The organism is Oceanicola sp. S124 (genome assembly GCF_000220565.1).
GTDB lineage: Bacteria > Pseudomonadota > Alphaproteobacteria > Rhodobacterales > Rhodobacteraceae > Pseudooceanicola.
Genome location: NZ_AFPM01000170.1, coordinates 1 through 54,346, shown reverse-complemented (window position 1 = coordinate 54,346; position 54,346 = coordinate 1). Strand labels below are relative to the sequence as shown.

Annotated in this window: 57 protein-coding genes and 2 pseudogenes (1 of these 59 cut by a window edge); 33 read left to right on the top strand and 26 right to left on the bottom strand. The window is 67.9% G+C overall.

Annotation, left to right across the window (positions count from 1 at the left end; all coding sequences use genetic code 11):
- On the top strand, positions 1-7 hold the final stretch of the coding sequence (locus OS124_RS0112195; RefSeq protein ID WP_010139934.1) for a helix-turn-helix domain-containing protein. Its footprint begins 389 nt before the window's first position; the window shows 7 of its 396 coding nt (coding positions 390-396); its start codon lies beyond the left edge, outside the window; it ends in the stop codon at positions 5-7.
- Positions 4-285 carry an FAD assembly factor SdhE gene (locus OS124_RS0112190; protein WP_010139933.1) on the top strand — a complete coding sequence of 94 codons (282 nt, stop codon included), beginning with the start codon at positions 4-6 and terminating at the stop codon, positions 283-285. The genes OS124_RS0112195 and OS124_RS0112190 overlap by 4 nt, the downstream gene beginning before the upstream one ends.
- Before the next feature lie 182 nt (positions 286-467).
- Here the strand turns inward: OS124_RS0112190 and OS124_RS0112185 are convergent, their stop codons facing one another.
- The 10 genes from OS124_RS0112185 to OS124_RS0112140 form a co-directional block, all read right to left on the bottom strand.
- Entirely contained in the window at positions 468-1,196 is a 729-nt protein-coding gene (locus OS124_RS0112185) for an SURF1 family protein (protein ID WP_029375388.1), read from the bottom strand.
- 81 nt (positions 1,197-1,277) lie between these two features.
- Entirely contained in the window at positions 1,278-1,655 is a 378-nt protein-coding gene (gene cyoD / locus OS124_RS0112180) for a cytochrome o ubiquinol oxidase subunit IV (protein ID WP_010139931.1), read from the bottom strand.
- The gene (gene cyoC / locus OS124_RS0112175) at positions 1,655-2,239 is read right to left on the bottom strand and encodes a cytochrome o ubiquinol oxidase subunit III (protein WP_010139930.1); all 585 of its coding nucleotides are present in this window, start codon (positions 2,237-2,239) and stop codon (positions 1,655-1,657) included. The genes cyoD and cyoC overlap by 1 nt, the downstream gene beginning before the upstream one ends.
- On the bottom strand, positions 2,236-4,230 hold the full coding sequence (cyoB, locus tag OS124_RS0112170) for a cytochrome o ubiquinol oxidase subunit I (protein ID WP_010139929.1): 1,995 nt from the start codon (positions 4,228-4,230) through the stop codon (positions 2,236-2,238). Before cyoB ends, cyoC begins: the two co-directional genes overlap by 4 nt.
- Complete coding sequence (gene cyoA / locus OS124_RS24515) at positions 4,230-5,297, bottom strand: ubiquinol oxidase subunit II (protein WP_237708109.1); 1,068 nt, start codon at positions 5,295-5,297, stop codon at positions 4,230-4,232. Before cyoA ends, cyoB begins: the two co-directional genes overlap by 1 nt.
- Before the next feature lie 644 nt (positions 5,298-5,941).
- Entirely contained in the window at positions 5,942-6,442 is a 501-nt protein-coding gene (locus tag OS124_RS0112160; RefSeq protein WP_010139927.1) for a MarR family winged helix-turn-helix transcriptional regulator, read from the bottom strand.
- 87 nt (positions 6,443-6,529) lie between these two features.
- The gene (locus OS124_RS0112155) at positions 6,530-7,297 is read right to left on the bottom strand and encodes a DUF1194 domain-containing protein (protein WP_010139926.1); all 768 of its coding nucleotides are present in this window, start codon (positions 7,295-7,297) and stop codon (positions 6,530-6,532) included.
- A gap of 1 nt (position 7,298) precedes the next feature.
- Positions 7,299-7,727 (bottom strand): VOC family protein, encoded by a 429-nt coding sequence (locus OS124_RS0112150; protein ID WP_010139925.1) that lies wholly within the window; start codon positions 7,725-7,727, stop codon positions 7,299-7,301.
- Between the two features lie 92 nt (positions 7,728-7,819).
- Entirely contained in the window at positions 7,820-9,232 is a 1,413-nt protein-coding gene (locus OS124_RS0112145) for a surface lipoprotein assembly modifier (RefSeq protein WP_010139924.1), read from the bottom strand.
- Positions 9,233-9,317: 85 nt separating this feature from the next.
- Complete coding sequence (locus OS124_RS0112140) at positions 9,318-10,334, bottom strand: hypothetical protein (protein ID WP_010139922.1); 1,017 nt, start codon at positions 10,332-10,334, stop codon at positions 9,318-9,320.
- 211 nt (positions 10,335-10,545) lie between these two features.
- On the opposite strand from OS124_RS0112140, the gene thyX reads away from it, so the two are divergent.
- The 5 genes from thyX (at position 10,546) to OS124_RS24505 (ending at position 14,477) form a co-directional block, all read left to right on the top strand.
- Positions 10,546-11,454, top strand: a complete 909-nt coding sequence (thyX, locus tag OS124_RS0112135; RefSeq protein ID WP_010139921.1) for an FAD-dependent thymidylate synthase — start codon at positions 10,546-10,548, stop codon at positions 11,452-11,454.
- Between the two features lie 593 nt (positions 11,455-12,047).
- On the top strand, positions 12,048-12,653 hold the full coding sequence (locus tag OS124_RS0112130; RefSeq protein ID WP_029375386.1) for a hypothetical protein: 606 nt from the start codon (positions 12,048-12,050) through the stop codon (positions 12,651-12,653).
- Positions 12,654-13,056: 403 nt separating this feature from the next.
- Complete coding sequence (locus OS124_RS0112125; protein WP_010139919.1) at positions 13,057-13,467, top strand: DUF2177 family protein; 411 nt, start codon at positions 13,057-13,059, stop codon at positions 13,465-13,467.
- A 189-nt stretch (positions 13,468-13,656) separates the two neighbouring features.
- Positions 13,657-13,983: a hypothetical protein gene (locus OS124_RS24510; protein ID WP_010139918.1), complete on the top strand. Its 327-nt coding sequence runs from the start codon at positions 13,657-13,659 to the stop codon at positions 13,981-13,983.
- 134 nt (positions 13,984-14,117) lie between these two features.
- Positions 14,118-14,477 carry a hypothetical protein gene (locus tag OS124_RS24505; RefSeq protein WP_010139917.1) on the top strand — a complete coding sequence of 120 codons (360 nt, stop codon included), beginning with the start codon at positions 14,118-14,120 and terminating at the stop codon, positions 14,475-14,477.
- A 64-nt stretch (positions 14,478-14,541) separates the two neighbouring features.
- Here the strand turns inward: OS124_RS24505 and OS124_RS0112110 are convergent, their stop codons facing one another.
- Complete coding sequence (locus tag OS124_RS0112110) at positions 14,542-14,748, bottom strand: cold-shock protein (protein WP_010139916.1); 207 nt, start codon at positions 14,746-14,748, stop codon at positions 14,542-14,544.
- A gap of 192 nt (positions 14,749-14,940) precedes the next feature.
- Here OS124_RS0112110 and OS124_RS0112105 point away from each other — a divergent pair, with 192 nt between their 5' ends.
- Both OS124_RS0112105 and OS124_RS0112100 read left to right on the top strand, forming a co-directional pair.
- Positions 14,941-15,255: an arsenate reductase family protein gene (locus OS124_RS0112105; RefSeq protein WP_010139915.1), complete on the top strand. Its 315-nt coding sequence runs from the start codon at positions 14,941-14,943 to the stop codon at positions 15,253-15,255.
- Between the two features lie 34 nt (positions 15,256-15,289).
- The gene (locus OS124_RS0112100; RefSeq protein ID WP_010139912.1) at positions 15,290-15,658 is read left to right on the top strand and encodes a hypothetical protein; all 369 of its coding nucleotides are present in this window, start codon (positions 15,290-15,292) and stop codon (positions 15,656-15,658) included.
- Here OS124_RS0112100 and OS124_RS0112095 read toward each other — a convergent pair.
- From OS124_RS0112095 to OS124_RS0112080, 4 genes are all read right to left on the bottom strand, one after another.
- Complete coding sequence (locus OS124_RS0112095; RefSeq protein ID WP_010139911.1) at positions 15,591-16,184, bottom strand: DoxX family membrane protein; 594 nt, start codon at positions 16,182-16,184, stop codon at positions 15,591-15,593. The two genes, OS124_RS0112100 and OS124_RS0112095, sit on opposite strands and share 68 nt — an antisense overlap.
- The gene (locus OS124_RS0112090) at positions 16,181-16,936 is read right to left on the bottom strand and encodes an HvfC/BufC N-terminal domain-containing protein (RefSeq protein ID WP_010139910.1); all 756 of its coding nucleotides are present in this window, start codon (positions 16,934-16,936) and stop codon (positions 16,181-16,183) included. The genes OS124_RS0112095 and OS124_RS0112090 overlap by 4 nt, the downstream gene beginning before the upstream one ends.
- Complete coding sequence (gene bufB, locus OS124_RS0112085; RefSeq protein ID WP_010139909.1) at positions 16,933-17,784, bottom strand: MNIO family bufferin maturase; 852 nt, start codon at positions 17,782-17,784, stop codon at positions 16,933-16,935. The genes OS124_RS0112090 and bufB overlap by 4 nt, the downstream gene beginning before the upstream one ends.
- A gap of 109 nt (positions 17,785-17,893) precedes the next feature.
- On the bottom strand, positions 17,894-18,208 hold the full coding sequence (locus tag OS124_RS0112080; RefSeq protein ID WP_010139908.1) for a BufA1 family periplasmic bufferin-type metallophore: 315 nt from the start codon (positions 18,206-18,208) through the stop codon (positions 17,894-17,896).
- A gap of 167 nt (positions 18,209-18,375) precedes the next feature.
- Between OS124_RS0112080 and OS124_RS0112075 the strand changes: the two genes are divergently transcribed.
- Genes OS124_RS0112075 through OS124_RS0112065 form a run of 3 tightly spaced genes read left to right on the top strand, consistent with a single transcriptional unit; the run spans position 18,376 to position 20,157 of the window.
- Entirely contained in the window at positions 18,376-19,029 is a 654-nt protein-coding gene (locus OS124_RS0112075; protein ID WP_010139907.1) for a sigma-70 family RNA polymerase sigma factor, read from the top strand.
- Positions 19,026-19,670 carry an NrsF family protein gene (locus tag OS124_RS0112070; protein ID WP_010139906.1) on the top strand — a complete coding sequence of 215 codons (645 nt, stop codon included), beginning with the start codon at positions 19,026-19,028 and terminating at the stop codon, positions 19,668-19,670. The genes OS124_RS0112075 and OS124_RS0112070 overlap by 4 nt, the downstream gene beginning before the upstream one ends.
- 58 nt (positions 19,671-19,728) lie before the next feature.
- Positions 19,729-20,157 carry a VOC family protein gene (locus tag OS124_RS0112065; protein WP_010139904.1) on the top strand — a complete coding sequence of 143 codons (429 nt, stop codon included), beginning with the start codon at positions 19,729-19,731 and terminating at the stop codon, positions 20,155-20,157.
- Positions 20,158-20,230: 73 nt separating this feature from the next.
- Here the strand turns inward: OS124_RS0112065 and OS124_RS26570 are convergent.
- Together OS124_RS26570 and thrS are read right to left on the bottom strand one after the other, a co-directional pair.
- Positions 20,231-20,461 (bottom strand): annotated as a pseudogene (locus OS124_RS26570) (DMT family transporter); the annotation flags it as partial.
- Between the two features lie 389 nt (positions 20,462-20,850).
- Positions 20,851-22,797, bottom strand: coding sequence for a threonine--tRNA ligase (gene thrS, locus OS124_RS0112055; RefSeq protein ID WP_010139901.1), 1,947 nt, complete (start codon positions 22,795-22,797; stop codon positions 20,851-20,853).
- A gap of 173 nt (positions 22,798-22,970) precedes the next feature.
- Here thrS and OS124_RS0112050 point away from each other — a divergent pair, with 173 nt between their 5' ends.
- Together OS124_RS0112050 and OS124_RS0112045 are read left to right on the top strand one after the other, a co-directional pair.
- Positions 22,971-24,227 (top strand): MFS transporter, encoded by a 1,257-nt coding sequence (locus tag OS124_RS0112050; RefSeq protein WP_010139900.1) that lies wholly within the window; start codon positions 22,971-22,973, stop codon positions 24,225-24,227.
- Positions 24,228-24,284: 57 nt separating this feature from the next.
- Complete coding sequence (locus OS124_RS0112045) at positions 24,285-25,046, top strand: alpha/beta fold hydrolase (protein ID WP_010139899.1); 762 nt, start codon at positions 24,285-24,287, stop codon at positions 25,044-25,046.
- Positions 25,047-25,061: 15 nt separating this feature from the next.
- Here the strand turns inward: OS124_RS0112045 and OS124_RS0112040 are convergent, their stop codons facing one another.
- From OS124_RS0112040 to fsa, 4 genes are all read right to left on the bottom strand, one after another.
- Positions 25,062-25,763: a CDP-alcohol phosphatidyltransferase family protein gene (locus OS124_RS0112040; RefSeq protein WP_010139898.1), complete on the bottom strand. Its 702-nt coding sequence runs from the start codon at positions 25,761-25,763 to the stop codon at positions 25,062-25,064.
- A 117-nt stretch (positions 25,764-25,880) separates the two neighbouring features.
- Positions 25,881-26,828, bottom strand: a complete 948-nt coding sequence (locus OS124_RS0112035) for a tyrosine recombinase XerC (protein ID WP_010139897.1) — start codon at positions 26,826-26,828, stop codon at positions 25,881-25,883.
- The gene (locus OS124_RS0112030) at positions 26,825-27,541 is read right to left on the bottom strand and encodes a DUF484 family protein (RefSeq protein ID WP_010139896.1); all 717 of its coding nucleotides are present in this window, start codon (positions 27,539-27,541) and stop codon (positions 26,825-26,827) included. Before OS124_RS0112030 ends, OS124_RS0112035 begins: the two co-directional genes overlap by 4 nt.
- Positions 27,542-27,728: 187 nt before the next feature.
- Complete coding sequence (fsa, locus tag OS124_RS0112025) at positions 27,729-28,382, bottom strand: fructose-6-phosphate aldolase (RefSeq protein WP_010139895.1); 654 nt, start codon at positions 28,380-28,382, stop codon at positions 27,729-27,731.
- Between the two features lie 185 nt (positions 28,383-28,567).
- Here fsa and OS124_RS0112020 point away from each other — a divergent pair, with 185 nt between their 5' ends.
- The 4 genes from OS124_RS0112020 to OS124_RS0112005 all read left to right on the top strand — a co-directional run bounded on the left by OS124_RS0112020 (position 28,568) and on the right by OS124_RS0112005 (position 33,706).
- Positions 28,568-30,721: a primosomal protein N' gene (locus tag OS124_RS0112020; protein ID WP_237708110.1), complete on the top strand. Its 2,154-nt coding sequence runs from the start codon at positions 28,568-28,570 to the stop codon at positions 30,719-30,721.
- Positions 30,722-30,932: 211 nt separating this feature from the next.
- Positions 30,933-32,168 (top strand): MFS transporter, encoded by a 1,236-nt coding sequence (locus tag OS124_RS0112015; RefSeq protein ID WP_010139893.1) that lies wholly within the window; start codon positions 30,933-30,935, stop codon positions 32,166-32,168.
- Between the two features lie 114 nt (positions 32,169-32,282).
- Complete coding sequence (locus tag OS124_RS0112010) at positions 32,283-33,158, top strand: 50S ribosomal protein L11 methyltransferase (protein ID WP_010139891.1); 876 nt, start codon at positions 32,283-32,285, stop codon at positions 33,156-33,158.
- A 152-nt stretch (positions 33,159-33,310) separates the two neighbouring features.
- Entirely contained in the window at positions 33,311-33,706 is a 396-nt protein-coding gene (locus tag OS124_RS0112005) for a hypothetical protein (RefSeq protein ID WP_138919515.1), read from the top strand.
- A gap of 110 nt (positions 33,707-33,816) precedes the next feature.
- On the opposite strand, the gene OS124_RS0112000 is transcribed toward OS124_RS0112005, so the two are convergent.
- Positions 33,817-34,014 (bottom strand): DUF1127 domain-containing protein, encoded by a 198-nt coding sequence (locus OS124_RS0112000; protein WP_010139889.1) that lies wholly within the window; start codon positions 34,012-34,014, stop codon positions 33,817-33,819.
- A 338-nt stretch (positions 34,015-34,352) separates the two neighbouring features.
- Here OS124_RS0112000 and ruvC point away from each other — a divergent pair, with 338 nt between their 5' ends.
- From ruvC to OS124_RS0111930, 14 genes are all read left to right on the top strand, one after another.
- Complete coding sequence (gene ruvC, locus OS124_RS0111995) at positions 34,353-34,880, top strand: crossover junction endodeoxyribonuclease RuvC (RefSeq protein WP_010139888.1); 528 nt, start codon at positions 34,353-34,355, stop codon at positions 34,878-34,880.
- The gene (ruvA, locus tag OS124_RS0111990) at positions 34,877-35,548 is read left to right on the top strand and encodes a Holliday junction branch migration protein RuvA (RefSeq protein ID WP_010139887.1); all 672 of its coding nucleotides are present in this window, start codon (positions 34,877-34,879) and stop codon (positions 35,546-35,548) included. The genes ruvC and ruvA overlap by 4 nt, the downstream gene beginning before the upstream one ends.
- Positions 35,549-35,590: 42 nt before the next feature.
- A complete protein-coding gene (gene ruvB / locus OS124_RS0111985) occupies positions 35,591-36,634 on the top strand; it encodes a Holliday junction branch migration DNA helicase RuvB (protein ID WP_010139886.1) in 1,044 nt (347 codons plus the stop codon).
- Between the two features lie 29 nt (positions 36,635-36,663).
- Entirely contained in the window at positions 36,664-37,311 is a 648-nt protein-coding gene (locus OS124_RS0111980; RefSeq protein WP_010139885.1) for a hypothetical protein, read from the top strand.
- Between the two features lie 31 nt (positions 37,312-37,342).
- The gene (gene ybgC, locus OS124_RS0111975; RefSeq protein ID WP_010139884.1) at positions 37,343-37,732 is read left to right on the top strand and encodes a tol-pal system-associated acyl-CoA thioesterase; all 390 of its coding nucleotides are present in this window, start codon (positions 37,343-37,345) and stop codon (positions 37,730-37,732) included.
- Positions 37,733-37,865: 133 nt separating this feature from the next.
- Positions 37,866-38,561: a protein TolQ gene (tolQ, locus tag OS124_RS0111970; RefSeq protein ID WP_010139883.1), complete on the top strand. Its 696-nt coding sequence runs from the start codon at positions 37,866-37,868 to the stop codon at positions 38,559-38,561.
- Between the two features lie 3 nt (positions 38,562-38,564).
- The gene (gene tolR / locus OS124_RS0111965; protein WP_010139882.1) at positions 38,565-39,035 is read left to right on the top strand and encodes a protein TolR; all 471 of its coding nucleotides are present in this window, start codon (positions 38,565-38,567) and stop codon (positions 39,033-39,035) included.
- Between the two features lie 9 nt (positions 39,036-39,044).
- Entirely contained in the window at positions 39,045-40,202 is a 1,158-nt protein-coding gene (locus OS124_RS27465; protein WP_010139880.1) for a hypothetical protein, read from the top strand.
- Between the two features lie 56 nt (positions 40,203-40,258).
- Positions 40,259-41,539, top strand: coding sequence for a Tol-Pal system beta propeller repeat protein TolB (gene tolB, locus OS124_RS0111955; RefSeq protein ID WP_050900866.1), 1,281 nt, complete (start codon positions 40,259-40,261; stop codon positions 41,537-41,539).
- 111 nt (positions 41,540-41,650) lie between these two features.
- The gene (pal, locus tag OS124_RS0111950; RefSeq protein ID WP_010139878.1) at positions 41,651-42,172 is read left to right on the top strand and encodes a peptidoglycan-associated lipoprotein Pal; all 522 of its coding nucleotides are present in this window, start codon (positions 41,651-41,653) and stop codon (positions 42,170-42,172) included.
- A gap of 132 nt (positions 42,173-42,304) precedes the next feature.
- Positions 42,305-43,207, top strand: a complete 903-nt coding sequence (locus OS124_RS0111945; protein ID WP_010139877.1) for a tetratricopeptide repeat protein — start codon at positions 42,305-42,307, stop codon at positions 43,205-43,207.
- Between the two features lie 14 nt (positions 43,208-43,221).
- Complete coding sequence (gene tilS / locus OS124_RS0111940; RefSeq protein ID WP_010139876.1) at positions 43,222-44,490, top strand: tRNA lysidine(34) synthetase TilS; 1,269 nt, start codon at positions 43,222-43,224, stop codon at positions 44,488-44,490.
- Between the two features lie 114 nt (positions 44,491-44,604).
- A complete protein-coding gene (gene ftsH / locus OS124_RS0111935; protein ID WP_010139875.1) occupies positions 44,605-46,485 on the top strand; it encodes an ATP-dependent zinc metalloprotease FtsH in 1,881 nt (626 codons plus the stop codon).
- A gap of 197 nt (positions 46,486-46,682) precedes the next feature.
- On the top strand, positions 46,683-47,291 hold the full coding sequence (locus OS124_RS0111930; protein WP_010139874.1) for an MOSC domain-containing protein: 609 nt from the start codon (positions 46,683-46,685) through the stop codon (positions 47,289-47,291).
- Positions 47,292-48,401: 1,110 nt separating this feature from the next.
- Here OS124_RS0111930 and pdeM read toward each other — a convergent pair.
- The 4 genes and pseudogenes from pdeM to OS124_RS24495 all read right to left on the bottom strand — a co-directional run bounded on the left by pdeM (position 48,402) and on the right by OS124_RS24495 (position 53,103).
- Positions 48,402-49,052, bottom strand: a complete 651-nt coding sequence (pdeM, locus tag OS124_RS0111925) for a ligase-associated DNA damage response endonuclease PdeM (RefSeq protein ID WP_010139873.1) — start codon at positions 49,050-49,052, stop codon at positions 48,402-48,404.
- A 270-nt stretch (positions 49,053-49,322) separates the two neighbouring features.
- Positions 49,323-51,720 (bottom strand): annotated as a pseudogene (locus OS124_RS24500) (ligase-associated DNA damage response DEXH box helicase).
- Positions 51,721-51,771: 51 nt separating this feature from the next.
- The gene (locus tag OS124_RS0111915; RefSeq protein ID WP_010139872.1) at positions 51,772-52,395 is read right to left on the bottom strand and encodes a GNAT family N-acetyltransferase; all 624 of its coding nucleotides are present in this window, start codon (positions 52,393-52,395) and stop codon (positions 51,772-51,774) included.
- A 63-nt stretch (positions 52,396-52,458) separates the two neighbouring features.
- Positions 52,459-53,103 carry a MarR family winged helix-turn-helix transcriptional regulator gene (locus OS124_RS24495; protein ID WP_138919514.1) on the bottom strand — a complete coding sequence of 215 codons (645 nt, stop codon included), beginning with the start codon at positions 53,101-53,103 and terminating at the stop codon, positions 52,459-52,461.
- A 114-nt stretch (positions 53,104-53,217) separates the two neighbouring features.
- On the opposite strand from OS124_RS24495, the gene OS124_RS0111905 reads away from it, so the two are divergent.
- On the top strand, positions 53,218-54,346 hold a 1,129-nt coding region (locus OS124_RS0111905; RefSeq protein WP_237708108.1), incomplete at its 3' end, for an MFS transporter.

Here is a 54,346-nt window from a genome sequence, read left to right as displayed (position 1 = left end):
CACATGAGCGACGCCCGCCTCTCTGAATCCTATCCGCAAGGAGAACCGCGCGAGGTCCGGCTGAAGCGGATGAAGATGCGCTCGATGCGACGCGGGATCAAGGAGATGGACATCATCCTGATGCGCTTCGTCGAGAGCGATCTTGACCGGCTGAGCGATGCCGAGCTGGATCTCTACGATGCGGTGCTGGGGCAGAACGACCAGGATCTCTACCAGTGGGTCTCGGGGCAGGCGACGCCGCCCGCCGCGCTGGCGTCGATGATCGATCGTATCGCAGGACGCTGAGCCGGCCCTGCGCTGCCGGGGCTGGGCCCGACTTTACCACTGCCCTCGGCCCGTGACGGGCGAGGGGGCAGGCCAGAAGGTGGGATATCTCCCACCCTACGCGGCCTGACACGCCGGTGCCGCCGGGCGGGGGCCCTCGCTTGGCGTAGGGTGGGTGCAACCCACCGTGGCCCGACTGGCCCTCAGCGCCGCCGCAGTTCCATCCGCAGCACCAGCCCGTAGCCCACGGCCACCACCGCCGCGAGGGCGAACCAGGTCAGCGCGTAGCTGAGGTGGGCATTGCGGAAGCTGACCACCGTTCGCCCGCCGCGCGGCCAGTCGTCGCCCTGCCGCTCGGCATCGACGAAATAGGGCGCCGCCCGGTCGAAGCCCTTCGCCGTGGTGATCGAGCCCACGTCGCGGCGATACCATGTACCGGCCTCGGGATCGTTCTTGCGGGCAAAGAGCCAGCGGTGATCCTCGGAGAGGCGCAGCAGCCCGGTGACCGTGACCTCGCCCTCGGGGCGCAGCAGGTCGCCGGCGCGGCCCTCGGCCTCGGGCACCACGCCACGATTGACCAGCACCACCGTACCGTCATCGCGCCGCAGCGGGGTCAGGACCCAGAAGGCGGGGCCGTAGTCCGAGGGGGTGTAGATCAGCGCCTCTTCCCGGTGCAGGTACTCGCCGCGCAGGGTGACGCGGGTGTACTCGGCCCCGGCCCCATCGGCCGAGGCGATGGCCTGCCAGTCCTCAGGGCCGGGGGCGGGCAGGGGCGCGGCGTGGATGCGGGCATCGACCCGCTCGATCAGGTCCAGCTTCCAGTGCAGGCGCTGCACCTGCCAGACCCCGAGCGAGGTGAAGCCGGCGATGCCGATCACGGCGATCAGCGTGGCGATCATCAGGCTGGGCCAGCGTATCCTTGCTTGGCTCATGGGGGCACCTTTCGTCCCGTGTGAAACGCGAAGGGGCCGGCGCTTGCGCCCGGCCCCTCCCTTGCTGCGGCGCGGGGCCTCTCAGCCCTGCTGGCTCTGCAGGTTCATCATCTGCTCCATGTCGGGCATCGGCATCATGTTCTCGTTCATGTTGTGCATGACCCAGAGAGAGCCGGCCAGCACGATCACCAGGATGATCACCGAGAAGATCGTCGCCACGAGGGTCCAACCCTGCTCGGAGGATTTGCCGACATGCAGGAAGTAGACCAAGTGGACGATGATCTGCACCGCGCCCATGCCCATGATCAGGCCGATGGCCAGGTTGCGGGGCAGGTCGACCTCTCCCATCACCAGCCCGAAGGGCAGGATGGTCAGGATCGCGGCCATGGCGAAGCCGATCATCAGGCTGCCGAGCGTGCCGTGGCTGCCGCCGGAATGTGCGTGCGAATGGTCGCTCATCAGATCAACCTCACGAGATAGACGAAGGAGAAGACCCCGATCCAGATCAGGTCGAGGAAGTGCCAGAACATCGACAGCGTGCCGAGGCGGCGCATGTTGGCCCCGTTCAGGCCATGCAAGCGCAGCTGCAGGATCAGCGTGACCAGCCAGATCAGGCCGCCGGTGACGTGCAGCCCGTGGGTGCCGACCAGCGCGAAGAAGGCCGACAGGAAGGCCGAGCGGTCCGGACCCGCGCCGATGTGGATCAGGTGCGCGAACTCGTAGACCTCCATCCCGATGAAGCCCGCGCCGAGCAGGCCGGAGACGATCAGCCAGCCGGTGGTGGCGTCAAGCTTCTGCTTGTCGGCGGCCAGCATCGCCATGCCGAAGGTGATCGACGAGAAGAGCAGCAGCGCGGTCTCGACCGCGATGAAGCCCGGCTCGAACAGGTCCTTCGGCCCGGGCCCGCCGGCGAAACTGCCGCCGAGCACCGCGTAGGTGGCGAAGAGGGCCCCGAAGATGATGCAGTCGCTCATCAGGTAGATCCAGAACCCGATGTTGGTCGGGCTCTCGTGATGGGCGTGGTGTGCGTCGGCCGCGCTCATGCCGAGGCTCCTTTCGCTTCGGTGGCCGCGACCTCATCCGGCTGGATGTAGTAGTCGCGGTTGTAGTTGAAGGTGTGGGCGATGCCGATGGCCAACATCGCGACGAAGGACAGGATGGCGAGCCACCAGATGTACCAGACCATGGCGAAGCCGAAGGCCAGCGCGAAGGCCGAGATGAGAACGCCGGTGGCGGTGTCCTTGGGCATGTGGATCGCCTGGTAGTCGGTCGACCACTTGAAGCCCTCTTCCTTCATCTTCCAGAACATGTCGCGACCAGTGACCACGATGTCCTGCGGGAAGTTGTACTTCTGCGGCGGCGACTGGTTGGCCCATTCCAGGGTGCGGGCATCCCAGGGGTCTCCGCCGCAGGCCAGGCGCTTGCGGTCGCGGATAGAGACGTAGAAGCACATGAAGGTGGACAGGATGCCGAACAGGATTACCACGGCGCCGACGGCGGCGATGATGAAGTAGGGCTGCCAGCCCATGTCCTCGTAGGAGTTCATCCGCCGCGTCACGCCCATCAGGCCGAGCGCGTAGAGCGGCATGAAGGCCAGGTAGAAGCCGACGAACCAGCCCCAGAAGGCGCGCTTGCCCCAGCGGTCATCCAGCTTGAAGCCGAAGGCCTTGGGCCACCAGTAGGTCACCGCAGCGTAGACGCCGAAGACGACCCCGCCGATGATCACGTTGTGGAAGTGGGCGATCAGGAACAGCGTGTTGTGCAGCTGGAAGTCGACCGGGGGAACGGCCAGCAGGACGCCGGTCATGCCGCCGATGGTGAAGGTCACGAGGAAGCCGATGGTCCAGTACATCGGCACTTCCAGGCGCACGCTGCCTCGGTACATGGTGAACAGCCAGTTGAAGATCTTCACGCCCGTCGGCACCGCGATGATCATCGTGGTGATGCCGAAGAAGGTGTTGACGTTCGCCCCCGACCCCATGGTGAAGAAGTGGTGCAGCCAGACCACGAAGCTCAGCACCATGATGCAGGCTGTGGCCCAGACCATCGTGGTGTAGCCGAACAGCGGCTTGCGCGAGAAGGTGGCGACGATCTCCGAGAAGACGCCGAAGATCGGGATGATGAGTATGTAGACCTCGGGGTGGCCCCAGATCCAGATCAGGTTGATGTACATCATCGCGTTCCCACCGAAGTCATTGGTGAAGAAGCGGAAGTCCAGGTAGCGGTCCAGCGTCAGCATGCCGAGGGTCGCGGTCAGCACCGGGAAGGCGGCGACGATCAGCACGTTGGTGATCAGCGCGGTCCAGGTGAAGACCGGCATCATCATCATCTTCATGCCCGGCGCGCGCATCTTCAGGATCGTGGCGATCAGGTTGATGCCCGACAGCGTGGTGCCCACGCCCGCGATCTGCAGCGCCCAGAGATAGTAATCCATCCCCGGCCCGGTACTGTATGAGGCCCCCGAAAGCGGCGGGAAGGCCAGCCAGCCGACGCGGGCGAATTCCCCGACGAAGAGCGAAATGTTCACCAGCAGAGCCCCGGCCACCGTCATCCAGAACGAGAAGTTGTTCAGGAAGGGGAAGGCCACGTCGCGGGCGCCGATCTGCGTCGGCATGACGTAGTTCATGATGCCGGTGACGAAGGGCATGGCGACGAAGAAGATCATGATCACGCCATGGGCGGTGAAGACCTGGTCGTAGTGGTGCGGCGGCAGGTAGCCCTCGGCGCCACCGGCAGCCAGGGCCTGCTGCAGGCGCATCATCAGCGCATCGGCAAAGCCGCGCACCATCATCACGAAGCCCAGCACCATGTACATGATGCCGATCTTCTTGTGGTCGACCGAGATCACCCAGTCGCGCCAGAGCGGCAGCCAGAGCCGGAAGCGGGTCATCAGCGCCAGCACGATCAGGCCGGCCAGCCCGACGCCCAGGAAGGTGCCGATCAGGATCGGCTCGTGGTAGGGGATCCAGTCGAGGGTCAGCCGGCCGAAGATCGGCGACCAGGTCTCTTGCGGTTGTACGTGTCCGGTTGCCATCAGGATTTGGCCTTTGCATCGAGAGGCGTCCGGCAGAGCAGGTCGGGATCCGCCAGGAAGGCCTCGTAGTAGTGTTTCGGTTCAGGCGCGGGCAGCGAGATCGGATTGCCGAAGCCGTCGATCGCGCGATGCCGGTCGTATTCGTAGAAGGGCACGTTGGGGATGCCCTGCAGCCCGCCGCCGCCGTGCATGTCCATCATCATCATGTCGCCCATGCAGACCGTCTGTTCGGCCACGCAAAGCTCGACGATACGGCCGAAGAGGCCCTCGCTGACGCCGCCGTAGTAGGTCACGGGCGCATCGATGCTGGGGGTCTCCAGCTCAAGGTAGCTTTCGGCGTCCAGGGTCGTGCCCTCGGCGCGGACCTTCTCGACCCAGGCGTCGAAGCCTGCTTCGTCCATGGCCAGCGTGTCGAAGGTCATGTGGCTGAAACCGGGCCCCGAGTAATGCGCCGAGCGCCCAGGATAGGTGCCCTCGCTGTCGGCGATCAGGTGCAGCTTGGTCTCCATGCCGGCCATGGAATAGACCATGCCGCCAAGCGCCGGGATCGACAGGGTGTTCATCACCGTTGACGAGGTCAGCGAGAAGTTGACCGGGCGGCCCGCCGGGATCGCCAGCTCGTTCACCGAGGCGACGCCCAGCTCGGGGTAGATGAACAGCCACTTCCAGTCGAGCGAGACGGCCTGCACCTCGATCGGCTCACCGGCCTCGAGATGGTCCAGCGTGCGGTAGGGATCCAGCCGGTGGGTATAGACCCAGGTGAAATAGCCAAGGCCGACGATGATCAGGATCGGCACGCCCCAGACCACGACTTCCAGCTTGGAGGAGTGGGTGAAGGTGGGGTCGTAATCCGAGGTATCCTTGCGGTCGGCGCGATACTTCAGCGGGAAGTAGACCGACATGAAGAGCACCGGCAGGATGACGATCAGCATCAGCAGGGTGGAGATGATCAGGAGGTTCTTCTCCTGGTGGGCGACCCAGCCGGAAGGGGCCAGGACATGGAACTGACAGCCGGAAAGCGCAACAGCGCCCGCCATGGCCAGCAGGGGTTTTATCGTTCGCAGCAACGTCTTCGCCTCTTGGTCTTCCGATGGCCCGGAGGGAGGATCGGCCATCGGCCCGGACAGGGTCCGGTCAGGGAATGCCCGTGGGGCTACGCCTTGTTGCGGGGGACAACACCGGGGCGTATTGCCGCACCGCCGCGAAAAGGGCCGGTTTGTAACGTTATTTTGAAAATGACCTAAGGCAGCTTCTCACGGGAAAGTCAAAAGCTGCCTGTTTTCGTGATCGGATCCGGCGGCGCACAGCCTTGGATTGCATCGGGCACGGCGGAAACCGGCCCGCAGGCGCAGCGGGCGACTCACCTTCCTGATCGCAGGACCGGCAGCGATGAGGGCATCGCAAGGGGGGGCGGAAGGTCGATGCGGCGGTTGATGGGCTGCGGCCTCCTTGCGCACGGGTCCCAGGGCCCGCGCGCAAGGAGGCCTTTGCCGCGGAGGGATCGGGAGGGGCCTCTCGGCGATGGTCGGGGGCACCGGGGAGCGGCCGGGCAGGGTCTCGGGGCGAGGGCCCGGATGGTGGGTTGCACCCACCCTACGCCTGACGCAGGTGTCGCGCGCCTGGCCGAGGTGTTGTGGTGCGGCCAGTGTTGATGCCGGTCCGGGTCGCCGGTTCTGGCAGGGCCCTGCCGGCAGGCGGGACCGTGGCGGGGTCAGTAGATGTAGCGGATCTGATCGCTCCAGAAACGCTCGACCCGGCGCAGCGAGGTGGTGATGTCGTCGAGACCGGCGAAATCCAGTACGCCGCGGCTTTCCAGCCCCTCGGCATGGCGCTCGAAGAGCGTCGCGACGACCTCGCGGATCTCGCGGCCCTTCTGGGTCAGGCGGACGCGGACCGAGCGGCGGTCGATCTCGCAGCGCTCATGGTGCATGTAGCCCATCTCGACCAGCTTCTTGAGGTTGTAGCTGACGTTGCTGCCCTGGTAGTAGCCGCGCGACTTCAGCTCGCCCGCCGTCACCTCGTTTTCGCCGATGTTGAACAGCAGCAGGGCCTGCACCGCGTTGATCTCCAGCACGCCGACGCGCTCGAACTCGTCCTTGATCACATCCAGCAGCAGCCGGTGCAGCCGTTCGACAAGCGCCAGCGCCTCCAGGTAACCCTGCATGAACTCCTTCGGTGCCACCCTCGGCCCGATCGCGTTCTGAATGCTCATCCGTTTCTCCGTCACGACTGCTCGGGGAGAAACTCGGCGAAATTCCCAAAAATCCGGTTAATTCCAAATGGATAGACCGTTCCGTGGTTAACGCAACCTCTCGCCGCGCCGCGGCAGGTCGTCACGGAGCAGCGCCGGCCCGTCTCCGGAAAGGGGCAGAATCGCCAGCTCTTTCAGAAGTTTGCGCACCATGGCCTGTTCAAAATCCCTGAAGCCGAAGGCGCTTTCGACGAAAGCATCGGTGCCGCGCAGCACATGGGCACGGTAGTAGGCCGAGAGTTCGGCAATGCGGTCGGGGCGCGCGATCACCAGGCCGTTGACGGTGATCCCCGGCAGATCCAGCTGGCGCGGCACGGGGCCTGTGTTGTGCCGACCGTCGCCGGACAGGTCGAGCACGCGGCGCCAGCAGCCGGGGTGCCGCGCCAGGGCCTCGGCACCGAAAAGCAGCGCCGGGGCGATGGCGGTGGAGGGGTCCATGGGCTGGCGCCGCGCCGCGCGCAGCCGGGCCTGGAACGCGGCCAGAGCGGCGGGCGAGCCGATCTCGCTCCAGGGCGCCAGAACGCGCTGGTCGGCGGGGCCGCTCCATTCGTAGACCATCAGGCGGACCGGGGCGCCGGGCAGGGCGAAGAGCGCCTCGCGCACCTGCGGGTTGTCCAGCGCCCGCGCCAGGCCTTCGAGTTGCAGCCGGTACTCGCCGTCATCGACCGACCCCGAGACGTCGAGGCCAAGCGCGAGGGCCTCGCGGCAGGCCCGGCCCGGGTCGTCACCGATGGCCTGAGCCGCGCCCGGACACGGCGCGACGGCGCAGGCCAGAAGCCCCGCCGCCAGCACCAGTATCCGGGCGCCGCGGATCACCTTACCAGTGCCCGGTGTTCTCCATCGAAGCCCAGGGCTCGGCCGGCTCCAGCGAGCCGCCTTCCTGCAGCAGCTCGATCGAGATGTTGTCGGGGCTGCGCACGAAGGCCATGTGGCCGTCGCGCGGGGGGCGGTTGATTGTCACGCCGGCGTCCATCAGCTTCTGGCAGAGGGCGTAGATGTTCTCGACCCGATAGGCGAGATGGCCGAAGTGGCGGCTGTCCGAGGGCAGGCCATCATCGCCGTCCCAGTTGTAGGTCAACTCGACCGAGCACTCTTCCTGACCTTCGGGGGCCATGAAGATAAGGCTGAAGCGGCCGCCTTCATTGTCGATCCGCCGGGTCTCCTTCAGGCCCAGAAGCTCGTAGAAAGCCTTGGATTTTTCCAGGTCCTTCACCCGGACCATCGTGTGCAGATAGCGAATTTTCATGGCGCGTTCCTTTCATCCATCGGTCCCGGGGCATCGCGGGGCCGTTCCGATTGGAAGGTAGCAGAGGCCGGGGCGTTGTCGATGCGAAAGGCTCAGAACGCCGAGCGGACCGAGAGGCCGAGGCCGGTGCGGGTGGTGTCGTAGATGGCGATGTTCGAGGTGGTCTTCGCGGTCTCGAGCGTCACCACCGGGTTGAACCCCATGTAGTCGAGGTCGCGGAAGGTGACCTGCAACTCGGCGCGGATCTCTTCGTCCTGCCGGCCGTCGAAGCTGTAGGGAGAGCGGTCGAAATCGCGGCTACGCGTTTCGAGCGTCAGCAGCGGGTCGGCGCCCAGGGCCTCGCCCAGCCAGTCCGCCTTCGGGGCCAGCCGCGCGCCAAGGCGCAGGTCGCTGTAGTCGGCAGCGCTGAAGTCCGAGCTGGAGCGCGTGTAGCTGCCGTAGAGGCTGACCTGGCCGCCGGTCCAGGCGTGATCCCAGCCGAGAGAAAGCAGCCCGACATCGGCCTCGGGGGCGGCCTCGCCCCGGCGTGCCTCGAGCGAAAGCGAGGTGGTCAGCCGGTCGCGCGACGACAGGGCGTGTTGCAACCGGGCTTCGCCGCGCAGGAAGGCGCCGTAGGGATCGCCTCCGTACCAGTTCTGCCCGGCCCAGGCGGTCATCGCCAGCTCGTTGCCGCGCGCGCCCAGCAACATGCGGCGGCCGAGACCGGCAGCAAGACTGGTATAGGCGTAGTCGCTGCCCTTCGCGTCCGGTGCGGCGGCCTGCGCCTCGCTCGACAGGCTGTAGCTGCGGTGGCTGGCGCGCAGCAGCAGGTCCGTGGCCTCGGTCGCGGTCTGGCCGAGGCGATAGCGGGTGTCGGCGCCGAAGCTCAGCTCCACCCCGCCGAGGGCCTGAGCATCGCCCGAGAGGGCGAATTCCCAGGGCAGCCCGTCGATGGTGAAACGGTCATTGGAAGAGCCGTTGTTGATGTTGTCGGTGGGGGTCACCGCCAGGCTGAACCGGGTCGACCAGGGGTTGCGCAGGCGGACATACCTGAAGTCGCGGATAGCGCGGGCCCGGGTGGCGGGGCTGGGGGCGGCCTCGGCGGCGCGGCGCAGCCAGATCTGGGCGCGGGTGTGGTGGCCGGCGCTGGCCAGCACTTGGGCGCGGATCAGCGCGGCGGCGTAGCGTTCCTCGTCGGTTCCGGCCAGGTCCCAGGCCGCTGCGGCGGCGCGTCCGGCCTCGGCGTCTTCGCCGAGCGCGCGGGCTGCCTGGGCCAGCAGGAGCTGGGCGGCGAAGTCGCGCGGGTCGCGCTTCAGCAGCGCTTGCGCCAGCGCCCGGGCCGCGCCGGCATCCCCCCTTTGCAGACGGGCCGCGGCAAGGGTGCGCATCTGCACCGGGGTCAGCTCGTAGAGCGCCTGGTCCTGTTCCGCGCGTCCCTGTCCGGGGCCGACCTGCAGGGCCAGTGCCAGCACCAGACCCAGGGCACGCAGACCTTGCCGCCGCTGGCGGCCGGCACCGGTCTGCAAGGCGCCCCTGTCCCGTGGGGCGGGAGCGCCGGAAACTCGGTCTCCGGAAACCGGGGCGCCGGGGGCAGGGCGGCTATACATCGGCTCAGCGATAGAGGATGAAGCCGCCGGTTTCCTGGACGGTCACCCCGTCGAGGCGCGGATCGTCCGAGGTCATCACGATGATGCCGACGATCTCGTCCGCCTTCACCGCATCCTTGTCGCCTTCGGACAGGATCGCGTAGTAGGTGCCGGTCTCGTACTCGGACGCCACGCCGCCGTCGTCGTAATAGCTGATGACGCTGCCGGTGATCTCGCCATTGCTGTCGGCCACGCCCGGTTCGATGACGAAGGTCAGCGTTGGCAGGGCGGTCGCCTCCAGCGCCGTCGCGATATCCGAGGTCACGTCGGTGCCATCCGCGGCATAGACGCGGCGGTTGCTGATCTCGCCCTTCACGCCGGCGCCGCTGTCGAAGTCCTCGAAGTCGATGTCGACGGTCATGTCGCCCTGGGAATACTCGATCCCGCTGGCACCGTCGAAGACGCGCAAGCCGCCGTACTGGCCGCTGTAGGTCGCCTGGCCGCTGGTCGGCAGGGTCACCTCGCCGTTGCGCTGATAGATGAAACCGCCGAAGCCGTAGCCCACGTAGCCGCCAGAGCGCGCGATGGCGAATTCGGTATTGCCGCTGGTCGAGACGCCATAGATCGCCCGGTGCAGCAGCTGGCTGACCTCGTTGCCGGTCTCGGCGTCCTCGTAGCTCATCGCGCCCTCGTAGAGCGCATAGCCGCCGAGCGAGCCGAAGGGCACGGTGATCCGGGTGTAGTCGTTGTCGCCGTCAAAGGCGAGCCCGTCGACGGTGAAGGTATCGGTGCCCGAGTCGTAGCTGACCGCCGAGACATAGCCGCCGCCGTTGTCGTCCTGGGCCTCGCGCCGGAAGATCGAGTTGTCGGGCTCCGGAGAGGCGGTGCCGGGAGGCAGCTCGCGGTCGCTTTCGATCCCCGAACCGTCATCCTCGTCGCCCGAGCTGTCCGTGGTCTCGTCTTCGTCGAAGGGATTCGAAGAATTCCCGCATGCGCTGACAGCCAGGGCCGCCAGCAGCAGAAGGATCCAGGTCCTTGCCATGTCACTGCCTCATCTATGCTCGACCGGCCTCTCTCGGGCCGCGTTGACAAAAGCCTCGGGTCGGGGTGGTGAAAAGTCAATCTGGAATGGTGCTTAGAAGGGGATCTTCGCGTGGGTGCGGCGGAATTGCCCTACTGCATCTGGAGGTTCCGCTTCGCGGTCCCACAAGATACCCTTGGTGGATACCGATCTAGTGTAAAGGATTCGCCCCATGCCGCTTTCCCCCGATCAGCAGGCTGAAATCGACGCGCTGCGTGGCCAGACGCAGCCCACCCTGCGGGCCACCGTGCCGGGGATGGAGGCGCATCTCTACAAGGCCTATCCGGTGCTCGACCACGGCTTCGTGCGGGTGGTCGACTACATGGGCGACGATGCGGCGATCTGCCAGGCGGCGCGGGTCAGCTACGGGCGCGGCACCAAGTCGGTGCAGAACGACGAGGGGCTGATCCGCTACCTGATGCGCCACTGGCACAGCACCCCCTTCGAGATGTGCGAGCTGAAGCTGCACGTGAAGCTGCCGGTCTTCGTCGCCCGCCAGTGGATCCGCCACCGCACCGCCAACGTCAACGAGTACTCGGCCCGCTACTCGATCCTCGACCGCGAGTTCTACATCCCCGCGCCCGAGCACCTCGCGGCGCAATCCGTGGTCAACAACCAGGGCCGCGGCGAGGCGCTGACCGGCGAAGAAGCCGCCCGTGTGCTGGAATACCTCAAGGCGGATTCGTCCCGGGCCTACGACCACTACGCCGAGATGATCAGCCAGGAGGACGGCCAGCAGGGCCTCGCCCGCGAGCTGGCGCGGATGAACCTGCCCGCCAATGTCTACACGCAATGGTACTGGAAGGTGGACCTGCACAACCTTCTGCACTTCCTCCGCCTGCGCGCCGACGCCCATGCCCAATACGAGATCCGCGTCTACGCCGAGGAGATCTGCAAGCTGGTCGCCGACTGGGTGCCCTTTGCCTACAAGGCCTTCGAGGATTACCGCCTGGGCGCGGTGACGATGTCGGCGCAGATGGTCGACTGCCTGCGCCGGATGATCGCCGGCGAAGAGGTGACCGAAGAGAATTGCGGCATGAGCAAGCGGGAGTGGCGGGAGTTTATGGGGGTCGTGGGGTGACCAGATTGGTGCCGGAAGGGTTTAGCGCCTTTCCGGCAACTTTGCTGCAAGCCGTCGTCGCGAAGCCGGAGAACGGCAAGGAGATTTCCCTTGGCAATCCTCGGTCTGGAGTTGTGGTCTGACAAGGGCCGGATAGCTCGGCTCTGCTGAAGAAAGTCCAAACCGGGAAGGTAGATGAGCGGCTGTGGCTCCGGATCGGGTATTCCGGCGACGGCGGCATCAAGGGAAATGCCGGGCAAAACTTCTGGGATGGTCTGGCCGGGCTGACCTTCGGCGGCATTACAAGCCTGCCTGTCGAGCCAAGCCAGCGTCATCCACCTATCTTGCGGAACTTGGTTATCCGCGACATTCGATGCGGCGAGATTGCGCTCAATGTAGAGAACGTTGTTTTCCGCAATGTCACCGCAGCTCGAATGCGGATAGCGGCCAGGCCGGGAGGTAGCGTTCGTCTCGAGAATTGCACCATCGCGCGACTTGAGATCGTCGCTGATGCGGGTGCTGATTTTTCGTTCAAGGGAGGCTCTATTCTATGCTTCACGTTTCCGGATGGCGTCGAGGCATGAAGCATCGATGTTTCCGGTACGTTGATTTCCATGCGCCCGCAGCGGAAGTCGGTTTATGGGGTCCCTGGTCAGCAGCCAAATGACCAGCAGGCGCCCAGCTGGATCTTTTTCGATTCCGTTTCGTTCCGAGGTCTCCACAAATGGGCGCAGGAGAAGGAAGATACCAAGCTTGCACATCAGATGCGGGGCCATCAACTCTCGGTAGATTATTATTTGGTTGATCGTTCCGAACGACCCTTCCTTACACTCTGGTGGCTCTTCGGAAACTACGGCCTCAGCCTGTGGCGCCCGCTTCTCTGGCTGCTCCTGTCCTTCGCCGTCTTCATGAACCTGCTGCTCTGCTTTGGCTCTGTGCCCGGAATTGAGCCGATGGCGGTTGCCAGCGATGTGCCAGCCGGAAGCGTCGCGGACGGTTGGCGCAACGTGCTGTTCGGCGATGACATGCGCGCCCAGTTCTCGCGCGCCGTGGTCGGCGCGACCGAGAGCATCTTCTCTCCGGTGAATGTCTTTTCGACTCGCAAGCTCGTGGTGCCGAAAGAGGCCTGGGTGGCCGTCGTCCAATTCTTCTACAGCTACCTATGCCTCGGCCTCATCTTCCTCTTCGGCTTCTCCATTCGACGTCGTTTCAAGGTTTGAAAGGCAGATGCCGCCTTCCGCGCGCGGAGCCTGAATGGCGCTTACGTCTCGCAGGCCCTTGTGAGCGTCTAGTCAGCTTCGTTCGGGCAAATGCTGTTGCGCGTGCCAGCCGACCCGCCGTCCCAAGGCACGGTGGATTGCCATCCACCCTACGCCTGCCATGCCCGGATGCCCGCTGCGGCCGCCACAGCGCGAGGCTTGCGCCGCCAGCCAGCGCCCCGCTGCCCTGCCGCACCGTGCCCCGCCCCAGCCGTAGGGTGGGTGGCACCCCACCGTGCGCCCGGTCTGGTGCCCTGTCGGCCCGCCGCACGCAGCCTAGGCAACTTCGCCCACCCCCCCCCGCAAAACTGATCCACCCGCCGCTGCTCCGCGTATCCTTGTCGACTACTCGGGAGGTCGTCACATGCAAATGCTCACCCTTTACCTGATCACCGCGCTGATCTTCCTCGGCCTTGATGTCGTCATGCTGAAGACCGTGATGCGGCCGCTCTTCGAGACCCGGCTGGGGGACCAGCTGCTGGAGGATCCGCGCCTTGGCGTGGCGGCGGTCTTCTACCTGTTCTACGTCGGGGCGCTGCTATGGTTCGTCTCGGTCCCAGCGCTCGAGGACGACCGGCCGCTGAAGGCGCTGCTGGGCGGTGCCCTGCTGGGCGCGATGGCCTATGGCACTTACGAGTTCACCAGCTATGCCGTGATGCGCGACTGGTCGCCGACCATGGTTGCCGTCGATTTGACCTGGGGCACGGTGCTGACCGGGGTCTCGGCCTGGGCGGGGGTGGCGGCGACGCGGGCTCTGTTCCCTGCGGCGGGGTAGGGCGCGCCGGGCAGGACCCGCGCGGCTGTTCGGGACAGGTCGGCTCCAGGCTGCTGCCGGCTACGGCAGGGTCAAGAGGCGCATCGAGAGTGGCGAGACCGGTGTGGAGCCATCCGAAATCCGTTCTCTCGGCGCGCAGGGCCTGCTAACCTCGGGGAAAGCCGGAAGGTTTCATCAGAGGATTTCTCCATGCTCCGCTTCGCCGCCGCCCTGCTGATCGCCGCTGCCCCCCTGGGCGCGCCCCTTGTCGCCTCGGCGCAGGGGCTTGTGGTCAACGACATCTACCAGGGCCACACGGTGCCCACCTACGGCACCAGCTCCTACTACGACAGCCCGGCGATAACGCCCTATCCTAGCGATACCAACTACTGCCCCGCTGGCCTGCAGCCGGTGGTGCTGGGCGGAGAGGTCTCCTGCGGGGTGCCCAATGTCGCCAGTGGCGACTGGAACCGTCACGGGACGGGCTATCGCGGCTATGCGGATCCCAGCTACTACGGTTCGAAGTCGCCGAACTGAGGCGCCTGACGCAGCGCGAGAGGCATCGAGGCAGGGGGCGACGTCCTTCTGCCCCGCGCCGGGCGGGTGTCCGGACATTGTGATCGATGGTCCGTCATGAATCTGTTACGCTTCCGGGGAGGAGGCAGCAGATCATGTCGATCACCCCCGACCTTGCCGCGAGGGCCGGATCCGGCGCCGGGCGGATCACCGGTCCATTGCTGACCGTTGCGCTTGCCCTTGCCGGTGGCGCCGTCGGGGCGGCTTCTCCGATTGCCGAGGTGATATGTGACCGCACACCGATGATGGAACAGCGCCTGAAGACGGCGATGAATTCGGAACGCGAGGGCCTCGGCCTGCGCGGACCGGAACAGGTGATGGAGCTCTGGACCACGCCGCGCGGCGACTGGACGATGGTTGTGACCTACGCCAACGGCAAGTCCTGCATCGTCGCGATGGGAGAAGCCTGGCAGGGGGGCCTTGCCGGCGACAGCGCCGGTCAGGACCCGACGTGAGCCCCCCGGCTGGCCGGTCAGGGGGATCACGCATGTCTGGGTATCTGATCGTGACCCGTAGGGGTCAGAGCAGTTTCAGCTCTCCGGCCATCTTGCGGCCGTCGCGTCCCTCGGTCAGCTCGTAGCCGACCTTCTGATTGTCCGCCAGGCCGGTCAGACCCGAACGTTCAACCGCTGAAATGTGGACGAAGACGTCTTTTCCACCCTCTTCGGGTTCGATGAAACCATAGCCTTTGGTCGTGTTGAACCACTTTACGGTGCCTACAGGCATGCCGTTTCTCCCTCTTGCCGTTCCGCCCCGGTCCTCCGGGGATCTTCAATGCGGCAATCAACCCCACAAATTCCGGGATCCGGTACCTTGCCACATGGTCAGGATTGCATTCGTTTTGTAAAAAGCAAGCAAAACAAGGGGCGTTGAGGAAAACGGCCTCGTATTTCCCGGAATTAGACGAAAGGGACAGCGATGAAGCTATACGGACTGAAAACCTGCGATACCTGCCGCAAGGCGGCGAAGGCCCTGCCGGCGGCCGAGCTGGTGGATATCCGCGCCACCCCCCTGCCGGATGCGCTTCTGGACCGCGCTTTGCAGAGCTTCGGGCCGGCCCTGCTCAACACCCGCTCGACCACCTGGCGCGGTCTGGACGAGGCCGAGCGGGCCCGCCCGCCGCGCGATCTTCTGCGCGATCACCCCGCCCTGATGAAGCGCCCCCTTATCGAAGCGGGTCCGGATCTCTATCTAGGTTGGACGAAGGACGTTCAGCAGGCGCTCGGGGCATGACCCGCGCCCGCAATCGGAAAGGAAGGAGCAGCCCTTGCGCAACGCGGCATTGATCCTGGGACTGATCGGCGGCCTGATGGCCCTGGTCGTGGGCTTCGCAGGCTACGGCTATACCGAGGCGATCCGCGCCTATGGCGAGGTCGACGGGCTGTTCCGCCAGGTCGCCAATGTCGAGGCGCTGCGCACGGCGGCGCTGCTTTCGCCCATTCTGGCCATTGCCGGGGCCGGCATGGCGCGGGCCCGGGCGCTCTGGGGCGGGGTGCTGATGCTGGGCTCGGCCGGTGTCTTCTACATGGGCTTCGGGGTGACGGTCTTCACCCTCTTCCCCATGGCCTTCATCGCGATCGCGGGCCTTCTGGCGCTGGCCGCAGGCCGCCCGGACGAGCCGGTGCGCCACTTCTGAACACCAGCCGGTCCAGCGACAGGGCGCCCGCGCCCTTGACCGCCAGAACCAGCAGCGTGAAGACCCAGAAGGCGCGCTGATCCAGGATCACCCCGTCGGGCATCCGGTCGAACCAGGCGCCGAGCGTGGCGGGATGGTCGATCCCGCCATGGCCGTAGAGATCCGTCAGGCTCTGCACCGCGATGAAGCCCACCATGCCAAGCGCCGCCAGCCGGGTCAGCAGGCCCAGCACGAGCAGCGCGGGCAGGGCGAACTCGGCCCAGGTGCCGGCAGTGACCACGGCCCAGTGGACCGCGCCCAGCTTCGAGGTGTCATAGCCCGCCGCCTCGAACACCCTTGGGAAGATCTGCGCATAGGCGCCGACCGAGGGGCGCAGGACCCCCAGCACGCCATCCCCCAGCTTGGTGACCGCCGAAGCCCAGAAGTAGGGCAGCAGAACGGCGGCGAAGATGAAACGGGCCAGCAGCGGCAGCAGCGGGGCCAGGTGGTCCAGAACACGGGCCAGGGGGGCGGTCGGATCCGTCATGTCGGTATCTCCAGCGAGGTCAGGGCGCCGCTTTTCAGCAGCAGGCCAAGGAGTGCGGGAAGGTCGGCGTCGGGGGCCTCGGCCAGCGCGGCCTCCGACGCCGCCTCGGCGCTCCGTCCCTGGCCGAGAGCGTCGAGGAAGCCCGCTCCACCGGCGGGCAGGTGATGGGCCGTCGGGTCGAAACCGGGCCGCGTGATCAGGATGTCCTCGGCCACCGGCCGTGGCGGCGGGCCGTCGTGATGGGCCAGTTGCCAGATCTGCCAGAGCGGCCAGGCCGAGCGGACCACCCGCAGCGAAGGGGCCAGCCCGAGGCGAGCGCGAGCCAGGTCTGCGGGCGGGATGGCGGCCAGCCGGGCGGGATCCAGCGGCGTGGCATCGGCGGCGTGGTAGCTTTCGCGACGCGCCAGATCCAGCCGCGCCACGTCGGGCAGGTAGCCCATGTGGGCCAGCGGCTGGAAACTGCGCAGAAAACCGGGCAGGGCCGCGCCATAGCGGAACATCAGCGGCGAGCTTGGCGGATGCGCCCGCAGGAAGGGCGCCGCCAGGGCGCGCAGGTTGTCCTCGCCCAGCAGGGCGCGCAGGGTCGGGAAGCCCTCGACCACCGCCTCGGTCAGGCCGACGGCGACATTGTTGCGATACACGGCAAAGCGCCGCCCGGCGGGGCCGCCATGGCCATTGCCCAGCCCCTCGGGCACCGGGGCCTCGGGGCGCAGCATCGCGGTGCGGAAGTCGGCCTGCGTCGGGGGGCTCATGCGGCGGCCCTCTGCAGGGCGGCCCCGGCGCGCGCGGCCTCGGCGGCCAGTACCGGCCAGTCGGGCAGGTCGTTGTCCCATTCGATCAGCAGCGGCTTCGGCCCCGAGAGCGTCAGCACCTCGTCCAGCAGCGCCCAGACCGGATCGGCCACCTCGCGGCCATGGCTGTCGATCAGCAGCGGCCGGCCCGCGTCATCCTCGTCCTCGTCATGGCCGCCAAGGTGGATCTCGCCCACCGTCTCCAGCGGGAAGTCCTGCACGTAGGCGCGCGGATCAAGGCCGAGGTTCACCGCCGAGACGAAGACGTTGTTGACGTCCAGCAGCAGCCCGCAGCCGCTGCGCCGGGCCACCTCGCGCAGGAAGGCGGTCTCGGTCATCTCGCTTTCGTCGAAGGAGAGGTAGGACGAGGGGTTCTCGAGCAGCATCTGGCGGCCGAGCGCATCCTGCACCTGACCGACGTGAGAGACCACGCGATCCAGCGTCGCGGAGGTATAGGGCAGGGGCAGCAGATCGTTGAAATAGGCGCTGTCATGGGTCGACCAGGCGAGGTGCTCGGAGAAGCTGGCGGGCTGGAGCCAGTCGCAGAGATCGCGCAGCCGGGCGAGGTGCGCGCGATCCAGTGCGCCCTCGCCGCCGATGGACAGGCCGACCCCATGGACAGAGACCGGGAAGCGTTCGGCCAGGCGACGCAGCATGGCAATGGGGCGGCCACCGTCGCCCATGTAGTTCTCGGCGTGGATCTCCAGCCAGCCGACGGGGCCGGCATCCTCAAGGATCGCGCCGTAGTGCCGGGCCTTGAAGCCGACGCCGGGCAGGGCGGGCAGGCGCGAGGGGCTCTGGTCGAACATCGTCTCTCTCTCTCCGCTTCGGGGGACTTGCGAAAGCCGCGCGGGGCTTGCGGAAACCTCCCGGAAGGGGGCGCCCCGGGACCGGCCCGGGGCGCGCGACGTCGGGGCCTCAGCCCTCCATCGGCAGGTCGCGGTCCAGGGCTTCCAGCGCGCCCATGCGGGGGGTGCCGTCGGCCATGGCGGGCAGCTCGATCATGGTGCACTTGCCAGCGTCGACGAGGGTCCAGGCATTGCCCTGGTAGTCGACCTTCGAGGTGCCGGCGCAGGTGGTGCCGGGGCCGGCGGCGCAGTCGTTCTCGCCGGCCATGGACACGCCGAAGCACTTCTCCTTGGCCATCTCGTCCGCGACGGCGGTGGTGGCATGGGCGGTCAGGGCGGCAGCGAAGGCACCGGCAACGGCGGCGGTCTTGAGGATGGTGGACATGGGTCTCTCCCTTGCATGTTCCGATCGGCACGCCATCGTGGCGTCCGTGCCTTGCCATTCGCGGCGCCGGGCGCCTGCGTTACAGGCCTCACGAACGAGTGAAGAGATTGCGGAAAATTGCCGGCTGGCTGTAACGTTTGGCAGACCGCCCGCGAAGGGAGAGGGGAATGAACGACCGTAACGCGCTCTGGGGGGATCTTCTGCGCCGGGGCAACGCCGGTGACGGGGTCGCCTATGCGCGTTTCCTGACCGAGGCCCTGCCGGTGCTGCGCAATATCGCACGGGCGCGGCTGGCCGGCGGCTCGGCCGAAGAGGTCGAGGACGTGGTGCAGGAAGCGTTGATGGCGATCCACGCCAAGCGCCACACCTGGCGCGAGGGCGACCCGGTCACCCCGTGGCTCTATGCCATTGCCCGCTACAAATGCGCCGACGCGGCGCGCAGGCGGCGGGCGCGGGGCGGCGGCGGCGAGGTGCAGATCGACGACCTTGCCGAGGTGCTGCCCGACGAGGCCCAGGGCGAGGTCACCGCGGCGCGCGACCTGGGCCGGCTTCTGGGCCGGATCGAGCCCCGCGCGGCGGGCATCGTCCGCGCCGTCGGGATCGAGGGCGAAAGCGCCGGAGAGGTCGGCGCCCGTCTCGGGATGAGCGAGGGCGCGGTGCGGGTGGCCTATCACCGCGCGATGCGGCAACTGAAGGCGCTGGCCGGTGGCGACGACGCGGCAGGGGGGGATCCCCCGGACGGGAGGGCGCGGCAGGACGAGGCCGCAGGACAGGAACGGGACGGCCAAGAGGCGGCAACGACAGTAGGACGACGACGATGAAGACCGAAGACCTGATTTCCGCACTGGCGGCGGATCCCGTCGCAAGCGCTCCGGTCCCCCGGGTCGAGAGCCGCCTGCCGGGGTTCCTGGTGCTGGGGCTGCTGGTCACCGCGCTGGCCTTCACGCTGGTGCTCGGACCGCGGCCCGACCTTTTGGCGGCGCTGGCCCGACCGATGGTGCTGGCCAAGACCCTGTTGCCACTGCTGCTGGCGGCGCTGGCGCTGCCACTGGTGCTGCGCGACGCCCGCCCGGGGGCGCGCTTCGGCCTGCCCGGCACGCTGATCTGGGCCGTTCCGCTGGCGGTGGCCGGTCTGTTCCTGCTGGCCCTGCTGACCACGGCGCCGGCAGATCGCCTGCGCCTCTTCCTCGGGCATTCGATCCCGGTCTGCCTGCCTGCGATCACCCTGTTGTCACTGCCCATCCTGGCGGGCCTGCTTGCTGCCCTGCGACGCGGAGCCCCGGTGCGCCCGGCCCGCTGCGGCGCGCTGGCGGGGCTGGTCGCGGCAGGGCTGGCGACGGCGATCTATTCGACCTTCTGCATCGAGGACAGCCCGCTGTTCTACGCGGTCTGGTATTCGGCCGGCGTGGGCATTGCCACCGGCCTTGGGGCGGTGGCGGGGCGTCGATGGTTGCGCTGGTAGGCGGGCCCGTGCCGCCGCGTCTTGCGCGGCGCGCAGCAGAGGAAGGGCCAGGGCCGGCATGATCTCCTATGTCACCGTCGGCGCCGATGACATCGGCAAGGCCAGACGCTTCTACGACGCGCTGCTGCCTGCCCTGGGCTACGGGCTGACACTGGGCCCCGAGGGGCTGAGCTATGTGCTGCCCGTGCCGCCGGGCATCCCGGCCCCTCCGGATTTCTACGTCAAGCCGACCTTCGACGGCGGTCCGGCCTCGGCGGGCAATGGTGCCATGGTCGCCTTCGAGGCCACCTCGCAGGCGCAGGTGCGCCAGCTGCATGCGGCGGCACTGGCGGCCGGGGGCACCGATGAGGGCGCCCCCGGCTTTCGCGCCGCCTACGGGCCGCGCTTCTACGTCTGTTACCTGCGCGACCCGCAGGGCAACAAGCTGGCCCTCTTCTCGAGCCAGCCCGACGAGCCGGGCCGCGACGACGCCCCGGCACCGGGCTGAGCCCCGCCTGGTGCGGGGAGCCCGAGAAGAGGTTGATCACCAGCACACCGCTGACGATCCGCCCGATGCCGAGCAGCGCCATCGCGTCGAGGCTCTGCCGGAAGACGAAGACGCTGACCAGAGAGGTCAGGACAATGCCCAGCCCGCCCCAGATCGCCTGGGCGATGCCAAGCGGCAGCACCTTCAGCACATGGGGCAGCAGGCAGAAGGACAGGGCGTAGAGCGCCACTGTGAGCGCCGTCGGCACCAGCCTGGTGACCTGCTCGCTCTTCTGCAGGGAGCCGGATCCGATGACCTCCAGGATGATTGCTCCACCGGGGGCGAGATAGGCTGCGGCCTGAATTTACAGGATATCGGACCCTTTCTGGCCTCCGTGGCGACCCTGGCAGGCCAGGGATCGGAAGGGACCGGAACGTTGTCCGCTCCCCCGCGCGATCGCTGGGGGATGGAGGCCGAGACGGAGACGACCCCGCGCCGCGGCGGGTTCAGGAGACACCACCCTGCAATTCTATCTCAGGCCTGCCCTGTCTGGATCCGGTGCCCTCTTCGGGCAATCGTCGCCACCGCACCGGCATGCCTGCGAAATTGCAGGCAGCCAGGTGGGGCGCACCGGGCAACCACTGGGCAACCAATCGGCAGGGGCAAAGCAAAAGGGCGCCCCGAGGGACGCCCTTTCTTCGGTGCTGCCTGGCCTTACAGCTGATCCGGCGCCAGGGCCTCGCGGGCCAGCTGATCGACGATCTCGTCCAGGGTCTGCGTCTTGGTCTGCTTCTCGCCGAGGCGGCGGGTCGAGACGGTGCGTTCCTCGACCTCCTTCATGCCGCAGGCGAGGATATAGGGGACCTTGCCGACAGAGTGTTCGCGGACCTTGTAGTTGATCTTCTCGTTGCGCAGGTCGGCCTCGGCACGCACGCCACGGGCGCGCAGCGCCTCGACAACCTCGAGGCAGTAGGCATCCGCATCCGAGACGATGGCCGCGACGACCACCTGACGCGGGGCCAGCCAGATCGGCAGCTTGCCTTCCGAGTTCTCGATCAGGATGCCGATGAAGCGCTCGAAGCTGCCCAGCACGGCGCGGTGCAGCATGATCGGCATGTGCTTCTCGCCATCCTGGCCGATGTAGCTGGCGCCCAGACGCTCGGGAAGGTTCGGGTCGACCTGCAGCGTGCCGCACTGCCACTCCCGCCCGATGGCATCGGTCAGGGTGAATTCCAGCTTCGGACCGTAGAAGGCGCCTTCGCCCTCCTGGATCTCGTAGTCGTAGCCGGCGGCCTTGCAGGCATTGCCAAGCGCCGCTTCGACGCGATCCCAGCTTTCCTCGGTGCCGACGCGCTTCTCGGGGCGGGTGGACAGCTTGATCGTCCAGCCCTCGAAGCCCAGGTCGGCGTAGATATCCGCGAGGAAGGCGATGAAGGTCTTCGTCTCGGCCTCGATCTGCTCTTCGGTGCAGAAGATATGCGCGTCATCCTGGGTGAAACCACGCACCCGCATGATGCCATGCAGAGCGCCCGAGGGTTCGTAGCGGTTGCAGCTGCCGAACTCGGCCATGCGCAGCGGCAGGTCGCGATAGCTCTTCAGGCCGCGGTTGAACACCTGCACGTGGCAGGGGCAGTTCATCGGCTTCAGCGCGTTGATGGTCTTCTCGCGCGCGTGTTCCTCGTCCACTTCGACGATGAACATGTTTTCCTGGTAGTTGCCCCAGTGGCCCGAGGCCTCCCAGAGCTTGCGGTTCACCACCTGCGGGGTGTTCACCTCGACATAGCCACCCTGGCGCTGCTTGCGGCGCATGTAGTCCTGCAGCTGGGTGTAGATGGTCCAGCCGTTCGGATGCCAGAAGACTTGCCCGGGGGCCTCTTCCTGCATGTGGAACAGCTCCATCTCGCGGCCCAGCTTGCGGTGGTCGCGCTTGGCGGCCTCCTCCAGCATGGTGAGGTGGGCCTTCAGCTTCTCCTTGCCTGTGAAGGCGACGCCGTAGATCCGTTGCAGCATCGGGCGCGAGCTGTCGCCGCGCCAGTAGGCCCCGGCGACCGACATCAGCTTGAAGGCATCGGCGGGCACCTGGCCGGTGTGCTGCAGGTGCGGGCCCCGGCACAGGTCCTGCCAGTCGCCGTGCCAGTACATGCGCAGCGGCTCGTCACCGGGGATGCTCTCGATCAGCTCGACCTTGTAGGGTTCGCCGCGGTCCTCGTAGTACTTGATCGCCACGTCACGGTCCCAGACCTCGGTCTTGACCGGATCGCGAAGGTTGATGATTTCCTTCATCTTCTTCTCGATCTCGCCCAGATCTTCCGGGGTGAAGGGCTCGGCGCGGTCGAAATCGTAATACCAGCCGTCCTTGATCACCGGGCCGATGGTGACCTTCACGTCGGGCCAGATCTCCTGCACGGCGCGGGCCATGATATGCGCGAGGTCGTGGCGCACCAGCTCATTGGCCTGCACCTCGTCCTTCATCGTGTGGATGGCGATGCTGGAATCGGCCTGGATCGGCCACTGCAGATCCCAGTGCTGGCCGTTGACGGTGGCGGAAATGGCCTTCTTGGCCAGCGAGGTGGAAATGCCGGCGGCGACCTCGGCAGGGGTCACACCTGCATCGTAGTCGCGCGCATTGCCATCGGGAAAGGTGAGGGAGATCTGGGACATGCAAGTCCTCCTCGTCAGTTTGGCGCCCACGGAACGCCCGGTTGCGGGTTATGGTGCGGCTCTTGTGACGCGGCGCGCGGGCGGGGTCAAGACCGGTCGGGGCGGGGCAGCGAAAGCGGTGAACCGGATGCAGCCCTGCCACGTTGGGTTCCCGACCAACGGAAGGGCCAGTCATGACCGAACAAGAGCTATTCGCGCAGATTTCCGGGGCCGAGGACGAGGCGCCGGACCGGCGCGAGGGCCGGAACGGGCTGCGAGAGATCGCGGCCCTGTCGATGACCAAGATCAGCGACGGGCTGATCGATCCCAAGCTGGTGCTGTCCTGGTTGCTGAACGCCCTCGGTGCGCCCGCGGCCTTTGTCACTGCCCTTGTCCCGATCCGCGAGGCCGGGGCGCTGCTGCCGCAGATCCTGCTGGCCTCGAAGCTGGAAACCCTGACCCGGCGCAAGTGGATGTGGGCGGCGGGTGCGGCACTGCAGGGCCTGGCCGCGCTGGTCATCGCCGCCTCGGGGATGCTGCTTGAGGGCTGGCTGGCGGGGCTGGCGATCTGTGCCGCGCTCGCGGTGCTGGCGCTGGCGCGGGCCGCCTGTTCGGTCTCGTTCAAGGAGGTGCAGGGCAAGACCATCGCCAAAACACGTCGCGGGGCGGTCACCGGCACCGCCTCGTCGCTGGCCTCGGTCGCGGTTGTCACCTTCGCGCTGCTGCTGCTCTCGGGCCTGTTGCAGGACCGGGGCGCGGTGGTGGCCGCCGTGGCGCTGGCGGGCTTGCTCTGGCTGGCGGCCGGGGCGCTGTTCTCGACGCTGAAGGAACCGGCCAGCGAGGTCGAGGACAGCTCCGGCCTGCCTCCCCTGCGCGCCACCCTGCGCGAGGACGCCGACCTGCGCCGTTTCATCGCCGTGCGCGGGCTGCTGGTGCCGACGGCACTGGCGCCGCCCTATATCGTGCTGCTCTCGCAACAGGGCGGCGAGGGGCTGCTGGGACAGCTCGGGGCGCTGCTGCTGGCCTCGGCGCTGGCCTCTTTCCTGTCTTCCTATGTCTGGGGCCGGCTGGCCGACCGCTCGTCGCGCAGGGTGCTTTCGGCGGCGGGCTTTGCCGGGGCGGCGTCCATGGCGCTGATGCTGTGGCTGCTCTGGGCGGGGCTGGCGCGGGCCGTCTGGGCCGGACCGGCGGTGCTGTTCCTGCTGATGGTGGCCTATCACGGCGTGCGGCAGGCGCGTTCGACCTACCTTGTCGACCTGGCCCCCGAGGACGCCCGGGGCCGCTATGCCGCCGTCGCCAATACGATGATCGGCTCGATCCTGTTGCTGGCCGGGCTCTTCGGCGGGGCGGTCTCGACCCTCTCGGCGGCCTGGGCACTGGCGGGCTTCGCGGTGGTCTCGGCCTTTGGCGGGGCGCTGGCGCTGACCCTGCGGGAGGTCGAGCGTGGCTGATATTGCCCTCGGCTGCGGCCCATGCCAATCATTCCCCCGAAACGAGGGGAGCCGCAGATGACCGAAGCAAGCCGCATCGCCACGCCGCAGGGCCGGACGCTGGCCTATCACCTGAGCGACGGGGCGGGCGATGGCCGCCCGACCGTGGTCTTCCTCGGGGGATTCAAGTCCGACATGGGCGGTACCAAGGCGGTGTTCCTCGAAGACTGGTGCGCAGCGCAGGGCCTCGGGTTCCTGCGCTTCGACTACTCCGGGCACGGCGAGAGCTCCGAAGCCTTCACCGACGGCTGTATCGGCGACTGGGCCGAGGATGCCGAGTTCATCCTGTCCGAGGTCACCTCGGGCCCGCTGATCCTGGTCGGGTCCTCCATGGGCGGCTGGATCTCGCTGCTGATGAGCCGCCGGATGCCGGAACGTCTCGCCGGGCTGGTCACCATCGCGGCCGCGCCGGACTTCACCGAAGACAGCATGTGGGCCGGTTTCACCGAGGCGCAACGGCTGGCGCTGGAGATGGTCGAACAGGTCGCCCTGCCGTCGGAATACGGCGAACCCTACGTGATCACCAAGCGGCTGATCGAGGACGGGCGCAACCATCTGCTGCTGCGCGATCCGGTGCCGCTGCCCTTCCCGGTGCGCTTCCTGCATGGCACGGCAGATGTCGACGTGCAGCTGTCGGTGGCGATGCGCCTGCTCGAGCGCGCCACGGGCGAGGATATCCACCTGCGGCTGGTCAAGGGTGCCGACCACCGCTTTTCCACGCCGGAGTGCCTGGCGCTGATCGGCGGGGCCATCGAAGAGGTGCTGGCGGCGCGCCGCTGAGGCGCGCCCTTCGCGTCAGCGGGTCTTTTCGGGGATCAGTTGCTGCGCGATGCCGGCAAGCAGCAGGTAGAGGCTGACGATCACCAGCAGCACCTCGGTCCAGTCGGGCATGACGAAGTTGCGCAGGGTGCCATAGAGCGCCAGCGCCACCCAGAGCCCGGCCATCGGCAGCGTCACCGCACGCCAGCGCTTGGTGCGCACGGGGTGGATGAACTTCAGCGGCAGGAACATCATCGGCGTCAGCACGAGGATGATGGCGACCATGATGGTCCAGTGCGGCTCTGTGGCGAAGAAGACCAGCACCACCATGTTCCAGCAGCCCGGGAAGCCCCAGAAGCTGTTGTCATCCGTCTTCATCCGCGTGTCGGCGAAGTAGACCGAGCTGGCGAAGGCGATCAGCAGTACGCCGAACCAGCCCGTCCAGCCCGGCAGCAGGCCGCTCTGGTAGAGTGCGAAGGCCGGGATGAAGACGTAGGTCAGGAAGTCGATGATCAGGTCCAGCAGCACCCCGTCGATCTGCGCGGCATGGGTCTTGACGTCGTAACGACGCGCCAGAGGCCCATCCAGACCGTCCACCGCGAAGGCGACGACCAGCCAGAGATACATGGTTTCCCATGCGGAATTGGCGGCGGCGATGATCGCCAGCATGGAAAAGACCGCACCCGTGGCGGTCAGGAGATGGACGGAGACGGCGCGGGCGCGGGGGGATGTCATCATGGAAGAGGCTAGTCACACTTCTGTCGTCTAGACAAGTAATTGCCGCCGGAGCGGCGGCCGGAAGGGGCCAGTCGGGCCAGTGTTGCCCAGTGCAGGCCAGCGTAGCCCGGTGCGGGCTCAGCCGCGCGGGTGCGCCCTGCGGTAGACCTCCATCAGGCGGGCACTGTCAACGGCAGTGTAGGCCTGGGTGGTGGACAGGCTGGCGTGGCCCAGAAGCTCCTGGATGGCGCGCAGGTCGCCGCCGGCGTTCAGCAGGTGGGTGGCGAAGCTGTGGCGCATGGCATGGGGCGTGGCGCTGGCGGGCAGCCCCATCTGGGCGCGCACCTGCGCCATGGCCTTGCGGATGGTCTGGGCGGGCAGGGGGCCGCCCCGGATGCCACGGAACAGCGGCAGCCCGGCCTCCATCGGCCAGGGACAGAGCGCCATGTAGCGCTCGACGCTGGCCCGAGCGGGGGCGATCAGCGGCACCACGCGCTCCTTGCCGCCCTTGCCGAGGATGCGCAGGCTGGGGCCAAGCGGCAGATCGGCCCCGGTCAGCCCGAGCGCCTCGGAGATCCGCAGCCCGCAGCCATAGAGCAGGGTCACCACCGCCACGTCGCGGGCGGCGACCCAGTCGCGGGGGTCCTGCTCGCCGAGCTGCTCCAGCATCTGCGCGGCATCGGGTTCGGACAGGGGGCGCGGCAGCTTGCGCTGGTAGCGCGGTGAGCGGGCCGAGAGCACGGCGGTGGCATCGAAGCCCTCGCGCTCGGCCAGCCAGCGGTAGAAGCCCTTCACCGCCGAGAGCTTGCGGGCCAGGCTGCGTGCGCCGCAACCGCCGCCGCGCAGGTGCGCCATCCAGGCGCGCATGTCCGACAGTGAGATCTCGGTCAGGGGGGCCAGGCCCTGCGGGCCGCCCTTGTGCAGGCTCATGAACGAAAGGAACTCGGCCAGGTCGCCGCGATAGGCCTCGATCGTGTTGTCGGCGCGGTCCAGCAGCGCGGCCTGCATCTGCAGCCAGCCGGTCAGGGCATCCCGCGCGGCGGCAGAGATCGACAGGCCGCCGTCGCTGCGGGTCGGGCCGCTCATGACAGCCAGCGGCGCATCGTCCTTTCGAAGATGCCCGCGAAGAAGGTCAGCAGGTCGGTGCCCTGCTGGGGGGTGAACTGGTGTGGATCCTCGGACCCCATCAGCAGCATGCCGGGCAGGCGGCCGGGGCCGAAATCCAGCCGCAGGCAGGCTTCCGAGAAGGTATATGCGGCCTTTTCGCCATAGAGCTCGACCGGCCCGGCCTCGATCTGGCGCAGCACCACCTGGCGCGCCGGTGCGCTGCGCTGCCCGTCCATGTAGGCGGCGATATAGCCCGGCTCGACCACCCGCAGCACGTCACCGAGGCGCCGCACGGCGGGGTCGTCCCCGGCTTCGTTGGACTCGAGCACCAGGTGCATCGAATCGACGCCGAGGATATCGGCCACCTCGCCGCCCAGATCCCGCAGGAAGGTCTCGAAGTCCTGCGCATCCAGCATCCGCAGCAGGGCGCGGTGGATCTGGTTGGTGCCGGCGAGGTTCTCGTAGGCGGCGGCGATGACGCTGCGGTGGGTGTCCTCCAGCCTGTCGAGGCGGGCTTCCAGCCGCTCCATCGCGATGCCGCGCAGATCGACGATATTGCCGCCCATCGACTTCTCGTTGGCGGCCACGAGGGCCTGCATCATGTCGCGGTCATCAAGGATGAAATCGGGCCGCGCCAGCACGTGTTCGCGCAGCTTGCGGTCCAGCTCGGGCTTGCCGTTGGGGGTGTTCATGCCTGCCTCGGATCGGTTCTTATTGTCGGGACGGTAACAGAAGTTGCCGCCTTTTTCGCGCCTTTTCGGGCCGAAGGTCCAGAGCGGAAGCGGGCAGGGCACAGACTTTGGTGCCGGTGCCGGAAACAGGAAAGCGGAGGGGGTTTCCCTCCGCTTCCGTAGTGTCATCCGCAGGGGCGCGTGGGCCTCAGAGGATCTTGATTCCCGCGTCCTTGATGTCGGCCAGGAAGGCGGCCAGGCCCTTGTCGGTCAGGGGGTGGCTGGCCAGCGCCTTGATCACGGCGGGCGGCGCGGTGATCACGTCGGCGCCAATCCGCGCAGACTCGGCCACGTGGTTCGCGGTGCGGATCGAGGCGGCGAGAATCTCGGTCTCGAAACCGTAGTTGTCGTAGACGGTGCGGATGTCCTCGATCAGCTGCATGCCGTCCAGGTTGATGTCATCCAGGCGCCCGATGAAGGGGCTGATGAAGGTCGCGCCCGCCTTGGCGGCCAGCAGGGCCTGGTTGGCGCTGAAGCACAGGGTGACGTTGACCATGGCGCCCTCGTCCGACAGCACCTTGCAGGCCTTCAGGCCGTCCCAGGTCAGCGGCACCTTGACGGCGATGTTCTCGGCGATCTCGCGCAGCTTGCGGCCTTCGGCGATCATCTGGTCGGCCTCGGTAGCGACCACTTCGGCCGAGACGGGGCCGGCGACCAGGTCGCAGATCTCCTTGGTGACTTCCAGGATGTCACGGCCGGATTTCTTGATCAGCGAGGGGTTGGTGGTGACGCCGTCGACCATGCCAAGCTCATTCAGCTCGGCGATGGCGGGGACGTCGGCGGTATCGACGAAGAACTTCATGGCTCAGGTTCCCGAGGTTGCATTGTGTCGCCCCGCGTTTACCCGATAGAGTGCAGTGCCGAAACCCCTCACACGCGAGCGTGCCTTTGGCCGACCCCGATCCACATTTCCCCGGTTCGCTCTTCGACGAGACCCCGGCCTACCACTACGCCCCCGCCGATTACGCGGCCGGAGAGCTGGTCTCGGTGCTGACCACCCAGCCGCTGGACCGCCCGCTGGACTACCTGGCGCCCGAGGGCGGGGTGGCGGACGGCGCCTTCGTCATGGTGCCGCTCGGCCCCCGGCAGGTGCTGGGCGTGGTCTGGGGCAGGGGGCTTGGCGGCTTCGACCTGAAGAAGGCCCGCCGCATCCATGCGGTGCTGCCGGTGCCGCCGATGCGCGAAGAGATGCGGGACTTCCTGACGAAAGCGGGTGACTACACGCTGACCTCCATGCCCGCCATGCTGCGGCTGGCCACCCGCGCGCCGGGGCTGACCAACCCGCCCTCGATGCAGAAGGTCTACCGGATGGGCGATCGCGACCCCGACCGGATGACCGATGCCCGGGGCCGGGTGTTGGCGGTGCTGGAGGAATTCGGCGGCCTCGCCTTCACCCTGAAGGAGCTGTCGGATGCCGCCGGCGTCACGTCGTCGGTGATCAAGGGGCTGGTGAAGCTGGGCGCCGTCTTCGAGGAAAACACCCCCCGCGATCTGCCCTTCCCGCGCCTCGATCCCGATCTGCCGGGCAAGGCGCTGTCCGAGGCGCAGCAGTTCGCCGCCGATACCCTGCGCGAAGGCATCACCTCGGGCCGCTACGGCACAACCCTGCTGCGCGGCATCACCGGCTCGGGCAAGACCGAGGTCTACCTGGAAGCCGTCGCCGCCTGCCTCGCCCAGGGGCGCCAGGCCATGGTGCTGCTGCCCGAGATCGCCCTGTCTGCCGAGTTCCTGACCCGGGTCGAGAAGCGCTTCGGCGCGCGCCCCGCCGAATGGCACTCGGGCGTCACCATGACCGAGCGCCGCCGCACCTGGAAGATGGTCGCCGAGGGCGGCGCGCAGCTGGTCGTCGGCGCCCGCTCGGCGCTGTTCCTGCCCTACCGCGATCTCGGGTTGATCGTCGTGGATGAGGAACACGACAGCTCCTACAAGCAGGAAGATGGCGTCCTCTACAATGCCCGGGACATGGCGGTGCTGCGCGCCTCGATGGCGGGCGCCCAGGTGGTGCTGGCCTCGGCCACGCCCTCGCTGGAAAGCTGGGTCAACGCCCAGGCGGGCAAGTACCGCCGCCTCGACCTGAAATCCCGCTTCGGCTCTGCCGCCCTGCCGGAAATGCGCGCCATCGACATGCGGACCGAAGACGTGCCCAAGGGCCGCTGGATCTCGCCGCGCCTGCAATCCGAGGTCCTGAAGCGCATCGAGGCGGGCGAACAGGCGCTGCTGTTCCTCAACCGGCGCGGCTATGCGCCCGTCACCCTCTGCCGCGCCTGCGGCGACCAGATCGAATGCCCGCAATGCGACGCCCGCATGGTCGAACACCGCTTCCAGAAGCGCCTGATGTGCCACCAGTGCGGCGAGACCATGCCGATCCCCGACACCTGCCCCAAGTGCGAGGCGACAGGCACCCTGTCGGCCGTCGGCCCCGGCGTCGAGCGCCTGACCGAGGAAGCGACCGCGCTCTTCCCCGAGGCGCGTATCGCCACGCTCAGCTCCGATCTCTTCGCCTCGGCCCGCGCCCTGAAGCAGGCGGTCGAGACCATCGCCACGGGCGGCGCCGACATCATCGTCGGCACCCAGCTTGTCGCCAAGGGGCACAACTTCCCGCTGCTGACCCTCGTGGGCGTGATCGACGCCGATCTCGGCCTGCACGGTTCGGACATGCGGGCGGCGGAAAAGACCTTCCAGCTGATGCGTCAGGTGGCGGGGCGGGCGGGACGGGCCGACCGGCCCGGCGAGGCCCTGATGCAGACCTACCAGCCAGAGCATCCGGTGATCCGCGCCATCCTCTCGGGCGACGAAGAGGATTTCTGGAATGCCGAGGCCGAGAGCCGCTCGCAGGCGGGCATGCCGCCCTTCGGGCGCATGGCCGGGATCGTGCTGTCCTCCGAGCGCCCCGAAGAGGCTTTCGAAGCCGGCACCCTGCTGGCCCGCCACGACGGCCCGATCCGCCAGGCCGGCGCGGTGGTCTACGGCCCGGCCCCGGCGCCGATCGCCCGGATCCGCGGCTGGCACCGGGTGCGGATGCTGGTCAAGGCGCCCAAGGGCGTGGCCCTGCAACGGGCGGTCTCTGACTGGATCGGCGGGGTGCGCCTGCCGAAGACCCTGCGCCTGTCGGTCGATATCGACCCGCAAAGCTTCTACTGAGGGGCGTCCGGCCCGCTGCCGGGCACCGCCCCCCGCAGCATCACCAGGCAGAAAATACTCCGGGGGAATTGAGCCCGTCAGGGCTCAAGGGGGCAGCGCCCCCAACCCGGCATCCCCCGCGTGACCCCGCGAATTCCGCACAATCCGCTCCCCACTCCTTGCGCAATCATTTTTCTGGGCGTTTCGCGCGACCGGGGGTAAAGGACATCGCATGACACGCACGACTCCCCTTGCCGAAGCGCAAAACCTGCCCTTCTGGCGCCGCCCGCTGGCCCTGCTCTTCGTCATGGCGGCGGCGATGCCGATCTCCTTCGCCACGTGGTCGGCGCTGCTGAACAATTTCGTCATCGAGGCGGCAGAGTTCAACGGCTCGGACATCGGCTGGCTGCACACCCTGCGCGAGATCCCCGGCTTCCTCGCCATCGGGGTGATCCTGGTGCTGCTGATCGTGCGCGAGCAGACCCTGGCCCTGGTCTCGCTGACCCTGCTCGGCATCTCGACCGCGCTGACGGCCTATTTCCCCAGCATGGGCGGGATCCTCGTCATCACCTTCCTCAGTTCGGTGGGCTTCCACTACTACGAGGCCGTCAACCAGTCGCTGCAGCTGCAATGGCTGACCAAGGAAGAGGCGCCCCGGGTGCTGGGCAAGCTGCTGGCCACCGGCTCGGCGGCGACGCTGGTCAGCTACGGGCTGATCCTGCTGCTCTGGGATCCGCTGGGACTGACTTACAACATGGTCTACATGGCCGCCGGTGCCACCACTGTCGCGCTGGTCGCCTTTGCCCGCTTCGCCTATCCGCAGTTCGAGGCGCCCAATCCGCAGCGCAAGACCATGGTGCTGCGCCGCCGCTACTGGCTCTACTACCTCATGCAGTTCATGGCAGGGGCCCGGCGGCAGATCTTCGTCGTCTTCGCGGGCTTCATGATGGTCGAGCGCTTCGGCTTCGACGTGCACGAGGTCACCTCGCTGTTCCTCATCACGCTGGTGTCGAACATGATCCTCGCCCCGGCCCTCGGCCGCGCGGTCGGCCACTTCGGCGAGCGCCGGGTGCTGCTGGTGGAATATGCCTCTCTGGTGGTGATCTTCCTGATGTACGGGGGGATCTACTACTTCTCGTGGGGGTTGCTGCTGGCCTCGGTGCTCTACGTGGTCGACAATATCTTCTTCGCCCTGGCCCTGGCGCTGAAGACCTATTTCCAGAAGATCGCCGATCCGGGCGACATCGCTCCGACCGCCGCCGTGGCCTTCACCATCAACCATATCGCGGCGGTCTTCCTGCCTGCGGGCCTCGGCTACCTCTGGCTGGTCGCGCCGGGCGCGGTCTTCTTCCTTGCCGCCGGGATGGCCGCCTGTTCCTTCCTCTTCGCGCTGATGATCCCGCGCCACCCGGAACCGGGCTACGAGACCATCTTCGGCAGCCGGCCGCGACCCGAGCCGGCAGAGTAGGGCCCGTCCGCCGGCGTGCCTTGCCGGGGCTGCCCAACCGGGCGGCCTTACAGGATTGCTTGACGGGGGCGCGGGCAGGCTCTACCCCCGCGCCAAACCGCTAGCGAGGATACCATGGCCACCTGGACCGCCCTGACCACCCTGACCAGCAAGGCCGACGCCGAGGCGCTCGGCGCTGCCATGGAGAACCTCGTTCCCGAGGCCACCGGCATCGGCGTCTTCGAGGTCGAGGACGACTCGGGCCTGTGGGAGGTCGGCGGCTACTTCGAGGAAAAGCCCGATATCGCCGGTCTCGAACTGCTGGCCAAGATGAATGGTGCCAAGCCCTTCGCGGTGTCCGAGCTGCCCGAAACCGACTGGGTTGCCCATGTGAAGCGCGAACTTGCCCCGGTCGAGGCCGGGCGCTTCTTCGTCTATGGCTCCCATGACGCCGACAAGGTGCCGAGCGACCCGGCCAAGATCCCGCTGCTGATCGAGGCCGCCATGGCCTTCGGCACCGGCCACCACGGCACCACGCTGGGCTGCCTGCGCGCGCTGGACCGGCTGGACAACGAAGGCTTCTCGACTGACCGCACCGCCGATATCGGCTGTGGCACCGCCGTGCTGGCCATGGCCGCCGCGCGGATCTGGCCGGGCACCCCGGTCGCCGGTGATATCGACCCGGTCGCCGTCGAGGTCGCCGAGGCCAACATGCGCGCCAACGACATGGCCGGCCGCGTCACCTGCGTCGAGGCTGCAGGCTTCGGCAACCCGGCGCTGGAAGCCGGCGCGCCCTATGGCCTGGTCTTCGCCAATATCCTGATGGGTCCGCTGATCATGCTGGCCCCCGATATCGCCTCCCATGTCGAGAAGGGCGGCTATGCCATCCTCTCGGGCCTGCTCAACGAACAGGCCCCCGCGGTGCAGGAGGCCTACGAGGCCGCCGGCTTCGCCCTGCATCACGCCGAGCAGATCCGCGAGTGGACGACCCTGACCCTGCGTCGGATCTGATCCGCCCGGACTATCGCCCGCGCCCGCCCTCTTGCCGAAGGGGGAGGCTCCGGCGGTGACCCTTTTCGGCCCAAATGCCGCCCGAATCCCTCGTTAACTTCTTCCGGGCGGCAGTCTTGCCGCGCTCCGGGGGGCCGCAGCGAGGGAAGAAGATGACGCAGTCGATGAACGACTTCGACGACCGGCTTCGCCGGATCGACAGCCAGCGACGACGTGCAGGCCAAACACGGGCCCTCTCAAGGGGCTTGTCACAGGGTCAGGGGCGCACGATGCGCTTCGAGGTGGACGACTACGGCAATGTCCGGCGTCTGAAGACGCGACGCCTGCCGCTGTGGCGCCTGCTGCGCCTGCTCTCTTTCCTGGTGCTGGGGCTCTACCTGTTCAAGGTCGCCGCCTTCGCCACCCTGGGGGAATCCCGGTTCCTTCTGCGCAGCGCGGAACTGGCCGAAGGCTCGGCCTGGAAACGCGGTATCGCCAGCCTCATGCAGCCGGATCCCTTGACCGAGAGCCTTGCCGCGCAGCTGCGCCCACTTCTGAAGTCTCGCTGAACCTGTCCTGTCGATGCGAAGGTCCGGACAAGCAGAAACCGCCGCGGATCTCTCCGCGGCGGTCTTGCCTTTCTACCCCGAAAGCTGCGGCCAGAGCGGCCGTCGCCGGGTTAGAAGCGGGAAACTTCGTCGATGTCGCCGCGCACCAGGCCGATGTCGTTCAGCTCACGGTCGGTCAGGCGGGACAGGGCCTTGCGGGTCACGCGGGCGTCGTTCCAGTTGACGACGGCGGCGATCAGGTGGTGCACGGCCGAAGCGATCGGCAGGGCGAAGGAGGTGGTGGTTGCGTTGCGCGAAATATGGGTCATTGTCTGGTCCTTTCGGGGGGGAGGGCCATCGTGGCCCGGCGTGTTTCTGAAGCAGCAGCTAGGGTTTTCTTTTCGCCCAAACAATCGGCATTTGTGCATGTGAAGCATGCAATTTCTGCATGTCTCGAAAATCATCACAAATCTTTCTCAGGCTGCATGAATTTCCGTGACAAACGGGTCGCGACATGGGGCCGAAAGGTCGGATTCGGCGCTCGGGGGCAGGTGAAAGGGCCTGCGGTCGGGGTCCGGATCGCCTCTTGGCTGATGTTCCCCTTTCGTGCTAGTCCTGTCGAAGCCCCGGAAAAATCCCGGGGAGGCGTGGCGGAAAGGGCGGACAGATGCGGATTCTCGGGATCGACCCCGGTTTGCAGAACCTTGGCTGGGGCGTGATTCGCGTCGATGGCAGCCGGATCTCGCATCTCGGCAACGGCACCTGCCATGGCAGTGGCACGGCGCTGGCCCAGCGTTTGCTGGCGCTGCATGACCAGCTTTGTGCCGTGTTCGAGGAATTCAAACCCGATGCCGCCGCCGTCGAGCATGTCTTCGTCAACCGCGACGGGGCGGGGACGCTGAAGCTGGGGCAGGCGCGCGGTGTCGCGCTGCTGGTGCCCGCGCGTTTCGGTCTGGAGGTTGGCGAATACGCCCCGAACCAGATCAAGAAGACCGTGGTCGGTGTCGGCCATGCGGACAAGAAGCAGATCCAGCACATGGTGAAGATGCAACTTCCGGGGGTGGAGTTCGCCGGCCCCGATGCGGCGGATGCGCTGGCGGTGGCGATCTGTCATGCACGGCACGCAGGGTCGTCCCTTGCACAGCTTCTCAAGACACAGGCCCCGGTGGGCAAGGGCCTCAGGGTGAAGGCATGATCGGCAAGATTTCCGGACGGATCGACTTCAAGGCGCTGGATCACGTGCTGATCGACGTGCGCGGCGTCGGCTATATCGTCTACTGTTCCGACCGTACCCTGGCCACGCTGCCCGGTCCGGGCGAGGCGGTGGCGCTCTATACCGACCTCGTGGTGCGCGAGGACCTGCTGCAACTCTTCGGTTTCCCCACGATGGTGGAAAAGGAATGGCACCGGCTGCTGACTTCGGTGCAGGGGGTGGGGGCCAAGGCCTCTCTGGCGATCCTCGGTGCGCTTGGCCCTGACGGGGTGGGGCGCGCCATCGCGCTTGGCGACTGGGGGGCGGTCAAGGCCGCCAAGGGCGTCGGCCCGAAGATCGCGCAGCGCGTGGTGGCCGAGCTGAAGGACAAGGCCCCGGCCGTCATGGCCATGGGGGGCGGCGCGGCCACGCCCGATCCGCTGCCCGATGAGCCGGTGATCGAGACGCCGACCCCGCAGCGGGCGGCCCCAAAGGCGCCGGCCAGGCCGGCGGCCAACGTGCAGGGCGATGCGCTCTCGGCGCTGGCGAACCTCGGGTATCAGCCCTCGGAGGCTGCCGCCGCCGTGGCCCGGGCGCTGACCGACGAGCCCGAGCTGGACATGTCCGGCCTGATCCGCGCCGCGCTGCGGCTGCTGGCTCCGAAGGACTGAGCCGTCTTGCGGCGCGGCCCCGCGGGGCGATAGGACAGAGACATGAGCGAACCCGATCCCACCCTGCGCCCGGCCCCGCTGCCCGAGGATGCCGCCGCCGATACCCGCGCGCTGCGCCCGCAGGAGCTGGACGCCTTCATCGGCCAGGCCGAGGCGCGGGCCAACCTGAAGGTCTTCATCCAATCCGCCCGCCAGCGCGGCGAGGCGATGGACCACACGCTGTTTCACGGGCCCCCCGGCCTCGGCAAGACGACGCTGGCGCAGATCATGGCGCGCGAGCTGGGGGTGAACTTCCGCATGACCTCGGGGCCGGTGCTGGCCAAGGCGGGCGATCTGGCGGCGATCCTGACCAACCTCGAGGCCCGGGACGTGCTGTTCATCGACGAGATCCACCGGATGAACCCCGCTGTCGAAGAGGTGCTCTATCCGGCGATGGAGGACTTCGAGCTGGATCTGGTGATCGGCGAGGGCCCTGCCGCCCGGACGGTGCGGATCGAGCTGCAGCCCTTCACGCTGGTCGGCGCCACGACGCGCCTTGGCCTGCTGACCACGCCGCTGCGCGACCGCTTCGGCATCCCGACCCGGCTGCAGTTCTACACCATCGAAGAACTGGACGAGATCGTCACCCGCAACGCCCGCCTGCTGGGTGCGCCTGCCGATCCGGCCGGTTCGCTGGAAATCGCCCGCCGGGCCCGTGGCACGCCCCGGATCGCCGGGCGGCTCCTGCGCCGGGTGGTGGATTTCGCCGTGGTCGAGGGCGACGGCACGATCTCCCGGGCACTGGCCGACCGGGCGCTGACCCGTCTGGGCGTGGACGAGCTGGGCCTTGATGGCGCGGACCGGCGCTACCTCAGGATGATCGGCGAAGGCTACGGCGGCGGCCCGGTGGGGATCGAGACCCTGGCGGCGGCGCTTTCGGAAAGTCGCGACGCGCTGGAAGAGGTGATCGAGCCCTACCTGTTGCAACAGGCGCTGGTTCAGCGTACCCCCCGCGGCCGAATGCTGGCGCCGCGGGCCTGGGGGCATCTGGGCCTCGCCGAGCCGCGCCGCGCACCCGAGGCGGGGCCGGACCTGTTCGGCAAGTAGCCCCGCGCACCGCAAGGACAGGAGACGTCATGGCCAATATCGCCCCGGCACCCGAAGAGGTCGAAGCGCTGTTCACCGACGGCGCCGGCGCCTTCCGTTTCGCCCGCTGGTCGCGGCCCATCGTGCCGGTGGTCTTCGGCGCGACCGATGACAGCCTGCCGCCGCTGAAGGGCGCGATGGAGACGGTGGTCCTGGCCGCCGGTCACAAGATGGCCGAGACAGACCCCGAGTTCGGCGCCAACCTGATGATCTTCTTCATGCAGGACTGGCAAGAGCTGGCGGATGTCCCCGACATGGACAAGCTGGTGCCCGGTCTCGACAGGCTGGTGCCCCGCCTGCAGGCCGAGGACGCCGACCAGTACCGCTTCTTCCGTTTCGCCGAGGACAATTCGATCAAGGCGGGGTTCGTCTTCCTGCGGATGCAGGGCGCGCTGTCGCAGATGCCCGCCGCCGATCTGGGGATGGAGCAGATGCTGAAGTCCATGCTGCTCTGGGGGCCCTCGGCCTTCGCGGGCCGCTCGGCGCTGGCGCAGGCCGAGGGGCAGGGGCCGGCGCTGCTGCGTCCCGATCTCGCCGCCGTGCTGCGGGCGGGCTACGATCCGGTGCTGCCCGCCTTCTCGCAGGATCCGGTGCTGGCGCTGCGGCTGTCGGCGCGGGCGGGGCAGCTGTTCAACTGAGGACCGGCGGGCGGTCCGGGGAAGGGGCGAGATGCACACATTCGATCTGCGGGTCTACTATGAAGACACCGACCTTGCCGGCATCGTCTATTATGCCAACTACCTGCGTTTCATCGAGCGGGCGCGCAGCGAATGGGTGCGCGACCTCGGCATCGACCAGCGGCAGATGAAGGACGCAACGGGCGCGGTCTTCGCGGTCCGGAGGATCGAGGCGGATTACCTGCGCCCGGCGCGTTTCGACGACCTGCTGCGCGTCGAAACCTCGCTCGGCAAGGTCAGCCCGGCGCGGCTCGAGCTGCAACAGGTCGTGCTGCGCGGCGAAGAACGCCTCTTCGTGGCGCAGGTCACGCTGGTCGCGCTGGACGGGCAGGGGGCTCCGACGCGGCTTCCGGCGGTTATCCGCCAATTGCCGGTAGGATAACCGGCGGCTCTGCCCCGCGCTCACGGGAACGAAAAGCCTTTGTCATTGGCGTTTGGCGGGGATCTGCGCTAAGTTCGCGCTCGAATGGTCGCGAAAGACGGCCCTCTTGAGAACGAGAGCACAGAGCAGACAGATGGATACCTCCACCCTCGCGACCGCGCAGGAGATCGATTTCTCCATGCTGGGCCTTTTTGCCCAGGCCACCTTCACCGTCAAGCTGGTCATGCTGGCGCTGATCCTTGCCTCCTTCTGGTCCTGGTCGATCACCATCCAGAAGGTGCTGGCCTATCGCGCCGCCCGCCGCGAGGCCGCGCAGTTCGACCGCGCCTTCTGGTCGGGCGAGCCGCTGGACGAGCTTTACGACGAGATCGGCCCCGATCCCTCGGGCCGCAGCGAGCGGATCTTCGCGGCCGGCATGACCGAGTGGCGGCGCAGCTACCGTGGCGATGGCCAGATGATCGCGGGGGCGCAGGCGCGCATCGACCGCTCGATGGACGTGGCGATCGCGAAAGAGGCCGAAAGCCTGCAATCCGGCCTGCCGGTGCTGGCCACCGTCGGTTCCACCGCGCCCTTCGTCGGCCTGTTCGGCACGGTCTGGGGCATCATGCACGCCTTCATCGGCATCGCCGAGAGCCAGAACACCAACCTGGCCGTCGTGGCGCCGGGCATTGCCGAGGCGCTTCTGGCCACCGCGCTTGGCCTGCTGGCCGCCATCCCGGCGGTGATCTTCTACAACAAGCTGTCCTCGGATGCGGATCGGCTGGTCGGCGGATACGAGGCCTTCGCCGACGAGTTCGCCACCATCCTCGGCCGCCAGCTGGAGGCCTGAGCCATGGGTGCCGGTGTCATCGGAAAGGGCGGCGGCGGGGGCCGCAGGGGGCGTCGTCACGGCGGCCGTGCCCGTCCCATGTCGGAAATCAACGTGACCCCCTTCGTGGACGTCATGCTGGTGCTGCTGATCATCTTCATGGTCGCCGCGCCTCTGATGGTCGTCGGCGTGCCGGTCGAACTGCCCAAGACCCAGGCCACGGCCCTTCCGACCGAGGCGGAAGAGCCGCTGACCGTGACCCTGACCGCCGAGGGCGTGATCCTGATCCAGACCACCGAAACCGCACCGGGAGAGCTGGTCGACAAGCTGCGCGCCATTGCCGCCGAGCGCGACTCGACCCGGATCTACCTGCGCGCCGACGGGGCGGTCTCCTATGACCAGGTGATGCAGGTCATGGGCGCGCTGAACCGGGGGGGCTTCACCAATATCGGCCTGGTGACCGACACTGTCGATCGCGCCGGGGAGGCCGGCTAGGCCGGGCCCATGCACGCAGGTCATGTCATATCCGGGACAGCGCATGTCGGGCTGATTGCCTGGCTGTTCCTTGGCGGGCTGTTCGCCCCCGATCCGGAGCAGGCGCAGGTCAGCCCGGTGACGCTGATCACCTCAGAGGAATTCGCCGAGTTGCAGCAGGCCAGCCAGTCGCCTGCCGCCGAGGTCGAGACCGCGCAGCCCGAGGCCCCCACGCCCGAGCCCGAGGCGCCCGCGCCGCCGGAACCCGAAGCCCCCACGCCGGAGCCCGAGCCGCAGCCCCGGCCTGAACCGGCGCCCGCACCCGAACCGGCGCCCGAACCTGCGCCGGAACCGGAACCCGCGCCGCTGCCGCCGGTGACCGGCGCCGACGAGGCACCCCAGGTGCCCCCGGCGTCCGAACAGGTGCAGGGCCCCGACCGTCCCGACCTGCCGCCCAGCCCCGAGGCGGCGCCCCGTGTCGCGCCCGAGCCGGTGCAGCGGCCCGAGGAAGACGTGGCCGTGGATGTCGAGACCCGTCCCGAGGTCGTGCCCTCGGACGAGCCCGCCGAGGTGCAGCAGGACGAGCAGCCCCCGGCTGCGCCCGAGGAAAGCACCACCGAGATCGTGACCGAGGCCGACCGGCCCTCGGGGGCGCCGACCTCTTCCGTGCGCCCCAAAACCCGTCCGCAGCGCGTCGCCGAGGCGCCCGAGCCCGCAGAGGCCCCGGAAACGCCACGCCAGCAGGCCGCGCAGCAGCCTAACCCGGAGCCCGAGCCGCAGCAGAACAACGATGCCATCGACCAGGCGTTGTCCGAAGCGCTCGGCGGCGGTGAACCTGCCGAAACGCCGCGTCCCGCCGGCCCGCCGCTCTCGGCGAGCGAGCGCGAGGGCCTGCGGCTGGCCGTGCAGAACTGCTGGGTGGTCGATCCGGGATCACCGGCGGCACAGGTGGTGGTGACGCTGTCCTTTTCCCTCGACCGTGACGGACAGGTGCAGCAGTCTACATTGGAAATGGTCAGCGCGCGCGGCGGCGATGCCTCGGCCCAGCGGTCGGCCTTCGACGCGGCGCGGCGGGCAGTCCTGCGCTGCAGCGCACAACTCGGCGGCTTCAAGCTGCCGCAGGAGAAATACGACCAGTGGCGCGACATCGAAATGACATTCAACCCGGAGAACATGCGGAACCTGTGATGAGACATCTTGCCCTTCCCATTCTTCCCGCCCTCTGCGTGGCGCTTGCCGGCCTGATGGCCGCTCCGGCGCCCGCCGTCGCGCAATCCGGTCCCCTGCGCATCGAGATCACCGAAGGGGTGATCGAACCGATGCCCATTGCGGTGCCCAACTTCGTGCCCGAGGGCGGCGAGGCCGGGCAGCTGGCCAGCCAGATCAGCCGCGTGGTGGTCGATGACCTGATCGGCACCGGCCTGTTCCGCGAGATCCCGCCCTCGGCCCATATCGGCTCGATCACCTCTTTCGCCAGCCCGGTGCAATATGCCGACTGGAAGGCGATCAACGCCGATGCGCTGATCACCGGCGCGGTGTCGGTGCAGGGGGGGCAGGTCAACGTGAAGTTCCGCCTGCATGATGTCTTCGCGGGGCAGGAGATGGGCGCGGGCCTGCAGTTCACGGGCACCGAGGCCGGCTGGCGCCGCATGGCCCACAAGGTCGCCGATGCCGTCTATTCCCGCATCACCGGCGAGGATCCCTATTTCGACAGCCGCGCGGTCTTCGTTGCCGAGGACGGCCCCAAGGATGCCCGCCGCAAGCGGCTGGCGATCATGGACTACGACGGCGCCAATGCGCAGTTCCTGACTGACAGCTCTTCGATCGTGCTGGCGCCGCGCTTCTCGCCCACGGGCGACCGGGTGCTCTATACCAGCTACGAGACCGGGCGGCCGCAGATCTACGTGCTGGACGTGGCCTCGGTCGGGCGGCGGGTGCTGGACACCGGGTCGGGCGACATGGCCTTCTCGCCGCGGTTCGCGCCCGATGGCCGCACCGTGATCTATTCGCTGACCCAAGGCAGCAATACCGACATCTACCGCATGGACCTGGCCACCGGACAGAGCGTGCGGCTGACCGATGCCGCCTCGATCGAGACCGCGCCCAGCTTCTCGCCCGATGGGTCGCGCATCGTCTTCGAAAGCGACCGGTCTGGGACGCAGCAGCTTTACATCATGCCCGCGACGGGCGGCGAGGCGCAGCGGATCTCCTTCGGCGAGGGGCGCTACGGCACCCCGGTCTGGTCGCCGCGCGGTGACCTGGTGGCCTTCACCAAGCAGTCCAAGGGGCGCTTCCACATCGGCGTGATGCGCACCGACGGCTCGGGCGAGCGCCTGCTGACCGCCTCGTTCCTCGACGAGGGGCCCAGCTGGTCGCCGAACGGACGGGTGATCATGTTCGCCCGCGAGACCCAGGGCGAGCAGGGCGCCTCGTCGCTTTACACCGTCGATATCACGGGCCGGAACCTGAAGCGGGTCGATACGCCCTCCGGCGCCTCGGATCCCGCCTGGGGCCCGCTGCAGTGACGCGCCCGGGCATCACTTGCCCGGGGATCTGCCCACCGGTGCGCGCCGAGCCGTGCTTGCCCGCCGCGCTCTGGATACTATAGGTTCAAACCAACATATGAGGCCTTCCGCATGACCTACCTGGCAAAAGCCATCCTTCTTTCCGCCACCCTCGGACTCGGTCTGGCGGGCTGCAGTTCGATGAGCCCCAACCGTTTCGACAACGTGACCAACCTCAACGGCGCCGGTGCCGGTGGCGCCGGCACCGGGACGGCCTCGGATCCGGCCTCGCCGGCCTATTTCCAGCAGAGCGTGGGCGACCGGGTCCTGTTCTACGTCGACCAGTCGACCCTGAACCCCGAAGCCCGGCTGACCCTTGATCAACAGGCCCGCTGGCTGATCGCCAACCGCGACTACCAGGCCCGCATCGAAGGCCATGCGGACGAACAGGGCACGCGCGAGTACAACCTTGCCCTCGGCGCGCGCCGGGCCAATGCGGTCAAGGACTACCTGGTTGCCCAGGGCGTGCCGGACTACCGCCTGAGCACCATCAGCTACGGCAAGGAGCGCCCGATCGAGATCTGCTCGGAAGAGGCCTGCTACGCCAAGAACCGTCGCGCCGTGACCGTGCTGCAGGCCGGCGCGGGCATGTGATCCGTCGCCGGGCGGCCGTTTCGGCGGGCGCCCGGCAGCCATGACCCCTCTTGGGCGCCGGGACAGCGCCGGGGAGACGCGGGCGCCGGTCGGGGCCCGAAGCGGCCTCGGGCCGCAGCGAAGGGAGACCGAATGCGAATTCTGATGACCTCCGGGGCGGGTCTGCCGCGCCGCATGACCCGGCTGGCCGCAGGCTGCAGCCTGGCCCTGATGCTGCTTGCCGCGCCGCTGAGCCAGCCCGCCGTCGCGCAGGATCAGGCCGCCACGCTGGCCGACATCCGCCAGCAGCTGACGGTGCTGAACGTCGAGATCCAGGGGCTGAAGCGAGAGCTCTCGACCACCGGCGCGCCGTCGCAACTGGCGACGGGCGGCAGCCAGCTTGACCGCGTCAATGCCATCGAGGCCGAGATGCGCCGCCTGATTTCCCATACCGAAGAGCTTGAGCACCGCATCGACCGCGTGGTCAGCGACGGCACCAACCGCATCTCGGACCTGGAGTTCCGCCTGGTCGAGCTGGAAGGCGGCGATCTCAGCAAGCTGGGCGAGACCAGCACCCTGGGCGGCGGCACGCTGCCGCAGCAGTCCGGCGGCCTCACCAGCGCCGCGCCGCTGCCTTCGGCCCCGGTCGAGGGGGGCAGCGCCCCGCAGCTGGCGATCAGCGAACAGGCCGATTTCCAGGCTGCCGCCGACAAGCTGGCGCAGAGCGATTTCACCGGCGCCCTGACCGCCTACGAGACCTTCAAGGCGACCTACCCGGGCAGCCCGCTGTCGCCCGCCGCCGACCTGGGCCGGGGCCGGGCACTGGAGGGGCAGGGTGACGTGAAGACCGCCGCCCGAGCCTACCTGGATGCCTTCTCGGCCGCGCCGAAGGGCGACACGGCGCCGGAATCGCTCTATCGGCTGGGCGTCTTGCTGGGCAAGCTTGGCCAGCAGTCGGAATCCTGCGTGACCCTTGGCGAGGTCGGCAACCGCTTCCCCGCTTCGGACTGGGCCAGCCAGGCCGCACAGGCGCGCATCGGCCAGGGGTGCAGCTGACCGCCTAGACCGCGATGACCTCCTCCTCTTCCCTCCTGTCCGAGATCGTGGCCGGGCATTTCCTGCCCGGTCCGGCCGAGGAAATCGGCCTGGCGGTTTCGGGCGGCGGGGACTCTCTGGCGCTGCTCTACCTGATGGCCGAGATCGTCCAGGGCAGTGACCTGACCCTGCGCGCCGTCACCGTCGATCACGGCCTGCGCCCCGAAGCCGCAGAGGAGGCCGCCATGGTCGGGCGGCACGCCGCTACTCTCGGTGTGCCGCACGAGGTGCTTCGCTGGGAGGGCTGGCAGGGCGAGGGCAACCTGCAGGACCAGGCCCGGCGGGCGCGCTACGACCTGCTTGGTGCCTGGGCGCGCGGGCATGGCATCCGCCAGGTGGCGCTTGGACATACCGCCGACGACCAGGCCGAGACCTTCCTGATGCGCCTGTCCCGCGCCTCGGGGGTGGACGGGCTGTCGGGGATGGCGGTGCGCCGCCGCATTGGCCCGGTAACCTTTGTCCGCCCGCTGCTGGAGGCGCGCCGCAGTTGCCTGCGCGCCTATCTGACCGGGCGCGGGGCAAGCTGGATCGACGACCCCTCCAACGAGGACACCCGGTTCGAGAGGGTCCGGGCCCGCCAGGCGCTTGCGGCCCTCGCGCCGCTCGGGGTGACCACCCAGGCCATTGCCGACACCGCCCGTAACCTCGCCTCGGTCCGCTCGACCCTGGGCTGGTACGCCTTTTCTGAGGCGCAGCGGCTGGTCAGCGCTGAGGCCGGTGACCTCGTGCTGTCGCGCGCGGGCTTCCGGGTGCTGCAACCCGAGATCGCCCGGCGGATCCTCTCGCAGGCGCTGCTCTGGGTCTCGGGCAGCGACTACCCGCCGCGTCGCCGCACCCTTGCGCTGGCGCTGGAGGCGGTGCGTTCGGGCACCGGCATGACGCTGCATGGCTGCCTGGTCTTGGTCACCCCGCGGGAGATTCGCGTCAGCCGGGAGTTCTCGGCTGTCGAGAGCGCCTGTTGCGGCCCGGCAGAGCTGTGGGATGGCCGCTGGCGCCTGCGACCGCCCGGCGCTGGCGCGCTGGTCGAGGCCGGCGCGGAGGTGCGTGCCCTGGGCGAGGCGGGCCTTGCCCAATGCGCCGACTGGCGGGGCGGCGGGCTGCCCTACAGGTCCCTGCTGGGCTATCCTTCGGTCTGGCTGGGTGATAGGCTGCTCTCTGCGCCCCATGCGGGCTACGGCCGTGGATGGGCCGCCGAGCTGACCCGGGACGAGGACGCCTTTCACGCCGCTCTGCTGGCGCATTGAACCCGCGGCGATCAAGCTTATTTAATCCCGGACGCCCTTATGCTAGGCGCATGACGAGTAAGATCTAGGGGAGACCTTTCGTGGGCACCGCAAAAAAACCTCGCCTTCTGGGCTGTGCTGCTGCTGCTGATCGTGGCGCTGTTCAACCTGTTCGGCGGTTCGAACACGGCTCTGCAGAGCCAGTCCCGGCCCTATTCGCAATTCGTGCAGGAGGTCGATGACGGTTTCGTTACCTCCGTCACGCTGGATGGCGAAAAAGTTCTCTACCGCGGTTCCGACGGCAAGGATTACGTGACCATCAAGCCCTCGGATGCCGAGATCACCAGCCAGCTGATCGCCGACAACATCCCGGTGACAGCCAAGAGCCAGGAAGAGAACGGCTTCCAGGCCTTCATCATCTCGCTGCTGCCGATCCTGCTGCTGATCGGCGTGTGGATCTATTTCATGAACCGCATGCAGGGCGGCGGGAAGGGCGGGGCCATGGGCTTTGGCAAGTCCCGTGCCAAGCTGCTGACGGAAAAGCAGGGCCGCGTGACCTTCGACGATGTCGCAGGCATCGACGAGGCCAAGGAAGAACTGGAAGAGATCGTCGAATTCCTGCGCAACCCGCAGAAGTTCAGCCGTCTCGGCGGCAAGATCCCCAAGGGTGCGCTGCTGGTGGGCCCTCCGGGCACGGGTAAGACGCTGCTGGCCCGCGCCATCGCGGGTGAGGCGGGCGTGCCCTTCTTCACCATCTCGGGTTCCGACTTCGTGGAAATGTTCGTCGGTGTGGGCGCAAGCCGCGTCCGCGACATGTTCGAGCAGGCCAAGAAGAATGCCCCCTGCATCGTCTTCATCGACGAGATCGACGCCGTCGGGCGCCATCGTGGCGCGGGCTACGGCGGCGGCAACGACGAGCGCGAGCAGACCCTCAACCAGCTGCTGGTCGAGATGGACGGTTTCGAGGCCAACGAGGGCGTGATCATCGTCGCCGCGACCAACCGGCGCGACGTGCTGGACCCCGCGCTGCTGCGTCCGGGCCGCTTTGACCGTCAGGTCACGGTGCCGAACCCCGACATCAAGGGCCGCGAGAAGATCCTGGGCGTGCATGCCCGGAAAACCCCGCTGGGCCCTGATGTCGACCTGCGCATCATCGCGCGCGGCAGCCCCGGCTTCTCGGGTGCCGACCTCGCCAACCTGGTGAACGAGGCCGCCCTCATGGCTGCCCGTGTCGGTCGCCGCTTCGTGACCATGGTCGATTTCGAGAACGCCAAGGACAAGATCATGATGGGCGCGGAACGCCGCTCCATGGTGATGACTCCGGCGCAGAAGGAAATGACCGCCTACCACGAGGCCGGCCACGCTATCGTCGGCCTGACGCTGCCCAAGTGCGATCCGGTCTACAAGGCCACCATCATCCCCCGCGGCCAGGCCCTGGGCATGGTGATGTCGCTGCCGGAAATGGACCAGCTGAACTACTTCAAGGACGAGCTGGAAGAGAAGATCGCGATGACCATGGCCGGCAAGGCCGCCGAGATCATCAAGTACGGCGAAGAGCATGTGTCGAATGGCCCCTCGGGCGACATCATGCAGGCCTCCAACCTGGCGCGTGCGATGGTCATGCGGTGGGGTATGTCCGACAAGGTCGGCAACATCGATTACCAGGAGGCCGCAGAGGCCTTCCGCGGTGGCGGTGCCGGTGGCTTCTCGATCTCGGCCCAGACCAAGGAGCTGATCGAGACCGAGGTCAAGCGGATCATCGACGAGGGCTACCAGGAAGCCCGCCGCATCCTGACCGAGCGCAACGAGGAATGGGAACGGCTGGCCCAGGGCCTGCTGGAATACGAGACCCTGACCGGCGCCGAGATCGAACGGGTGATCCGGGGCGAGCCGCCCCACGCTGACCCGGACGAGGACGACAAGCCCGATGCGGGCTCGGCCCCCTCGGTCGCGGCGATCCCGAAGACCAAGCCGAAGCCGAAGCCCGGCGGGATGGAGCCGGAACCCTCGGCCTGATCCGACGAAACCAGATGCGAGAAGAGGCCGGGGCAACGCCCTGGCCTTTTCCTTTTCTTTCCTTCCTGTTGCCGGCCGTTGCGCGCAGGAAGTCCTTCAGGTCATCGCCGGCCGGGCGCTTTCGGCTTGCCCTCGGCGCCTCGGGCGGGGAACCTGCCGCCAGACCCGGATCGGCACAGACCCCACAGGAGACCCCCATGCCCGCGCTCATCGCCACCAAGTTCACCGGACGCATCACCTGGCTCGGCACCGTGCCGGACCGCGCGGCGGGTCTGCCCTCGCTGCCTTTGCAAAGCCTGCGCGCCGGGTTCGACGGCCCCGAGGGCGAAGACCACGGCGGGCTGACACGACCCTCCTGCTCGCGGGTGCTGACGCAGTATCCCCGCGATACCGAGATCCGCAATGTGCGCCAGTTCTCGGTGATCTCGGCCGAGGAGCTGGCCGAGATCGCCCGCGCCATGGGGGTCGGGAGCCTGGATCCCGCCCTGCTGGGCAGCACGATGGTGATCGAGGGGATTCCGGACTTCAGCCATATCCCGCCCTCGTCCCGGCTGCAGGCCGCCTCCGGGGCGACGCTGACCGTCGACATGGAAAACCGGCCCTGCCAGCTTCCCGCGCGCGAGATCGAGAAGGTGCAGCCCGGTCACGGCAAGCTGTTCAAGTCGGCGGCGAAGGGGCGGCGCGGCGTCACCGCCTGGGTCGAGCGCGAGGGAACCTTCTCGGTCGGAGAGGAGGTGCGGCTGCATGTCCCCTCCCAGCCCGCATGGGCGCATATGGAGGCGGCACTGGAGGGCGCCAAAGCCTGACCCGGAAACAGAAAGACCCGGACCGAGGGTCCGGGCCTTCCGAGGTAAACGTGCCGGGCTGCGCGGGGAGGGCGCAACCCGGCGGGGGGACGTCAGCCGAGCAGCGCGACGGCCAGGGCGACCGTGGCGGCGAAGCTCGGGAACACGACGAGGGCAGCGGATCTCATTTCATCTCTCCTTGGCAGCTTGGGAGGTATCGTCCGTTATGGGGAATTAACGGCGCATGACGGCAGAAAGTTCCCGGCGTCTTTTGCACAAGCTTTATTTTTGCGCCAGTAGGGGATACCCTACCGTATCGAACACCTGCCATGCCGCGCCTGCATGGCAGGAGTGTCAGCCGTCCTTCCTCTGTAATTCGTAGCCCTCCGCGCGCTGGCAACCTGCCTTGCAAGACGGGCGCTTGGGATCTCATCCGCGGGGGGGGGAGGGCTTCGTGACAGCCTGCGAGCGCCCGACTGGGCAGAGCGGCGCTTGGTCGAACAGCCTGGGGCCCTGCGCGGGTCGTGGCCAGAGCAAGCAGTCCATTGCCCACGAGGGTTCGGAGCCTCGTGCAGGGCATCCCAGGTGATACTGAGGACGGCACTCGGGTAGCAAGCGACCGGAGAGACGGCAGTCTGTGCCAGCTTCTCGATCTGCATGTCCCCTCCGGCCAGGTGTCGCGGGCGCGAGAGACCTGCAGGGCTCCGCACGGCGCGGCCTTGTACCCGGGAGAGCCACATGGACTGGGCACAGGATCTCGTCGGTCAGCCACGCTCTGCCAGGTTCGAGGCGATCAGTCCCACGGCCAGGCGCGGGATGGCGGGAATGTTTTTGGATACGCTCGCGTTTGGTCCAGGCATGGATAGTGGAACTCGGCCGAAGGGACACTGCCGGACAATCAGATGGCCTGATTGTGATATTCGAACATTCCCGCCCCGGCCTGTCCAAGCCCGGCGCACATGAACTTTTCGGATCATCCATATGACAACCAAACAGGCCTTCCAGACTTGCCAACGCCCGATGGTTGATGAAGTACATCAGGGATTCCCTTTTTGCGGACTCCGCCTCCATGACCCGTAATCTGCACCGACCGCGCGAAAAGGTTTGTAAAGTGAAATCGCCTGCCTGTCCTCAGCGGGGCATTGGGATGGGGCGGGCCACCTCTCCGGTCAGGATGGCGACGGCCTGCGGGCCCATGAGATCGGCCAGCACGGAGGCATCGCTGCGCAGCCCTCCGGTATAGGTGCCGAAGGCGGGCAGGATCAGCCGGGCAGCATCGAGCAGGAAGGCCGGGCGCCAGCGACCGCGCAGGCCGGCCTTGGGGTGATAATGCCCCGAGACCTCGCCCTGCGCGCCGGATTCGGCGATATGGCGGAGGGTGAGCGGTCCGAGAGACAGCTCGGCCAGATGCTCTCCGCCAAGATCGACGGGGCCCGGATCGTGGTTGCCCTCTATCCAGATCCAGCGCCGCCCCGCTTGCAGGGTGGCGATCCAGAGCCGGTCCTTCGGAGGCAGCGCGCGGGCTGCGGCATCGTCATCGAAACTGTCGCCGAGGCAGACCACGGTCTCGGCCCCGGTCAGCGCCAGCGCCTCCTCGAGCCGGGTCAGGGTGTCCTGTGTCTCATAGGGGGGCAGGGGGGAGAGCGCCCGCCGCGCCACCCGCTCGGCCTTGCCGAGGTGCAGGTCCGAAACGCAAAGCAGAGCTTGCGCGGGCCAGTAGAGGGCCCCGGATGGCAGGGCCAGCAGCTCGGCTCCGGCAAGGGTGAAGGCGTAACCGTCCATGGCAGGGGTCTTGCCAAGCGGTGGCGGCGAAGACAAGGGGCCCGGAGAGAATGGGGCTCTGCCCCCCGCCGCCTGCGGCGCCTCCCCCCGAAGTACTTTCAGCCTGGTGATGATGCAGGCGGGGACAGTCCGGGTGGCCGACTTTCGCAGTGAGGGCTTGCACGCTCTCGATGGCAGAAGGAGGCCGCCCTGCTGTCGAAACCAGCATCATCACCAGGCTGAAAATACTCCCGCCGGAGGCATCGGCCGTCAGGCCGACCCTGCAAGGGATCAGGCGAGGCCCGCCTCCTGCATGAGGCGCTCTGCCTCGGCTTCCTCAAGGCGGGCGCGACCCTCGCCCTCGACCGGCACCTTGCCGACCTCGAGGAAGAGCGGCGCGGCCAGCGGAGTGACGCGGGGCAGGGCGAGGTGGTCGATGCCGCTGATCCGGTCCAGCATCTCTTCGATGCGGCCGAAATCGACGAGGCCGCGCATCGCCTCTTCGCGGGTGACCTGCATCAGTAGGTGGTCGGGGTCGTAGCGGTGCAGGGTGTCGTAGAGGATGTCCGACGAGAACGTCGCCTGCCGCCCGGACTTGCGGGCCTGGGGCGTCACCCGGTTGATCAACCCGGCGATGGTGGCCGAGGCGCGGAAGGTGCGTTTCATCACCGCGTTACCGGCCAGCCAGCCCTCGAGCCCCTCGCGGAGGGCGGTGCGGTCGAAGAGCGGGCCCGGGTCGCTCACCGCGTCCAGGCCCCAGATCAGCGTGGCGTAGTCGGTGGCGACGAAGCCGAGGGGGGCGAGGCCCATCTCCTCCATTCGCTTGGTCAGCAGCAGGCCGAGCGTCTGCATCGCGTTGCGGCCGGCAAAGCCATAGGCGACGAGGTGCTGGCGCCCGTCATGGGGGAAGCTCTCGACCAGCAGCCGCCCCGGCTGGGGCAGGCGCGAGACCTCGCGTTGCAGCGCCAGCCACTCGGCGGTGGCGGCGGGCAGTTCGGGCCAGCTGTCCTGTTGGAACATGCGCAGGATGCGGTGCGACAGCTGGGTCGAGGTGGCGAACTTGGTGCCCGAGAAGACGGCGACCTTGGGCTTGCGGCCCGGATCGCGGGAAACCTCGACGGTCAGCTCGCGCAGTCCCTCGTAGCGCACGATGCGTCCGCCGATCAGGAAGGTGTCGCCGGGGGTGAGGCTGGCGGCGAAGCCCTCTTCGACCTCGCCGAGCGCCCGCCCGCCGCCGCGCTTCATTCGCACCTTCAGCGTGTCGCTGTCCTGGATCGTGCCGATGTTCATGCGGATCAGCTGGGCCGCGCGGGGATCGCGCAGCTGCCACTGGCCGTCGGGGCGCTGCTTCAGACGCTGCCACTGGTCGTAGCTGCGCAGGGTGTAGCCGCCGGTGGCGACGAACTCGAGGCAGGCGTCGTAGTCCGGGCGGGTGAGGTCGGCGTAGGGGCCGGCCGAGGTGACCTCGGAATAAAGCGCATCGGGGTCGATGGGCCCCGAGCAGGCGGCGATCAGGATCTGCTGGCAGAGCACGTCCCTGGGGCCCGGTCCGCGCGGGTCGCCGTCGAGGTCGTTGTCCTTCACCGCCTCCAGGGCGGCGACGCATTCGACGACCTCGAAGCGGTTGGCGGGCACCAGCAGCGCCTTCGAGGGCGCGTTGTAGCGATGGTTCGCCCGCCCGATCCGCTGCACCAGCCGCTTGACGTTCTTCGGAGCGCCGACCTGGATCACCAGGTCCACGTCGCCCCAGTCGATCCCGAGGTCCAGCGAGCCGGTGCAGACCACGGCGCGCAGCCGCCCCTGCACCATGGCCTTTTCCACCCTCTCGCGTTGCTGGCGGTCGAGGCTGCCGTGGTGGATGCCGATCGGCAGGCCCTCGTCGTTGGCCATCCAGAGGGTGTGGAAGAAGATCTCGGCCTGGGCGCGGGTGTTGTGGAAGATCAGCGTGATGCGGTGGCGACGGATCTGCTCCAGCACCTCGGGGATGGCATAGGCGCCGCCGCCGCCGGACCAGGGCGGGGCGGCCTCGGTCTGCAGCATCGAGATGTCGGGTTCGGGGCCCGGATCAGCCTGCAGGATGGTGCAGGGATCAGGGTGGCGGGCGAGGAAATGTGCCGAGGGCTGGCGGATCCTCGACCGTGGCCGAGAGGCCGACGCGGCGCAATCCCGGGCAGAGCCGGTCGAGCCGCGCCAGCGCCAGCATCAGCTGATCGCCGCGCTTGCTTTCGGCCAGGGCGTGGATCTCATCCACGACCACGCGCTTCAGCCCGGCGAAGATGCGCGGCGCGTCCTCGTAGCTGAGCAGCAGGGCGAGGCTTTCCGGCGTGGTCAGCAGGATATGCGGCGGGTCGGCACGCTGGCGGCGCTTGACGGTGTAGGAGGTGTCGCCGGTGCGGTCCTCGATGCGGATCGGCAGAGCCATCTCTTCGACCGGGGTCCAGAGGTTGCGGCGGATGTCGGCGGCCAGGGCCTTCAGTGGCGAGATATAGAGCGTATGCAGGCCCTTGTGGGCGCCATCGGCCAGTTCGACCAGCGTCGGCAGGAAGCCGGCCAGCGTCTTGCCGCCCCCGGTGGGCGCGATCAGCAGCAGCGCGGACTCGTCCTTGCGCGCCAGCATCTCCTGCTGGTGCGGGTGTGTCTGCCAGCCGCGCTTGGCGAACCAGTCGGGGAAGGGTGCGGGAAGGGTCATGCCATCAGAGATAGGCGCAGGCCCGGGGCTTGGCGAGGCCCGGGCGGGCGCTCAAATGTCCTGACCCATCCAGTAGGTGCCGGGGGCGGGGCCGGTCAGCGCCTCGGGCAGGGGGGCAAAGCCGCACCTGGCCCAGAAGGCCTGACCGCCGGGATTGGCGAGGTTGACGCCCACGTGCAGCCCCCGGACACCTGCGGCCCGGGCAGCCTCGCACCAGCGCTCGAACAGGGCGCGGCCCATGCCGTGGCCCTGCAGGCGGGGCAGGATGTTCATGTGCATATGGGCGGGGTAGCGGGCGACCACACCCTCGGGCGCCGGTATCGGCGCATGGATGAAGGCGGCGCGGGCCTGCGGCGGCGTACGATCCGCGGGCGCGATCCCGGTGGGGGCAGGGTAGAGGGCACGACGGTCGGGCCACCACTCGGCCTCCAGCCGGGCTTCCCAGGCGCGGGTGTCGGGGGTGCCCGAGACATAGCCGGCAACGCCTTCATCGTCTTCGGCGACAAAGACCAGGTCGGGTTGCAGCACGCCATAAGGGACCGAGTAGATCTCTCCCATCAGGCGGGGCGCTTCGGCATAGAGCGCGCTGGCATCGCGGCCCGCATCGCCGGTCTTGAGGCAGATCCGGTAGAGCGCATCGAGGTCTCGGGGCGCATAGGGGCGCAACTGCGGCATGTCTTGGTCCTCCTGTCGTCCCGCGGGGGGACGGCAGGAGCTAGGAGGCCTGGGCGGGGAAGGTCAACCCTGATCCTCGTCGACCGCTTTCAGCTGACTGCGCAGGGCGTCGATTGTCGGGGCGAAACGGGCCTGATCCTTCTGCGCCGCCTCCTCGGACCAGGTCGAGAAGCGGTCGAGCAGGGGGACGAAGCGGTCGACCTCCTCGCTGTCCCAGTTCTTGATGTAGTCGCCGAGGATCATGAACTTCAGTGTCCGCACCGCCTCGACCGTCAGGCGGCCCTTGTCGGTCAGCTCGACAATGGTGCGGCGGGCGTCCTGCTGGCTGACGCCGCGCCTGAGATAGCCCTGCCCGATGAGGTCCGAGACCAGCCGCGAGGCGCGCGAGGGGTCGATCGACAGGCGGCAGGCGATGGTCGAGACCATGGTTTCGCCCTCGTCGGCGCCGAACTCGTTGATCGGGGCGCTGGTGGCCATGAGCACGTCGAGCTTGGGCAGGTCGATGTCCAGCTCCAGGCGTTCCAGGGCCATCTTGCCCAGCTCGCGGCGGCCGACGCGGCGGCGCCACTTCTGCAGCACGGCGTCGATGGCCAGCGCATGACGCGTGGCGCTCTCGGGGATGCCCGCTTCGGCAAGAAGTGCGGCCAGATCCTCTTCTCGAATGGCTATTGCTCTACCCTCCGTCCGGCATTTGCGTGCCGTTGACATGTATTTGCGCGCTGCATATATAGGTGCCAATCCAGTTTATCAAGGCGTGCGCGGCTCTGTCACCTGTTCCCGTCGGGGCCGCACGGACGCCGGACATACAAGAGCCAGACCGTCATGAGTACCCCTTCCGAAGGCGCAAAGATGGCGCCGATTTCAGCAGCCGGCGAAGGCGCTGGCGTGCCGGACCCCGCCCTGCGCCGCGTCGTGATGATTACCGTGGCGCTGACGCTCTTCCTGGCCTCGACCGGGCAGAGCATCGTGGCCACCGCCCTTCCCGAGATCGTCAGCGATCTGGGGGGCTTGAGCTATATCACCTGGGTCGTCACGGCCTACCTGCTGGCCTCGACGATCGGCGCGCCGATCGCGGGCAAGCTGGGCGACATGTACGGCCGAAAGATCGTGCTGCAATGCGCCATCGGCATCTTCCTGGTCGGCGGCTGGATCGCCGGTGCGGCCTGGAACATGCCGATGCTGGTGCTTGGCCGGGTGGTGCAGGGGTTCGGCGGCGGCTCGCTGATCGTGGTCTCGATGGCCGTGGTGGCCGACCTGCTGCCCCCGCGCGAACGCGCCAAGGCGCAGGGCATGCTGTCGGGCGTCTTCGGCGTCTCGACCGTGCTGGGGCCGCTGGTCGGCGGCTTCCTGGTGCAGACCGTGGGCTGGCACTGGATCTTCTTCGTCAACATCCCCTTCGGCATTGCCGCCTTTGCCGTGCTGACCCGCACGCTGAAGTCCCGCGACGATCACATGAAGCACAGGATGGACTACCTGGGCGCGGTGCTGCTGATGCTGCTGCTGTCCTCCATCGTGCTGGTGGCGACGCTGGGCGGCTCGACCCTGGCCTGGGGATCCACGCCGATGGCGGTGCTGCTTGCCACCGTCGCCCTGTCTCTGGCGGGCTTCATTTGGGCCGAGGCCCATGCCGCCGAGCCGGTGCTGCCGCTGCCCCTGTTCCGCATCCGCAACTTCGTCGCGGCCAATGGCGTCAACCTGCTGATCGGCATGGCGATGTTCGGCACGATCTCGTTCATCCCGATGTTCCTGCAGGTGGTGAAGGGCGTGCCCCCGGCGGAAAGCGGTCTCTACATGATCGCGATGATGGCCGGGCTGATATCGCTGTCGTTCACGGCGGGGCGGGTGATGACCTATACGGGCCGCTACAAGTTCCTGCCCAATGTCTCGACCGTGGTGCTGGCGGTGGCGCTGCTGGCGCTCTCGACCGTCGGGCCGGACACGCCGCTGTGGC

Bases quoted from the DNA above. Each gene is read 5' to 3' on its own strand.
- tilS (WP_010139876.1), top strand. From the start codon at position 43,222: ATGACCTCCTCCTCTTCCCTCCTGTCCGAGATCGTGGCCGGGCATTTC.
- OS124_RS0112160 (WP_010139927.1), bottom strand. From the start codon at position 6,442: ATGAGCATTCAGAACGCGATCGGGCCGAGGGTGGCACCGAAGGAGTTC.
- cyoB (WP_010139929.1), bottom strand. From the start codon at position 4,230: ATGGCAACCGGACACGTACAACCGCAAGAGACCTGGTCGCCGATCTTC.
- OS124_RS0112070 (WP_010139906.1), top strand. From the start codon at position 19,026: ATGAAGACCGAAGACCTGATTTCCGCACTGGCGGCGGATCCCGTCGCA.
- OS124_RS0112075 (WP_010139907.1), top strand. From the start codon at position 18,376: ATGAACGACCGTAACGCGCTCTGGGGGGATCTTCTGCGCCGGGGCAAC.
- tolR (WP_010139882.1), top strand. From the start codon at position 38,565: ATGGGTGCCGGTGTCATCGGAAAGGGCGGCGGCGGGGGCCGCAGGGGG.
- ruvA (WP_010139887.1), top strand. From the start codon at position 34,877: ATGATCGGCAAGATTTCCGGACGGATCGACTTCAAGGCGCTGGATCAC.
- OS124_RS0112065 (WP_010139904.1), top strand. From the start codon at position 19,729: ATGATCTCCTATGTCACCGTCGGCGCCGATGACATCGGCAAGGCCAGA.
- thrS (WP_010139901.1), bottom strand. From the start codon at position 22,797: ATGTCCCAGATCTCCCTCACCTTTCCCGATGGCAATGCGCGCGACTAC.
- OS124_RS0111915 (WP_010139872.1), bottom strand. From the start codon at position 52,395: ATGCCGCAGTTGCGCCCCTATGCGCCCCGAGACCTCGATGCGCTCTAC.
- OS124_RS0112015 (WP_010139893.1), top strand. From the start codon at position 30,933: ATGACACGCACGACTCCCCTTGCCGAAGCGCAAAACCTGCCCTTCTGG.
- cyoD (WP_010139931.1), bottom strand. From the start codon at position 1,655: ATGAGCGACCATTCGCACGCACATTCCGGCGGCAGCCACGGCACGCTC.
- pal (WP_010139878.1), top strand. From the start codon at position 41,651: ATGACCTACCTGGCAAAAGCCATCCTTCTTTCCGCCACCCTCGGACTC.
- OS124_RS0111930 (WP_010139874.1), top strand. From the start codon at position 46,683: ATGCCCGCGCTCATCGCCACCAAGTTCACCGGACGCATCACCTGGCTC.
- tolQ (WP_010139883.1), top strand. From the start codon at position 37,866: ATGGATACCTCCACCCTCGCGACCGCGCAGGAGATCGATTTCTCCATG.
- OS124_RS0112080 (WP_010139908.1), bottom strand. From the start codon at position 18,208: ATGTCCACCATCCTCAAGACCGCCGCCGTTGCCGGTGCCTTCGCTGCC.
- OS124_RS0112110 (WP_010139916.1), bottom strand. From the start codon at position 14,748: ATGCCTGTAGGCACCGTAAAGTGGTTCAACACGACCAAAGGCTATGGT.
- cyoC (WP_010139930.1), bottom strand. From the start codon at position 2,239: ATGAGCGCGGCCGACGCACACCACGCCCATCACGAGAGCCCGACCAAC.
- OS124_RS0112010 (WP_010139891.1), top strand. From the start codon at position 32,283: ATGGCCACCTGGACCGCCCTGACCACCCTGACCAGCAAGGCCGACGCC.
- OS124_RS24510 (WP_010139918.1), top strand. From the start codon at position 13,657: ATGCTCCGCTTCGCCGCCGCCCTGCTGATCGCCGCTGCCCCCCTGGGC.
- OS124_RS0112190 (WP_010139933.1), top strand. From the start codon at position 4: ATGAGCGACGCCCGCCTCTCTGAATCCTATCCGCAAGGAGAACCGCGC.
- OS124_RS0112090 (WP_010139910.1), bottom strand. From the start codon at position 16,936: ATGAGCCCCCCGACGCAGGCCGACTTCCGCACCGCGATGCTGCGCCCC.
- OS124_RS0112050 (WP_010139900.1), top strand. From the start codon at position 22,971: ATGACCGAACAAGAGCTATTCGCGCAGATTTCCGGGGCCGAGGACGAG.
- fsa (WP_010139895.1), bottom strand. From the start codon at position 28,382: ATGAAGTTCTTCGTCGATACCGCCGACGTCCCCGCCATCGCCGAGCTG.
- OS124_RS0112045 (WP_010139899.1), top strand. From the start codon at position 24,285: ATGACCGAAGCAAGCCGCATCGCCACGCCGCAGGGCCGGACGCTGGCC.
- OS124_RS0111945 (WP_010139877.1), top strand. From the start codon at position 42,305: ATGCGAATTCTGATGACCTCCGGGGCGGGTCTGCCGCGCCGCATGACC.
- pdeM (WP_010139873.1), bottom strand. From the start codon at position 49,052: ATGGACGGTTACGCCTTCACCCTTGCCGGAGCCGAGCTGCTGGCCCTG.
- bufB (WP_010139909.1), bottom strand. From the start codon at position 17,784: ATGTTCGACCAGAGCCCCTCGCGCCTGCCCGCCCTGCCCGGCGTCGGC.
- OS124_RS24505 (WP_010139917.1), top strand. From the start codon at position 14,118: ATGTCGATCACCCCCGACCTTGCCGCGAGGGCCGGATCCGGCGCCGGG.
- OS124_RS0112005 (WP_138919515.1), top strand. From the start codon at position 33,311: ATGACGCAGTCGATGAACGACTTCGACGACCGGCTTCGCCGGATCGAC.
- ybgC (WP_010139884.1), top strand. From the start codon at position 37,343: ATGCACACATTCGATCTGCGGGTCTACTATGAAGACACCGACCTTGCC.
- OS124_RS0112125 (WP_010139919.1), top strand. From the start codon at position 13,057: ATGCAAATGCTCACCCTTTACCTGATCACCGCGCTGATCTTCCTCGGC.
- OS124_RS0112150 (WP_010139925.1), bottom strand. From the start codon at position 7,727: ATGAAAATTCGCTATCTGCACACGATGGTCCGGGTGAAGGACCTGGAA.
- OS124_RS0112035 (WP_010139897.1), bottom strand. From the start codon at position 26,828: ATGAGCGGCCCGACCCGCAGCGACGGCGGCCTGTCGATCTCTGCCGCC.
- OS124_RS0111980 (WP_010139885.1), top strand. From the start codon at position 36,664: ATGGCCAATATCGCCCCGGCACCCGAAGAGGTCGAAGCGCTGTTCACC.
- OS124_RS24495 (WP_138919514.1), bottom strand. From the start codon at position 53,103: ATGTCAACGGCACGCAAATGCCGGACGGAGGGTAGAGCAATAGCCATT.
- OS124_RS0112030 (WP_010139896.1), bottom strand. From the start codon at position 27,541: ATGAACACCCCCAACGGCAAGCCCGAGCTGGACCGCAAGCTGCGCGAA.
- OS124_RS0112185 (WP_029375388.1), bottom strand. From the start codon at position 1,196: ATGAGCCAAGCAAGGATACGCTGGCCCAGCCTGATGATCGCCACGCTG.
- OS124_RS27465 (WP_010139880.1), top strand. From the start codon at position 39,045: ATGCACGCAGGTCATGTCATATCCGGGACAGCGCATGTCGGGCTGATT.
- tolB (WP_050900866.1), top strand. From the start codon at position 40,259: ATGGCCGCTCCGGCGCCCGCCGTCGCGCAATCCGGTCCCCTGCGCATC.
- thyX (WP_010139921.1), top strand. From the start codon at position 10,546: ATGCCGCTTTCCCCCGATCAGCAGGCTGAAATCGACGCGCTGCGTGGC.
- ruvB (WP_010139886.1), top strand. From the start codon at position 35,591: ATGAGCGAACCCGATCCCACCCTGCGCCCGGCCCCGCTGCCCGAGGAT.
- OS124_RS0112140 (WP_010139922.1), bottom strand. From the start codon at position 10,334: ATGGCAAGGACCTGGATCCTTCTGCTGCTGGCGGCCCTGGCTGTCAGC.
- OS124_RS0112000 (WP_010139889.1), bottom strand. From the start codon at position 34,014: ATGACCCATATTTCGCGCAACGCAACCACCACCTCCTTCGCCCTGCCG.
- ruvC (WP_010139888.1), top strand. From the start codon at position 34,353: ATGCGGATTCTCGGGATCGACCCCGGTTTGCAGAACCTTGGCTGGGGC.
- OS124_RS0112105 (WP_010139915.1), top strand. From the start codon at position 14,941: ATGAAGCTATACGGACTGAAAACCTGCGATACCTGCCGCAAGGCGGCG.
- OS124_RS0112095 (WP_010139911.1), bottom strand. From the start codon at position 16,184: ATGACGGATCCGACCGCCCCCCTGGCCCGTGTTCTGGACCACCTGGCC.
- OS124_RS0112130 (WP_029375386.1), top strand. From the start codon at position 12,048: ATGCGCCCGCAGCGGAAGTCGGTTTATGGGGTCCCTGGTCAGCAGCCA.
- OS124_RS0112040 (WP_010139898.1), bottom strand. From the start codon at position 25,763: ATGATGACATCCCCCCGCGCCCGCGCCGTCTCCGTCCATCTCCTGACC.